This is a genomic window from Paraburkholderia oxyphila NBRC 105797 (assembly GCF_000685075.1).
Lineage (GTDB): Bacteria > Pseudomonadota > Gammaproteobacteria > Burkholderiales > Burkholderiaceae > Paraburkholderia > Paraburkholderia oxyphila.
Map to the genome: position 1 here is coordinate 1 of NZ_BAYD01000077.1, position 48092 is coordinate 48092.

The following is a 48092-nucleotide window of genomic DNA, read 5'->3' on the forward strand; positions in this document are numbered from 1 at the left end:
CCAACGCCCGCAGGACTACCAAAAAAATCAAATCGACAGCCAGGCCTGTCCTTCAGGAAAAACATACTTCTGAAGCGACTCAGCCTTCATCTCAACACTATACCCAGGCTGCAAAGGCGGCATATACCGCCCATTCCGAATCACAACAGGCTCCACAAAATGCTCATGCAAATGATCGACATACTCAAGCACCCGGTTCTCCAGCGACCCCGACACACAGAGATAATCAAACAGCGAAATATGCTGCACATACTCACACAACCCCACACCACCCGCATGCGGGCAAACCGGCACCCCAAACTTCGCCGCCATCAGCAGCACGACAATGACTTCGTTAAGTCCACCTAACCGACAGGCATCCACCTGACAAAAGTCAATCGCCTGCGCCTGCAACAACTGCTTGAACATCACGCGATTATGACAATGCTCACCGGTCGCAACACCAATCGACCCCAGCCGCCGCCGAATCGCCGCATGCCCGAGAATATCGTCGGGACTCGTGGGCTCCTCGATCCACCACGGATCGAATTCCGCCAGCCGCCGCATGTTTGCAATCGCTTCGTCAACATCCCACACCTGGTTGGCGTCCATCATCAGCTTCAGGTTCTCGCCAATTTCCTCGCGCAAAATGCGCGCACGCCGCACGTCCTCTTCGATATTGGCGCCGACTTTCTGCTTGAAATGCGTCCAGCCCAGCGCGACGCCCTCGCGCGCGAGGCGCCGGATTTTCTCGTCGTCGTAGCCCAGCCAGCCCGCCGAGGTCGTATAGGCGGGATAGCCCTGCGCGAGCATCTCCCTTTCGCGCTCGCCCTTGGTCTTCGCGTGGCGATGCAGCATGGCCAACGCCTCGTAAGGCGTAAGCGCATCCGTCACATAGCGGAAGTCCAGGCAGCGCACGAGCTCTTCGGGGCTCATGTCCGCGAGCAGTTTCCACACCGGCTTGCCAACCGACTTCGCCCACAGGTCCCACACCGCATTCACGACCGCGGCCGTCGCCAGATGAATCGCGCCTTTGTCCGGGCCGATCCAGCGCAACTGGCTGTCCGATGTGAATGCGCGCCAGAACGCGCCCATATTCGCAGTGATGTCTTCGAGACGTTTGCCAACGATGAGCGGCGCCAGCGCGTTGACGGCCGTGACGCAAATCTCATTGCCGCGCCCGATCGTGAACGTGAGGCCGTGGCCCACGAATTTATCTGGAGAATCGGTTTCGAGCGTGACGTAAGCGGCGGAGTAGTCCGGCGCGGCATTCATCGCGTCGGAGCCATCGAGTGAACGCGATGTGGGAAAGCGGATATCGCGAACGGTGAGGCTTGTGATGGTGGTCATCTGAACTCCCAGCGGGGAACCAGGCGTTAGCACGCGTTGACAACACTAGATTCGCTACCTAGCATGCTAGCATGTCTTCTGGAAATCAAGCGCGCCGTGAGCTCTTCATACGATGCAGCGAATGCCGCCGGCAATCCTTATGTCGCACTGCAAAAGATCAAGGACGGCGAACGCGTCAGCCTGACCGACGCGGTTGAGCAGGCGTTGAGAGAAGCCATCGTGACGCTCGCGCTGGAACCGGGAATGATGATCGACAAGATGGCGGTCTGTGACCGGATGGGCGTATCGCGCTTTCCGGTTTCCGCCGCGCTGGCGAGGCTCGCTCATGCGGGGCTCGTCGAGGTGTTGCCGCAGCGCGGCACGCGTGTCAAACCGATCGCGCTCGACGATATTCGCCAGCATTTGTTTATCCGCAGCGCACTCGAAGTCGAAACGGTACGCGGCGTCGCGCGCATGCAGGACCGGGCCACGATCGATGCACTGGCCAGCAATCTCGAAGCGCAGCGCAAGGTGGCCGGGAATGGGCAGCGTCTCGAGTTTCATGTGCTCGATCTGGCCTTTCACGAAATCATGCTCGATGCGGTGAACCTGCCGCGAGTGAAAGAGATCGTCGCGGTATCGCGTAACGCGCTCGATCGCGCAAGGCAATTGCTGGCGAGTCCCGAACGGCTCGTGCACACGCTCGACGAGCACGAACGGATCTTCAATGCCGTTCGCACCGGCAACGCCGACGCGGCGGCACAGGCCATGCACGACCATCTCGACCAGGTGGTCGCGGAGTTGCAGCGGTCCGCGAAAGAACGGCCTGATCTTTTCGCGCCTTAGGCTCACGTCAGGCAATGCCAGTGGTTCAACCACGTTCGTGCTGCTTCACAAGAAACGCCCATGACTCCGCTCATTTCCGTCAACAAGCTCAGCAAAAGCTTTCCCGGTGTGAGAGCGCTTCACGAAGTGCAATTCGAACTCGCGGCGGGCGAGGTGCATGCGCTGATGGGAGAAAACGGCGCGGGCAAGTCGACGCTGATGAAGATTCTCGCCGGCGTGTACAGCCGCGATTCCGGCGAAATTCTCTATGACGGTCAGCCCGTTGCGTTCGCGAGCCCGCGTGAGGCCCAGGCCGCGGGTATCGGCATCATTCATCAGGAACTCCAGCTGATGAATCATTTGACCGTCGCGCAGAACATGTTCATCGGTCGCGAGCCGCGCGGGCGTCTGCGCCTGTTCCTCGACGAAGACAAGCTCAATGGACTGGCGCGCGCGATTCTCGAGCGCATGCACGTCCATCTCGACCCGCGCACCGTGGTCGGCACGCTCACGGTCGCGAGCCAGCAGATGGTGGAGATCGCCAAGGCCTTGTCGTTCGATTCGCGCGTGCTGATCATGGACGAGCCAACCTCCGCGCTCAACGACGCGGAAATTGCCGAGCTCTTTCGCATCATTCGCCAGTTGAAGGCGCGCGGTGTCGGGATCATCTACATCTCGCACAAGATGGATGAGCTCAAGCAGATCTCCGATCGCGTGACCGTGTTGCGCGACGGCGAATACGTGGCCACCGTCCCCACCGCCGATACGAGCGTGCAGGCCATCATCGGCATGATGGTCGGCAGAACGCTTGCCGACATCTCGCCATGGCAGGGGCCGGCGCACAAGGGCGAGATCGCGCTCGAAGTGAAGCATTTGACCGCCGGTCCGCTCGTCAGGGACGTGAGCTTCACGCTGCACAAAGGCGAGATACTGGGCTTTGCCGGACTGATGGGCGCCGGCCGCACCGAGGTCGCGCGCGCCGTGTTCGGTGCGGACCCGATCGAATCGGGCGAGATCTTCGTGAAAGGCGTGAAGGCGCCGATCAGAAAGCCGAGCGACGCCGTCGCGCGCAGCATCGGCTATCTCTCCGAGGACCGCAAGCGCTTTGGACTGGCGACTGGCATGGACGTCGAATCGAATATCGTGATGTCCAACCTCGGCAAATTCCTGTCGCTGCGACTGTTTTTGCGTCGCATGCAGATACGCAAGACCGCGTCGAATTTCATCAATCTGCTGGCCATCCGCACGCCCTCCGCGACGCAACCGGTCCGGCTGCTGTCCGGCGGCAACCAGCAGAAGATCGTCATTGCGAAGTGGCTCGAGCGCGATTGCGATGTGCTCTTCTTCGACGAGCCGACGCGCGGCATCGATGTCGGCGCGAAGAGCGAGATCTACAAGCTATTGCGCGCGCTCGCCGAGCAGGGCAAGGCGATCGTGATGATTTCATCGGAGCTGCCGGAGATTCTGCGCATGAGCGACCGGATCGTCGTGATGTGCGAAGGCCGCATCACAGGCGAACTCTCCGCTAGCGAGGCGACGCAGGAGCGCATCATGCATCTCGCGACGCAGCGCGAAGTCTTGCAAACAGCATGAAAGCGGCAAGAAAGTGGCACGAGCCTCGAGAGGTTGAATCCATGACATTGCAATCGGATACTGCGGCGCTGTCCAACCAGAAACGGCCGTCCGGCTTCAGGGCGCGCATTTTCTCGCCAACTGCGCTGCAAAAGCTGCTCGCGTTCGCCAGCCTGATCCTGATGCTGATCTTTTTCAGCTTCGCGTCGCCGGCGTTCATGCAGATCGACAACATCCTCGGCATCCTGCAGGCGACGGCCGTCAACGGCGTGCTGGCCATTGCCAGCACCTTCGTCATCATCACGGGCGGCATCGATCTCTCAGTCGGCACGTTGATGACCTTCACGGCCGTAATTTGCGGCGTGTTTCTCAGCTATTGGCATCTGCCGATGTGGACCGGCGTGCTCGCCGCGATTGGAACGGGCGCGCTGTGCGGATCCATTTCGGGCACGCTGACGGCAAAAATGAAGATCCCGCCGTTCATCGCCACGCTGGGCATGATGCTGCTGCTCAAGGGGCTGTCGCTCGTGGTCTCGGCCGACAAGCCCATCTATTTCACCGACACCGAAAACTTCTACATGATCTCGCAGGATTCGCTGATCGGTTACTTCCTGCCGAGCGTGCCCGTGCCGAACGCGGTGCTGATCCTGTTCCTGCTCGCCATCGTCAGTTCGATCACGCTCAACCGCACGGCGCTCGGCCGCTACACGTTCGCGCTGGGCAGCAATGAAGAGGCCGTGCGCCTTTCCGGCGTCAATGTCGACCGCTGGAAGATCGCGATTTACGCGCTCGGTGGCTCGATTTGCGGCATTGCAGGACTGCTTATCGCTTCGCGTCTGAACTCGGCGCAACCGGCGCTTGGCCAGGGATACGAACTGGAAGCCATCGCGGCCGTCGTGATCGGCGGCACGTCGTTGAGCGGGGGCTCGGGCACGATACTCGGCACTATCATCGGTGCTTTCATCATGAGCGTGCTGACCAACGGCTTGCGCATCATGTCGGTTGCGCAAGAGTGGCAGATCGTGGTGACGGGCCTCATCATCATCCTCGCTGTCTATGCGGATATCTTGCGGCGCAAGAGAAGCTGATGGTCCACCTCTGGAGGAGAAACCCCATGTTGAAAAGAAAACTCATTGGTGTCGTGATCGGAGTCGGCGCGCTAGTCGGGGTGACCGGTTCGACGTATGCCGAAGAACCCTACATTCCGCTCATCTCGAAGGGCTTCCAGCATCAATTCTGGCAAGCGGTGAAAGCGGGCGCGGAGCAGTCGGCGAAGGAACACAACGTCAGGATCACCTTCGAAGGTCCGGAAACGGAGGCCATGGTCGACAAACAGATCGACATGCTCTCGGCCGCGCTCGCCAAGAAGCCACAGGCGCTCGGTATTGCCGCGCTCGACAGCAAGGCGGCCATTCCGCTGCTCAAGCGCGCGCAGGCCGAGAAGATACCCGTGATCGCATTCGACTCGGGCGTCGACAGCAACATTCCGCTGACGACGTGCGCAACGGATAACCTGGCCGCCGCCGCACTAGCCGCCGACAAGATGGCGGAGATGATTGGCGATTCAGGCGAAGTCGGCGTGATCGTGCACGACCAGACGAGCCGCACCGGCATCGATCGCCGTGACGGCTTTCTCAACGAGATGAAGACGAAGCACCCGGGCATCAAGATCGTTTCCGTGCAGTACGGCGGCGGCGACCACCTGAAGTCGGCGGAAATTGCCAAGGCGATGATTCAGGCCAATCCGAACATCAAGGGCATTTTTGGCGCCAATGAAGGTTCGGCGGAAGGCGCGGCGATTGGCGTCAAGGAATCGGGCAAGAAGCTGGTGCTGATTGGGTATGACTCCGGCAAGGAGCAAAAGGACGACATCAACTCTGGCCTGATGGCAGGCGCGATCACGCAGAACCCGGTTGGCATTGGCAAGTGCGTCGTCGATTCCGCGGTGAAGGCGCTCAAGGGCGAGAAGCTGCCCAAGAAAGTCGACACGGGTTTTTACTGGTACGACAAGACGAATATGACCGATCCGAAGATCGCCGCGGTGCTTTACGACTGAGCGGGTGTGAAAGCGCGTCCTGAGGGGACGCTTCGACGCCGGGAAGGTCAGCGCCGAAGGCAAGTCCCCCGCGCTGGAGAGGCCGCTCGAGCAGCGCAGCCGGACAGCCGCCAAGCGGGCTGATAGCGCTTGCGGCTCGGCGACGCCCGGTTTGCCGTTCTTGAAAAAAGATCACTCTGAGTGATCTTTTTTCGTTTTATTTAAACCGCTTTGGCTTGGCAACGGTTTAAAAAAACTGTATTTTGCACACTATGAGTGATCAAAATGCAGGAAAATTGAACCTGCTGCTGGCCGAACTGGGCGATACGCGTCTGATATCGAGTCGCTGGCTGCGGGCACACGGCTACTCCAGCAGCCTCGCCGCGCGCTATGTGAGCAGCGGCTGGCTGGTGTCGCCGGTACGCGGCGTCTACATGCGCAAGGGCGGCCGCCTGCAGTGGGAGGGCGTGGTTCGCAGCTTGCAGCTTGGGGAGGGGAAGCCGCTGCATGTCGGTGGTCGCTTCGCACTGAGCCTGCTGGGGCACGAGCACTATCTGCGTCTGGGCGAGGCAGGAACCATCACGCTGTATGGGCCGCAGCGGCCACCGGGTTGGCTCCGCAAGCTGCCGTTGGAGCAGCGTTTCGAGTTCCTGGGCAGGGGGCCGTTCGATTTTCCGCCCGTGGCGTTCGCCGCGGAGATGTCCGCGAAGACGCTGTCCGAGCAAGGGCTGGACTGGCATCGGGCTGCGCCGGGCAACGATGCCTTGATTTGCTCTACGTCCGAGCGGGCCATGCTGGAACTATGCGACAGTGTCGCGGACGCCACGTTGGTCTACGAGGCCGATGCGCTGATGCAAGCCATGACTACCTTGCGGCCACAGCGGGTCGGCCTGCTGCTGCGCCATTGCCGCAGCATCAAGGCCAAACGGCTGTTCCTGGCGCTGGCGGAGCGCCACCGGCATGCGTGGCTGCCGCACACACCGCTGGATGGCGTCGATCTGGGCCGGGGAAAGCGCGCGTTGGTGCCTGGCGGGCGCCTGCACCCGACCTACCAGATTACCTTGCCGAGAGACCTCGATGAACACCTGGTTTGACCATTGGGAGCGGCGCTATACCGACCGCGTGCGGATGCTGGTCGAGATCCTGCCGATGCTGGCGCAGGAGCCGCGCTTCGCGCTCAAGGGCGGCACGGCTATCAACCTGTTCGAGCTGATCTGCCGCGCTTGTCGGTGGACATCGACTTGGCATGGTTGCCGGTGCATGACTATGACGAAGACGCGAAGTTGATCGCGCAAGCGCTCGGGCGACTGGCCGATGTATTGCGCGTTCGCCCGCTGCAGTTGCAGGTCCAGTTGTCGGCAGGCGAGCGCGGGAGTGTCACGCGGCTGGTGGCCAGTCGCGGCCGTTCGCGCGTGCAGATCGAGACGACGCCCGTTATGCGCGGCACGGTGCATCCGGCGCGGAACATGGTGGTGCGCCCGAGGGTCGAGGAGGCGTTTGGCTTCGCGTCGGCGCAGATGCTGAACTTCGCCGACCTCTATGCCGGCAAGCTGGCTGCGGCGTTGTCGAGGCAGCATCCGCGCGACCTTTTCGATGTCGGCTTGCTACTGGAAGACGAGCGGGCCGATCAGGTGCTCTGGCGGACTTTTTGTCTACCTGACCTGCAGCCCCAAGCCCGCCTGGGAGATGCTGGCGCCACGCGTACCTGCAGATTTCGCAACAACCTTCGAGGCGCACTTTAAGGGCATGACAGCCGAGCCTGTCGAAGTCGAAGTCTTGCTGAACATTCATGAGCGCCTGCTTGCGCGTGTGGCTGGTTGGCTCGATGAGTCGTCATGTGCGTTCCTGCGTTCCGTTGAGGATCAGCGGCCGGACTTCGATCTAATTGGACTTCCGCATGCGGCCGATTTGCCGGCCGTGCGGCGCAAGCTGCACAATCTGGCGCAGCGCACCGAAGCCAAGCGTGCGGCGGATCGAAGTCTGCTGGAAGAAACCTTGGCCCGGATCGTCGGTGCCAGATGAGGCCACGGCTCCCCTTCAGCATTGGGACCTGAACCCGGAAAGCTGAGCCCAGCAACCGTCGCTGCACCTGACCACCGTCGCCTCCGACTGCCCCCTCTAGCTTCCCACCCGATCCTCCAAAGTACGGAACGTTTCGCCGGCCCTCGTTGACCCTCGCATTTCCGATTGCTCTAATCGACGCAAACGAGGCAGGCCAGGACATTCGCACTCCCGGTCCTGAATGCCGAGCCCGTAAAACCAGCGACATCTTCCCGATTATTTGATTCGGCATCCTATTCATATTTGATATTGCACAAAGCCTGCAAGGCGGGCGTTCGTGCGCGATTTGAGCGGAGGTTCAACACCAGACTGAAACGGCTTGTGCTCCCGTACTACGGGTTTGGAGCGATCGTCATGGAACCGGAAGCTACCGGATCGCGGGTCTTTCCCCTGCCATGGCGTGGACGAAAAAAACAAAACGATTTCGATATCAAGGAGGCAGACATGAGTTCGTACGGCGCATTCAGGTTCGCAGTCAAGCGAATTGCCGTGCTGGTGGCAGTGTCGTCGTTGCCGGTCACCGTGTGGGCGCAGTCGAGCGTGACACTGTACGGCGTGCTCGATGCGGGCCTGATCTACACGAACAAGTCGTACAACCCGGCAACGGGGCAGAACGGCGGCAAGCAGTTCGCGATGATCAGCAGCGGGCTGGAGCCTTCCGTGTTCGGCTTGACCGGGCAGGAGGATCTGGGCGGCGGCCTGAAGGTGAAGTTCAAGCTGGAAAGCGGGATCAGTCTCGCCAACGGCGGCTTCGACAATACCAACGGCGGCCTGTTCGGCCGCCAGGCGTGGATCTCGCTCGTCAGCAACGTAGGGGAATTGAAGGCCGGCTTGCAGTTCTCGCCGTTCATTCTCGCGCTCTATGAGTCCGACCCGCGCAGCATGGCGCAATTCGGCAGCAACATCTCCGTATACGCCAACAATACGTTCACCGGGACGTTCGTCTCGAACGCTGTGAGCTATACCTCGCCGAAGGTGGCAGGGTTTACCGCAAGCCTCATGTACGCGCTCGGCGGCGTGCCCGGCGATTTCAACGCGGGGCGCCAGTATTCCGCCAGTCTGAAATTCCAGGGCGCCGGGGTGCTGGTCAACGCGGCGGTCTACGATGCGAGCGCGGGCAACGAGACGGCCTTGAACAACACGCTGTTCGAGGTGCCGCTCATCGCCAAGACCTTTGGTCTCGGCTACAGCATCTCGTCCTTTACGGTGAAGGGCTCGTTCACCAACTACAAGGCGCCCGAGACCACGCTCAATGGTCTGGTGGGCGGCGGCAATCACGACGTCTGGAACCTCGGCTTTGATTACTTCGTTACGCCGGCGCTCGACGTCAATTCGGGCGTCTGGTACCTGAGGGATCCGCATGACTCGGGCACGCATGGGCTGCTCGTCGCGCTGGGCACGCAGTACTCGCTGTCGCGGCGCACGTCCTTGTACGCGCAGGTTGGCGTGACCAATAACCACGGCCGGTCCACGCTCGGTCTCGACGTGGACGGCGCGCTGCAGGGGGCGCCAGGCACGACGGTTGGCGGTGGGGTAGGCATTCTCCACAAGTTCTAGTCGGGACGCCTGACGATGAGGCGTGGGTTGGCACGATGGCTCGCTTCGAGAGCGGCCGTCGTGCCGCCCGCGATCAATGCAGGGTCAGCCCACCTGTCGGACTGATCGACGCGCCGGTGAGATAGGCCGAATCGTCGGACGCGAGGAATGCCACGACACGGCCGATATCGGACGGTGCGGCGACACCGAGCGGGCAGCCGGCGACAATCTTTTCGTACTGCTTGCGATGATGCTCCGATACCCTGCTATCCTCGCCGAATACCGCCTCCCATGATGGACTGTCGCGCACGACGGTCACGCAGACGCAATTCACCCGGATCCTGTCGCGGGCCAGTTCACTTGCGATGACCTTGCTCGCGCGGATCAAGCCACCGGCGAAGGTCGAGACGGCGGTTTGTCCCGGCGTCGGCACGCGGCCGCCCTCGGAGGTCACGAAGATGACGCTGCCCGAGCCGCGCGTGCGCAGGTAGGGGAGCGCGGCCTGGACGGGAAACAGCTTGGCGAGCGTGTTTTCGGCGACAACCCCGGCAACGCGCGCGAGGTCGATGCTGGCGAAGGGGCCGCGCACCTCGGGCGCGCGCGCCTCGTCGTCGTTGCCACCGGCGTTCGCCACGACGATGTCGATGCCGCCGTAGCGGCGAGCGGTTTGCTCCGCCAGCGCCTCCATGTCGGCCTTCGAGCGCACGTCGCCCGCAAGAAAGTCCGCGGTGGCGCCGGCCTGACGCAACGCCGCGAGCACGGTAGCGGCCCTTTCCGCGTTTCTCCCGCTGATGACGACCGTCGCGCCGCGTGCCGCGAGCTGCGCGGCGATGCCTTTGCCGATGCCACCTGTGCCGCCGGTGACGATCGCCACTTTTCCTTCGAGACTGTTCATGGGTAATCGCCTTTAGTGTGTTGACGAGCGGGATCGGGCGACCCGGGAGGATCGCCGTGTGCCGCCTGAATCCATGGTACGAAGTCGTCCCGGTGAATGCGATTGCCGATTTTCGATGTGCAGATTGATCGCTCGCGAACGCGCATGTGGTTCGCGAAACCGCAACGCCGCCTTGGCGAATCGGCAATTGAAGCCACACGCAGGCGCACCTAGCATTGGCTGTCACGGCCCGCGCCCGGCGAAGGCCGTTCACACATTGCCGAGGAGCAGACATGGAAGCCGTATCCCACGATCCGCGCGATGCACGCCCGTTAGCGGGTGTACGCGTGCTGACGGTCGAGAATTTCATCGCGGCGCCATTCGCCACGATGTGGCTGGCCGACGCCGGCGCCGAAGTCGTGAAGATCGAAACACGCGAAGGCGGCGACTTTTCGCGCAGTACGAGTCCCGTCAAGCCTGGCGTGGACGGTAAGCCTAGCGGCCTCGCGTTCCTTCGAACGAACCGCAACAAGAAGAGCATGACCCTCGATCTCAAGCATCCGGAGGGCAAGCGCATCTTCGAGGCGCTGGCGGCCGAGGCCGACGTGGTGATCGAGAACCTGCGGCCGAACGTGATGGACAGGCTGGGGCTCGGCTATGCGGATCTGAGCGCCCTCAATCCGCGCCTGATTTATTAGGCGATCTCGGGCTTCGGCCATGACGATATCCTGCCGAGCCCGTTCAGCGGCTTCCCGGCGTTCGATATCGTCGGGCAAGCGATGAGCGGACTGATGTACCGGCCGGATCGAACCGGAGACCGGCCCACGTACCTGGGCTTCTCGCTGGCCGATATCGAATGCGGCATTCTCGCGCTCTACGGCGTGGTGCTCGCCCTGCTGCACCGCGAAAAGACGGGCAAAGGAAAGAAGGTCGACATCGCGATGTACGATGCCTCGCTGATGCTCAACGAGATCTCCGTTGCCATGTACTCCGCGACGAAGCGCACGTCGCCGCCCGGCGTGCATGCGGTGACGGCGCCGTTCGGCACGTACCGCGCCAAGGACGGCTACATCGTCATCGCGGTGCTCGGCGAGCACATCTGGAAGCGCTTCGCCGTTGCGATCGGCCGGCCCGGGCTGACCGATGATCCCCGCTTCGAGGACGGCATGGCGCGCAAGCGCCACCTCGATGCGCTCAATGTCGAGATCGACGCCTGGCTGGGCGAGAAGACGCGCGAGGCGGCGCTCGATGCATTGCGTGCGGCCGGCGTGCCGTGCTCGACCGTCAATGACGTGCCCGATCTGTTCGAATGTCCGCACGTCGCGGCGCGCAGGATGATGATGACGCTCGATGACCCGGTCTGGGGCGCGATTCAGGTCGCGGGCAATCCGGTGAAAATGTCCGATGTCGCGGAGCCCGAAGCGAAGCTGCCGCCACGGTTGGGCGAGCATAATGCAGACATTCTGCGCGAATGGCTCGGCATGAGCGGAAAGGACATTGGCGATCTCGAAGAGCAGCAGGTGATCTGAATGTCCCGATGCCATGATGGCTTGCACGGCACGCCAATGGACGGTGGTCGGAGCCCGGCCGGGTATCGCAGGTGCATCCGGCCGGCCAGCGGACCGGGCGGTTAGATCGGAGAGTCGCCATGACGGTGCTGAGTGTTCACAATCTGACGCGGCGCGTCGATCTGTTCACGCTGAGGCTGTTTCTCACGGTAGTGGAGGAGCAGCAGATGCGGCGCGCGGCGCTGCGGGAAAACATCACGCCGTCTGCTGCGACCCGCCGGTTACAGGAGCTGGAGGAGGTCGTGGGCGTCGACCTGTTCGACCGCCTGCCGGGCGGCATGATCCCGACGCCCGCCGGCGAGGTCCTCGCGCGTCACGTGCGTCTGCTATTCGCGAATCTGGACGTCATGCGCCGCGAGATGGTGGAATTCTCCGAGGGCGTACGGGGCCACGTCGTCATCAGCAGCACCAGCACGATCATCGTGCATTTTCTCGCGCGCGAGATCGCCGAATTCGCGCGGGACTTTCCCCTCGTCGAGATCGAGTTGCAGGAGGACGCGAATGCGAATGTCGTGAGCGCCGCAACGTCTGGCAAAGCCGATGTGGCACTGTTCTACGCGACGGACGACATTCGCAGCGAAGCGCTGGATATCGTGGAATTCCGTACCGACAGGCTCGTTGCCGTCGTGCCGCGCACCCACGCGCTGGCCGGGCGCGCGAGCGTGACGACGCGGGACTTGCTCGAAGAGAACCTGATCGGCATTGCGCCGCACACGTCGATGATGACCCAGTTGCGCAATGCCGCGAGCCTGCTCGGCAGCGAACTACGCGTCAAATACCGGGTAAGCACCATCGAGGCGGCGCGAAGCCTCGTCAAGGCAGGGCTGGGCGTGATGATCCAGCCGGAAAGCATGCTGCCCAGCGAGGACGTCAACAAGGTGGCTATCGTGGCGCTCGACGAGCCGTGGGCGCTTCGCCGGCTCTGCATAGGAACGAAACGTGGCGAACCGCCGAGCGCCGCCGCGAAGGCGCTCATTGCGCAATTGACGGATTCATAGCGGGTTTCTTCCGCGGATGGCCGGTTCCGCGCGCCTTCGACGCGCAATTCGAAATCTGGAAAGCACGGCTTCGAAATCCGCCACTTGGTCGGTCGATTTCGTCTCCCTATAGTGGGCCGACCCACAACCATAAAGCCAGCACGGCCAGCATGACCGTGCAAGGTAAGGAGACGACATGAACGATTCATCTGCACAAACCGCAAGACGTTTATTAGTAGTGCTACTGTGCTTCATGACCATTGCCGTGGACGGCTACGATCTGATCGTCTATGGCGCGACCGTTCCGCGCCTGTTGGCGGAACCCGGCTGGGGACTCGATGCGAACGGCGTCGGCATGATCGGAAGCTGGACCTTGGCGGGGCTGATGGTCGGCCTCGTGGGTGCCGGGCCGCTCGCGGACCGGATCGGCCGTCGCTGGCTCATCATGCTCGGCGTGCTGTGGTTTTCCGTGGGGGCGCTCTTTTGTGCCCTCGCGCACTCGCCGTTCGCCTTTGGCGTGGCACGGTTCGTGACCGGCGTGGGGCTGGGCGGCGTGGTGCCGTCTTCCGTGGCGCTGAGCATCGAATACGCGCCCCGCAATCGCCGGCAGCTATACAACGCGCTCGCGCTCACCGGCTACCCCATCGGCGGCGTGATCTGTGCGCTGCTCGCCATCGCGCTGCTCGAAAGCCACGGATGGCGCATGCTCTACGCACTGGGTGCGCTCTACGCGCTGATTCTGCCGGCGATGTTTTTCCTCCTGCCGGAGTCGGTCAATTACCTCGTCGATCGCGGCCGCACGGATGAAGCGCGCGCACTGGCGTCCCGCTATGCCGTCGACTTCGATCAGGCTTTGCAAGAGGAGCAGCGCACGCATCTTGCGCATTCGGCCAGCCCTCGCGTGCGGGGGTTGAGACTCATGATGTCGTCGCAGTGGCGCGCGGCGGTGCTGCTGTTCGCGCTGATGGCCTTCTGCGTGCAACTGGTCATCTATGGCCTCAATGTGTGGCTGCCGCTCTTGATGCGCAAGGCCGGCTATCCGCTGGGTTCCTCGCTGCAGTTTTTGCTGGTGATGCAGTTCGGCGCGGTGTCGGGCAATCTGTTCGGCGCGTGGCTTGCCGACCGGTTGGGACCGAGGAAAGTCCTCATTCCGTTCTTGCTCATCTGCGGGCTGTCCTTGCTCGTGCTGAGCCAGAAGCCCGCCTACGTGTGGCTGATGCTCGGCGTGTTCGGCGCGGGACTGGGCTCGGTGGGCTCCGCCACGCTCAGCTATGGCTTTGTCGCCGCCTCATTCCCCGCCTCGTGCCGGGCCTCGGCCATCGGCGTCGTGCAGGGCCTGGGCCGTATCGGCTCGATTCTGGGGCCGCTGGTCGGCAGTTGGGTGATCGGCGCGAAGCTGGGGCCGCAGTGGAGCTTCTACGCGTTCGCGGTGCCGGCGGTGCTGGCGGCCGTGGTCGTCGCGCAGATTCGGGAGCGCGCGCCGTCGCCTATGGCTTACGCGGACGTCTGAGCGCGCAGGCACGGAGCGGATTGGCGAAATGTGGGAACCCGGCTGCTGCTGCGTTCAAAGTACGGAACGGCAGCACGGACAGCGTTGACGGTGGCGGCCAACGAATCGCACGATGAGCCCATCAAGAAGCCCGCAGTCGTGGCAGGGTAGTGGAGAGCAGGGAGACGTGGATGGAAACGGTTCGAATGTCGTTGCGCGAGGTCGTGGAGCGTTGGCTGATGCCCAGCCACGCGGTGCCGTTCCGGGTTCGCCCGTTGCGGAATGTGTGTGGCCGCTGTGTCCGGGTGGAGGCGCGCACACCGTGCGGCGATATCGCCATCTGCTTCTTCCGCCATGACGACGGCGCATGGCGCGTCTTTCCGCCGTTGCCGCGCCGTCTGACGATGCGCGCCGTGTGATCCGCTTGCATAGGCGGATGATGTAGTCGTCGTGAAATCGCGTGGCATCCATCGCGATAATTCGGAATCCTGTGTAGTAGAGCGTTGTGCCTCGATCCCCTCATTTCCTGTTTGCATGAAACACGAAGAATTTTTGCCTTTGAAAGCCAGGGAATCCGCTGGCGCGTCGCCTTCCACGACCCACGTTCCCGATCTGTGCGGCCTGATCCGCCCCAGCGACACGGTGATGTGGGGGCAGTCCCACGCGGAGCCGGTCACGCTCATGCGCGCGCTGGTGGCGCAGCGCGACCGGCTGCGGCGCATCCGGCTCTTTCTCGGCATCGGCCTCGCCGATGTGCTCGCGCCGGAGCACGCGGACGCATTCGATTTTCTCGCGTACTGCGGCAGCGGCACGAATCGCAAGCTCGCGCGCGCAGGCGTGCTCGACATTCTTCCCGCGCACTACTCGCAATTGCCGGCGCTGATTGGCAGTGGCGCGTTGCGTATCGACGTCGTGATGCTGCAGGTCTCGCCGCCCGACGAACAGGGGCGCTACAGCCTCGGCCTCGCGCGCGAATACCTCGTCGAAGCGCTCAAGCATGCGCGCGTGATCATCGCGGAAGTGCATCGGGAGGTGCCGTGGACCTATGGCGGCCCGTGGCTTCAGGCATCCGATATCGATCTGCTCGTGGCATCCGACGCGCCATTCGCCGATCCCCCCGCTGCGGCGCCGGGCGAGATCGAGCGGGCCATCGGTCGGCACGTCGCGGCCCTCGTGGAAGACGGCGCGACGCTGCAGACGGGGATTGGCGCGATTCCCGATGCCGTGCTGGCGCAACTGCGCGATCGCCGCGATCTGGGCGTGCACACGGGCAGCATCGGCGATGGCTTCGCGGCGCTGTGCGAGGCGGGTGTCGTCACGAATGCGAGAAAGACCATTGACGCCGGCATCACGGTGGGCGGCGTGATCATCGGCTCGGAACGCATCCGCCGCTTCGCGCACCGCAACGCCGCGCTCGAGCTGCGCGGCACGGAATACACGCACAACCCCAACGTGCTTGGCAGGATCGAGCGCTTTGTCGCGATCAACTCGGCGGTAGAGGTCGATCTGAGCGGCCAGGTGAATGCCGAAATGGTCGCGGGCACCTATGTGGGCGCCGTGGGCGGCGTAGGCGATTTTCTGCGCGCGGCGCAGTCGAGCCGCGGCGGCGTGCCGGTCGTCGCGCTGCCATCGACGGCGGGCGCGCACAGCCGCATCGTCGCGCGCGTCTCGGGGCCCGTGACCGTACCGCGCAGCGATGCCTGCGTGATCGTCACCGAGTACGGCGTGGCGGATCTGCGCGGCCTGTCGCTCGCGCAACGCGTCCCGCGCATGATTGCCATCGCTCATCCCGAGCATCGCGAGCGGCTCGAGCAGGAGGCGCGCATGAATCGTTGAACGCCAACAGGAGCCATTACAGCGGCGCGCCTGAGCCATTACAACGACAGGGCGAAAACGGCCGCAACACGGAGATCTTGAGGAGCACAGTCAATGAACTGGCAACTACTGGGAGCGCAGCTCCTCGCCGGCGTCGCGAACGGCGGCCTGTATTTTCTTGTGGCATCGGGGCTCACGCTGCTGTGGGGCGCGATGGGCGTCGTCAACCTCGCGCACGGCTCGTTTTTCATGCTCGCGGCGTTCGCCGGCGCAACCTGCATCAAGCTGCTGGGTCCAGGAGCCGGGTTCGTCGTCGCGATCCTCGCCGTGCCCGTAGTGGTCGCGCTGTGCGCTTCGGCACTCGAGCTGTCGCTGTTTCGCCGCGTCTATGCCGCGGGGATGTGGGGGCAACTGCTCGTCTCGTTCGGGCTCATGCTGCTCTTGAACAACATCGCCCGCATCGTGTTCGGCACCGAGCCGCTCTCGATGCCGGTGCCTGCGCAGCTATCGGGCTTCGTCGAACTCGGCGGCGTGCGGCTCGCCAGCTATCAGCTCGCGGTGCTGGCCGTGACGGGCGCGGTCGCCGTGTTCTTGTGGCTGCTGCTCGCGAGAAGCCGCACGGGCCGGCTGATCCGCGCTGCGGTGGACGATCCGCAGATGCTCGAAGCGGTGGGCGTGGACGTCAAGCGGCTGCGCACCATCGTGATGGGCGTGGCCGCCTTGCTGGCCGGCATCGCGGGCGTGGTGGCCGTGCCGCGCGGCGCGATCAACACGGGCATGGACGTGCAGATCGTGGTGATCGCGTTCGCGGTGATCGTGGTCGGCGGCCTCGGGGCGATCTGGGGCACGCTCACGGCGGCCCTGCTGATTGGCGTAGCCGAAGCGCTTTCGACGATGGTGCTCGACCATGGCAGCGAGATCGTGATCTTCGCCGTGATGGTGGTCGTGCTGATGATCAAGCCAACAGGCCTGCGCACGATAACGGGGAGAGCGTGACATGAAGCGAATCACCGCAAAGGCCGCGCTGGCGGCGTTGCTCGCGGCCGGCGCGCTATGCCTGCTGCCGTACGCGATCTCGGCGGCCTACCTGCCCGAAGTGACGCGCTTCGTGATCCTGGCCGGCACGGCGATGAGCCTGAACCTGCTCGTGGGCACCACGGGTCTGCTGTCGCTCGGGCAGGGGCTCTTCTTCGGGCTCGGCGCCTACGTGGTCGCGATCGGGACGATCCGCTACGGCCTTTCGTACTGGAGCGGGATGGCGCTCGCGATCGTCCTGTCCGTGCCGGTGTCGTTGCTGAGCGCGCTGATTTCGCTGCGTGCGCGGCATCTGTTCTTCGGCCTGCTGACGCTGGCCATCGGCCAGGTCGCATTCGTGTTCGTGGTGTCGAGCTATAACCTCACGGGCGGCGACGACGGGCTCGTGGGCGTGACCTTGCCCGACTGGCTCGCCAGCGGTCCGGCGCAGTTTCGCTTCGCGGTTATCGTCACCGTTGCAGCCTGTGTCGTACTCCTGAAGATCGTCTCGTCGCCGTTCGGCGCGATGCTCGGCGCCGTGCGCGAGAACGCCGACCGCGTCGCGTCGCTCGGCGGCAATCCCAGGCGCTTCGAGCTGGCTGCCTTCGTGATCGCTGGCGCGTTCGGCGCGCTGTTCGGCGCCGTGCTGGCGGGCGTGGAAGGCAGCGTGGATCCCCATCTGTTCTCGTGGGTCACGAGCGCGATGCTGCTTATGATGATCGCGCTGGGCGGCCGCTCGGTCTTTCTCGGGCCGGTGCTGGGCACGCTGGTGCTGGAGATTCCACGCGCGTACGTGCAGGTCCACTCCGCGAATGCGGACCTCGTGGTGGGCGCGCTCGTGATCTTCTGCGCGCTGGTCTTTCCCGAAGGGATCGCGCCGAAGCTCGTGGCGCTGCTGGCCGCACCGCTGCGGGCAAGGCGCTGCGCGCCCGCAGCGGTGGCTTCGCCGCAGCGCGGCGTCGAGGGGCAACCATGAAAGAGCACGTCGAACTGGCGCTGCAGGCGTCGAACCTCGTCAAGTCGTTCGGGGGCTTCACGGCTGTCGATGGCGTGTCGTTTTCCATTGGCGCGGCCGAGGCCGTGGCGATCATCGGTCCCAACGGCGCGGGCAAGAGCACGCTCTTCGACCTGCTCACCGGCCGCAAGCTGCCCGATAGCGGCGAAGTGCGCGTGTTCGGCGCGCCCGTCACGCGGCAGCCGCCGTGGCGGCGCGCGAAGCACGGCATCGGACGCTCGTTCCAGGTGAGCAGCGTGTTTCCCGGCTACACCGCGCTCGAAAACGTGCAGATCGGGCTAATGCTGGCGCAGGGGCGTGCGTGGAACCTGTTGCGCCCGGCCACGCGGACGAACCGGGACGAGGCGAACGTGCTGCTCGAGAAGGTGGGGCTCGCGGGCAAGCGCGAGGTGCTCTCCGGCGAGCTGTCGTACGGCGACCAGCGCAAGCTCGAACTGGCCGTGGCGTTGTCGACGGGCCCGCGCCTGCTGCTGCTCGATGAGCCAACGGCCGGCATGGGGCGCGACGAGTCGCGCGACTGCCTGAGCCTGATCCACGCGATCGCCGCGCAAGAGCAGATGCCGATGGTGTTCGTCGAGCACGACATGGATATCGTTTTTTCGTTTGCGACCCGCGTGATGGTGCTGGTGGCCGGGAGCGTGCTGATCGACGGCACGCCGGATACCGTGCGCGCGGACGAACGCGTCAAGGAGGCCTATTTTGGAGAGGCGATCTGACCAGGCCCTGCGCGTCGAGGGACTGGAAGCGGGGTATGGCCGCGTGAAGGTGATACGCGACGGCGCGATAGCGGTCGGGCACGGCGAGGTCGTCGGACTGATCGGGCGTAACGGCGCCGGCAAGACGACCTTCATCTCGTCGGTGGCGGGGCTCGTCATGCCGGGCGCGGGGCGCATCGTGCTGGACGGTGTGGACATCGCCGCGCTCGCGCCGAGCCGGCGCGTGGCCGCGGGCCTCGCGCTCGTGCCCAGCGGCGGGCGCCTGTTCAGGTCGCTCACGGTCGCGGAGAACCTGACGATCGGCGTGAAGACGCCCGCGCCGGGCCGGCTCGAAGGCGTGTTCGATCTTTTCCCGGAGTTGCACAAGCTGCGGCTGCGCTACGCCGGGAAGCTGTCCGGCGGCGAGCGCCAGATGGTCGCGATCGCACGCGCGCTGATGCTCGAGCCGCGCCTGTTGTTGCTCGACGAGCCCAGCGAAGGGCTCGCCCCCGTTGTCGTGCTGCGGCTCGCGAAGGCGATCGAGCGGCTGCGCGCGGACGGCATGGCGATGCTGATCGCCGAGCAGAACGCCAAGTTCGCCGACCTGATCTGCCAGCGCTGGTATTCGATCGACAAGGGGACGATCGAGCCGCTCGGGAAAGAGCCGCTCGGGAAGGAGCCGCTCGGGAAGGAGCCGTTCGGGAAAGCGCCGCTCGGGGCCGAGGCGGCGGGCGCGCCGTCGTGTACGGCACCGCCGCCGGCCGTGGCGCTCAGCTCGCGTAAAGATTCGGGAACTGCCCGCTTGTGCTGATGACGGTCGTGCGGGTCTCGAGGTACGGGTCGAGCGCATCGATGCCGTTCTCGCGGCCCCAGCCGCTCGATTTGAAGCCGCCATACGGCGTGGACCAGCGCAGGAACGAGTAGGTGTTGACCCAGACCATGCCCGCTTCGATGCGGTTCGAGACACGGTGGGCGCGTCCCACGTCGCGCGTCCACAGTCCCGCCGTGAGGCCGTATGCCGAGTCGTTCGCGATGGCGATGGCCTCGTCCTCGCCGTCGAACGGAATCAGCGAGGCGACCGGCCCGAAGATCTCGTCGCGCGCGATGCGCATGTCGTTGTGCACGCCCGCGAAGACGGTGGGCTCGACGAAGTAGCCGGAGGCGAGCTCCGGCGTCGCGATGCGGTGCCCACCGGCGACGAGCTCGGCGCCATCCTCCTTGCCGAATGCGATGTACGACAGCGTCTTCTCCAGTTGCGCTTCGTGCGCCTGCGGGCCCATGTGATTCGTGTCGACCGAAGGCAGGCCGACGCGCACGGCACGCGCCCGCGTGCAGAACGCCTCCACCACGCGCTCGTACACGGGCCGCTCGACCAGCACGCGCGAGCCGAGTGCGCAGCTTTGCCCCGTGAGCCGCCAGGCGGACGCCGTTGCGGCGTTGATCGCGTTCTCGAGATCGGCGTCGGCAAAGATGATATGCGGGGCCTTGCCGCCCAGCTCGAACGTGAAGCGCTTGAGGTTGTCGGCCCCGTCGCGGACCATCTGCTTCGCCGTCTGGGTCGAGCCCGTGAACGAGACCTTGTTGACATCCGGATGCTGGACAAGCTGCGCGCCCGCCGTGTGCCCGAACCCGGGCACCACGTTGAAGACGCCGCGCGGGATGCCGGCCTCGTGCATCAGGCGGGCGAGCACCAGCGCCGAAATGGGCGTCTGCTCGGCGGGCTTCACCACCACCGTGCAGCCCGCCGCGAGGGCCGCGCCAATCTTCAGACAGGTGGCGAGCAGCGGGGCATTCCACGGAATGATCGCGCCCACCACGCCAATCGGCACGCGCGTGGTGAAGGCATGCACGCTTTCGTCGACGGGAATCGTCGTGCCCTGCGCCTTGTCGGCGAGCGAGGCGAACCATTGATACCACTGCACCTGGGCCGTGAGGCTCGCGCGATGCTCGCGCACGAGATTGCCGTTGTCGCGCGATTCGATCACCGCTAGCTCGGGGATTGCGGCGCTGAAGAGATCGGCGAAACGGCGCAGCAGTGCGGCCCGCTCGTGGCCGGGCATGCGCCGCCACGGGCCGTCGAACGCGGCGCGCGCGGCTGCCACGGCGCGGTCGATGTCGGCGCGGCCGCCCATCGGCGCGATGGCCCACGGCTTGCCGGTGGCCGGATCGATGCTCTCGACGAGCTCACCGTCGATGGGGCTGACCCATTCGCCGTCGATGTACAGGTGTTCGTAGCGTTGTAGCGGCGCATCGTGCTGCGCGCTCATGGGGGCGTTGGGCATGCGTGTCTCCAGTGTCGGTGTTGTGTGTCGTGAGGGAACGAGGCGCGCGGCGGCACGGATCGGATCCGGCTTGCTGCGGCGCGGCGCGCTGGGCCCTTCGGGACTCAAACACTATGTGCCCGCGCCGCGCGGGGCGTCCACGTTGCGCTGCGCTTCGTTCCGGAATCTGGAAGCGCGGCCATGGCGTGGCCGTGCCGGCCCGATTCGGCCGCATCGAAGCTGCGCTTCGATTTTTCGCGATTGGTCGCAAGCGGCACGCACAGTAAGCTGAACTGCCCTTGTCTGGAGACCTCTGACCATGCACGAAACGCAGTGTGAAGCCCAGGGCCCGCTGGCCGGCATCCGGATCGTCGAACTAGGCGGGGTCGGACCGGTGCCGTTCTGCTGCATGCTGCTATCGGACCTCGGCGCCGACGTGATCCGCATCGACCGCCCGCCCGGCTACGACGGCGGCGTGCCGGGCGACCCGCGCCTGAACCTGCTCAATCGCGGCCGCCGCAGCGCGGCATTCGACCTGAAGCGTCCCGATGCCGCCGCCGCCGTCCTGAAGCTGGTCGCAAAGGCCGATGCGCTGGTCGAAGGTTTTCGCCCGGGCGTGGCCGAGAAACTGGGCCTCGGCCCCGAGGCCTGCCTCGCCGCGAATCCCGCGCTGGTCTACGGGCGCATGACGGGCTGGGGGCAGGACGGCCCGCTCGCCCAGGCGCCGGGGCACGACATCAACTACATCTCGCTCACGGGTGTGCTGCACGCCATCGGTCCCGCCGCAGGGCCGCCCGCCATTCCGCTGAATCTCGCTGGCGACTTTGGCGGCGGCTCGCTTTATCTCGCGCTAGGCGTGGTATCGGCGATCCTGGAGAGCCGCCGCTCGGGCCAGGGCCAGGTGGTCGATGCCGCGATGGTCGACGGCTCGGCCTCGCTGATGACGCTGTGCTACGGGCTGCTCGCGAGCGGCTACTGGAAGGACCAGCGCGCCAGCAACCGGCTCGATTCGGGCGCGCCCTGGTACAACGTCTACGAGACGAAGGACGGACGCTGGCTCAGCGTGGGCTCGAACGAGGCGCGCTTCTGGCGCAATACGCTGGAGATCCTGGGGCTGTCCGTTGCGGACATGCCCGATCAGCACGACACCTCGCGCTGGCCCGAGGTGCACGAGAAGTTCGCCGCTATCTTCCGCACGCGCACGCGCGACGAATGGTGCGCGCTGGCCGAGGGCCGCGAGGTGTGCTTCGCGCCGGTGCTTTCGATGACGGAAGCGCCCACGCATCCTCACCTGCGCGCGCGCGGCACCTTCGTCGAGCGCGATGGCGTCGTGCAGCCCGCGCCGACGCCGCGCTTCAGCCGCACGCCCGGCGCGATTCAGCGCGCGCCGGCGAAGCCCGGCGAGCACACGGAGGAAGCGCTGCGGGACTGGGGATTCAGCAGCGGGGAACTGGACGCCTTGCGCGAGTCGCGCGTCATCGTGTGAATGGCCGTCAAGCACAGGATTTCCGCGTGCTGATTAAGTCGGAGTCCTGATGTTCGTGCGGATCGAATCGATCTTCGGGAAATTCGAATTGTTGCTTCGTAATTGACCAGTTGGATCGGAAAACGCCTGGACCTAATCTACAGACAGTGATGCCCGGCACAACAACGAGGCAGACACATCAACTGGAGCGAAGACAAATGCAAGCGAACTTTCTGGACGAATCGCAGACGATGTGGCTCGACACCGTCAACCGGTTCATGGACAACGAGATCACCGTCGAGTACGTGCGCAAGTGCGACATGAATCGTGACTATCCGTACGAGGCTTACGAGAAGATCGCAAAGCAGGGATGGCTGGGCATCCTGATCCCGGAGGAAGAAGGCGGATCGGGCGGCGACATTTTCGACTATTCGCTGATGGCCGAAGGGCTCGGCAAGTTCGGTTTCGACTTCGCGTGCTCGGTGCTCGTGCCGACCTTCACGGCCATGAACATCATCAAGTTCGGCACGCCCGAGCAAAAGGCGAAATACGTCCAGCCGTTCATCGACGGCAAGATCCGCTTCTCGGTGTCGATCTCGGAGCCCGATGCGGGATCGGACGCCGCGAATACGAAGACGCGCGCGCGCCGTGACAGCAACGGCGACTGGATCGTGAGCGGCCAGAAGCTCTGGTGCAGCGGCGCGGCGGCCAACGACACCGTGATCGCGATGCTCGTACGCACGAGCACGGACGACAAGCACAAGGGCCTCTCGGTCCTGCTGATCCCGAACAACACGCCCGGCATGGTCATCAATCGCCTGCCCACGCTTTCGCGGCACGCCACGGGCACGACCGAAATCTTCCTCGACGAAGTGCGCGTGCCGGGCGACGCGCTGCTGGGCGAGGAAGGCCAGGGCTGGAAGATCATCACCGAGCACCTCGAGCTCGAACGCTGCGCCGTGGCGGCCGCATATACGGGCAATGCGCAGCAGGCCGTCGCGACGGCCACGCGCTACGCGCACGAGCGCATCCAGTTCGACCACCAGCTCTACGACTTCCAGGTGGTTCGCCACATGCTGGCCGACTGCCAGACCAAAGTCGATGCCGCGCGCCTGCTCTGCTACCGCGCCGCGCAGATGGCCGCGAACCATGTGCCGTGCAGCCGCGAAGTGTCGATGGCGAAGCTGTACGGCTCCGAAACGCTGAAGGAGTGCGCGCTCGCGGGCATGCAGGTGCTGGGCGGCTACGCGAACCTGCCCGAAGCGGACATGGAGCGCTATTTGCGCGAGAGCATCCAGTCGACCATCGGCGGTGGCACCTCGCAGATCCAGCGCACGATCATCGCGAAATCGATGCGTCAGTAAGGACGCACGGTCCCGCAGCGAAGCAAGCGGACGCAAACGCGGGATGGGCCGGTATGGCCATCTCGCCCACACAATTCTCAGGAGACCCGGCAATGAGCGTAATGAGCGTAGTTAACAACAGCATCAACATCCCGCTGGACGAACTGGAAGTCGGGCAGAAGTTCCGCTCGCCCGGCCGCACGGTGACCGAAAGCGACGTCGTGATGTTCTGCATGTTCACCGGCAACTGGATCGAAATCCATTCGAACAAGGAATACGCGGAGAAGACCCGCTGGGGCGAGCGCATCGTCCAGGGCATGCTGACGTTCTCGCTGATCTCCGGGCTGCTGCAGTTCGGCCCCGCGATTCAGGCGAATTACGGCGTGGACAAGATGCGCTTCCTGAACCCGGTGAAGATCGGCGATACGGTCTACGCGAGCGCCGAGGTGATCGCGAAGAAGGACAAGGACGAGAAGTTCGGCGTGGGCACGATGCTGATCCAGGCGTACAACCAGCGCGGCGAAGTCGTGCAGCGCAGCGAGTGGAGCCTCTTGATGCTGCGCCGGCGCACGGACCTCGATGCGCTGGTCGCCGAAGCCCAGCCCGACTTCAAGGTCTGAGGAGCGCGAGCATGAGTCCCCAACCGGTAGCGGCGATCGTCGGCATGGGCGATGCGTATGCGTCGCTCGCGAACAGGAAGGACCCGCTGCAGCTGGCCGCGGAAGCGACGCTGAACGCGCTCGCCGACGCGGGCATCCGCAAGGACCAGGTCGACGCGGTGTTCACGGGCCGCTCGCCATGGGCCGACAAGCGTTCGCAGTGGAGCAACATCTTCATCTCGCACATGCAGATGCCGGTGACGATCACGAGCGAGCTGACGATGCATGGCGCCGGGCTGACCTCGACGCTGGCGATCGCGGCGCAGATGATCGCGGCGGGCCGGGCCGAGTACGTGCTGTGCCTGCAGAGCGACGCGACGGAGCTGTTCGTCGACGCGGTCGCAATGGGCGCGGAGGCCGACGCCGACCCGCAGTTCGAGATCCCCTACGGCCCGACGATTCCGGCGCTTTACGCGCAGGCCGCGCATCGCTACTTCCACGAATTCGGCATCACCGAGGCGGATCTGGCCGATGTCGCCGTCGCGAACCAGCGCTGGGGCCGGCATCATCCGCACGCGGCGAAAGCGAAGTTCGGCGAGATCGACCGCGCCAAGGTGCTGGCCTCGCCGTATGTGGCAACGCCGCTGCGCCGATGGATGTGCTCGACGTGGGGCGGCGGCACGGGCGGGGCGCTCGTGGTCACGTCGCCGGAGAACGCGCGCGCCGCCCGCAATCCGGTGTACCTGATGGGCTACGGATCGGCCACCACGCACGAATACCTGACCGACCGCATGAACATGCGGCAGTGCCGGTTCGAAAGCCTTGGCGCATTCCCCAACCTGACCACGACGGCGACAGCGGAGGCGGCACGCCAGGCCTATGCGATGTCGGGCCTCGGTCCTGCCGATATCGACATGGCACAGATCTCGGTGAACTTCGCGCACATGGGCCCGATCGTGATGGAGGATCTGGGCTTCGCGAAGAAGGGCCATGGCATCGACCTCTATCGCGAAGGCCGCACGGGCGTGGACGGCGACCTGCCCACCGATACCAACGGCGGCTGGCTGTCGTTCGGACAGCCAGGCATCTCGTGCAACATGGACAGCATCGTGGAAGCGGTGCGCCAGTTGCGCGGCGAGCCGCTGGGTCTCGCCCCCGCGCGTCGCCCGCAGACCGTGCTCGTGCAGGGCGCGGGCGGGATGCTGGCGGCCGGCGCGGTGCTGCTGCTGTCGTCCGCCACGTGATATCCGATTGAGAGCATTCCATGACAGACACTCATACGCTCAATAGCTGGCCGCAGCCGTATCGCCTGCCGGACGCCGAGCCCTACTGGACCGCGTTGGCGCAAGAGCGGCTCACCTACCAGCACTGCAACGACTGCGCACAGGCCGTGTGGCCCGCCCATTCGTTCTGCACGCACTGCACCTCGCGCTCGCTCGACTGGCGGCAGTCGGGCGGGCGCGGCACGGTCTGGTCGTACAGCACCATCATGCGCGGCCCGACGCCGGTATGGGCCGGCATCGTGCCGTACACGGTCGGCTTCATCCAGATGGACGAAGGCTACTTCCTGTTTTCGCAGATCGACGCCGATCCGGATGCCATCGCGATCGGCCAGCGCGTGGCAGTGCGCTTCGAGCAGCGCGGCGAGCAGACGCTGCCGCTGTTCGTGCCGGCATAGCGGCAAAACGGAGGAGACACCGTGAGACACATTTCAGGGGCACGACCCGGCGGGAGGCATCATGGCCGGACCGCTTGAAGGCGTGCGCATTCTCGACTTGACGTCCAACTTCATGGGGCCGTACGCCTCGTTGCTGCTGGCCGACATGGGCGCGGACGTCTGCAAGATCGAATCGCGCGAGGGCGACACGACGCGCAACATCGGCCCTTCGCGCCATCCCGGCATGGGGCCGATCTTCCTGCATCTGAATCGCAACAAGCGCAGCCTCGTGCTCGACCTCAAGCATCCGGACGGCATTGGCGCGCTCAGGCGCATGGCGGCAAACGCCGATGTCCTGCTGTACAGCATGCGCCCGCACACGATGGCGAAGCTCGGCATCGCGTATGAAGACGTGCGCCGGCTCAATCCGCGCATCATCTACTGCGGTGCGTTCGGCTTCGGCCAGAACGGCCCCTATGCCGCGCGTCCCGCCTACGACGATCTGATTCAGGCTGCAGTCGGCATGCCGGTGCTGCAGAGCCGGAAGTCGGGGCCGCCCGAGTATGTCGCGACGGCGGTCGCCGATCGCGTCGTCGGCATGGCCACCAGCAACGCGGTCGCGATGGCGCTGTACCGGCGCGAGAAAAGCGGCGTGGGCCAGCAGGTGCTCGTGCCGATGCTGGAGACGTTCGCGCATTTCGTGCTCGGCGATCACCTGTACGGCCATACGTTCGTGCCGCCCATCGGCGACTGGGGCTACGCGCGCATGATGAATCCGGACCGCCGGCCCTATCGCACGCGTGACGGCTATATCGGCGTGAACGTGTATGCCGATCATCACTGGCGGCGTTTCTTCGTGCTCTCGGGGCATCCGGAGATGGCCGACGACCCGCGTTTCGCCACGATAGGCGCGCGCACCGAGCATATTGCGTATCTGTACGCGTTTCTCGCGCAAGTCTTCGAAACGAAGACCTCGGCGCAATGGGTCGCGCTGCTGAGCGAGGCGGACATTCCCGTCATCGAAATGAATACGCCGGAAACGCTGCTCGACGACCCGCACATGAAAGCCGTGGGATTCTTCGCGGAACAGGCGCATCCGTCCGAGGGCACGATCCGTACGCTAGGGATTCCTCAGCAATGGAGCGAGAGCCCGCCGGAACTGCGCTATCCGGCGCCGCGCCTGGGCGAACAGACGGCGCCATTGCTGGCGGAGTACGGCTTCGGCCGTGACGAAATTGACGCGATGATCCACTCGGGCGGCGCATGGACGCCCGGCACGGATGAAGCGTGAGACCAGACCCAATGCAAGGGAGAACAACCATGTTGCGTGATTTGCCATTGGCGGGCGTCGTGGTGGTGGAGCTGAGCGATAGCGCGTCGGCGCCGTTCAGCGGGCGTATCCTCGCGGCGCTGGGCGCCGAAGTCTGGAAGATCGAGCGGCCGGCGGGCGATTCGGCGCGCGGCTGGGGGCCGAGCAAATGGAAGGGCAGCGGGGCCGCGTATCACGCGCTCAATCGCGGCAAGCGCACGATCTGCCTCGACATCAAGGACCGTGAACAGCTCGCGACGCTGCACCGGCTGATCGCCGAGCATGCGGACGTGTTCATCCACAATCTGCGGCCCGGCTCCAGCGTCGCGTACGGGCTCGACGCGGACAGCCTGCGCGTCACCAAGCCCGAGCTCGTCTACTGCGAGGTGGGCGCGTTCGGTCATGCGGGGCCGATGAATACGCTGCCGGGCTACGATCCGCTCATGCAGGCGTTCTCGGGGATCATGAGCATCACCGGCGAGGAGGGGCAGTCGCCGGTGCGCGCGGGCGTGTCGATCGTCGATTTCGGCACCGGCATGTGGGCCGTGATCGGCATTCTGTCCGCGCTTTATCGTCGGCAGATCAAGCATTGCGGCGCGACCGTGCACAGCTCGCTGCTGGAGACGGCGATTGCGTGGATGTCAGTGGGCATCGCGAACTACAGCGCGGACGGCGAAGAGGGCGGCCGGCATGGGTCGGGCGTGGCGTTCATCGTCCCGCATCGGGCCTATGGCGCGGCCGACGGCCACCTGATCGTGAGCGCGGCCAACGACGCGCTGTTCGCGAAGCTCTGCGCGGCGCTCGACCATCCCGAATGGGCCAGCGACGACCGCTTCGCCACGAATGCCGGACGGTTGAAGAACCGCGCGGAGATCGACCGCCTGATTGGCGAACGTCTTTCGACCGACACACGCGCGGCCTGGCAGGCGCGGCTGCAAGCGGCCGGCATACCCGTCGCGCCGATCCAGACCACGGCCGAGGTGGTCGGGCACGAGCAGACGCGTGCGCTCGGCATCATCGAAACGCCGCCCGACGACGAGATCGGTCTCGTTGGCCTGCCGCTGTCGTTCGACGGCAAGCGCCCGCCGCCGCTGCATGCCGCGCGCGAGATCGGCGCGGACAACGATCAGCTCGAACACCTGCTGAAGTTGCCACAGTAGAACGACCGGCTCGACCCTGGGCGCCGCGCAGGGGCGGAGGGTGTACGATGAACCCGACCGGCCCGTGCGACGTCGCGAAGAGGGGCAAGAAGGGCGGGCAAGAGAGGAGACATGGGCACCTTCAACCGGCTGCATCTGATACGGCAGGTCGATCTGTTCACGCTGAAGCTATTCGTTTCGGCGGTGGAGGAGCAGCAGATCGGTCTGGCCGCCATTCGCGAGAACATCGCGGCGTCCACGGCGACCAAGCGCATTCAGGACCTCGAAGACATCGCCGGCATCAAGCTGCTCGAGCGCGGCCCGAAAGGCGTCGTGCCGAGCCCGGCGGGCGCCGTGCTCGTGCGCTACATCCGGCGGATCTTCGAGAATCTCGACGACATGCGCGCGGAGGTCGCGTCATTTACCGAAGGCATGCGCGGCGAGCTGGCCATCGCGTCGGCGCGCACGATCATCGTGCCGTTCATCGCGCGTGCGCTTGGCGACTTCAAGCGCGACTATCCGCTGGTCGATCTCGTGGTCCACGAACTGGAGAACACCGACATCGTGCAAGCCGTGTCGCGCGGCGAGGCCGACATCGGCGTGTTCGCGGCCTCGCACGAATTCGATCTTGGCGGGGTGGACGTGACGCCGTACCGGACCGACCGCCTGATCGCCGTGGTGCCGCAAGGGCACCCGCTGAGCACGCGCACGAGCGTCTCGTTCGCCGATCTGCTGCCGGAGAACATCATCGCCGTCAATGCGATGCAGAGCGCGCTGCGGGTCGCGGCGCGGCGTCTTGGCGCCGAATTCGAGCCGCCTTACACCGTGAGCAGCGCGGGCGTGGCGGTGAGCCTCGTCGAGGCGGGGCTGGGCGTGACCATACAGCCCGAATGTCTCGTGAGCCACGAACTTTTTGGCCGCGTGACCGTGGTGGAACTCGCCGAGCCATGGGCGGTGCGGCACATTCATATCGCGACCGCGCGCGGGCGCGAGGTCAATCCCATTGCGTCCGCGCTGATCCGGCAATTGCTGGACCGGCCGCGCGACGAAGCGGCGCCTTGAGTTGACCCACAGACCCTGTCACGGCTTCCGCCAGTGCGGCCTCGCGCGAACTCGTTCTGCAGCGCTGGCCGGCATTCCACCGGCCGGCCGGCTCCTGATCGCATCGCGCGGGGCGGCCCTTCGGCCCTTCAATCGAGCCGCTGATCGAGCACCACCGTCTTCGACTCCAGAAACGCGTCCAGCCCTTCGGTCCCGCCTTCACGCCCGATGCCCGATTGCTTGAACCCGCCAAAGCCGATCGAGAAGTCGGTGCGCGAAGCGTTGTGCCCGACGGTGCCCGCCCGGAGCCGCCGCGCGACCCCGAGCGCGTGCTGCGCGTCGTGCGTGAAGACCACGGCGTTCAGGCCGAAGATCGTGTCGTTGGCGAGGTCGATGGCATGCGCTTCGCTATCCGCGGCAATGACGGACAGCACCGGCCCGAAGATCTCCTCCTGCGCGAGGGAAGACCGGTTGTCCACGTTGCCGAATACGGTGGGCTCGAAAAAGAACCCGCGCTCGAGGTGGCGAGGGCGCGCGCCGCCGGCGGCCAGTGTCGCGCCTTCGGCGATGCCTCGCGCCACATGGCGTTCGACGGTCTCGCGTTGCCGCGCCGTGGCGAGCGGCCCGATCGTGGTGGAGTCGTCAAAGGGATCGCCCGCCACCATCTTGCGCGCGATGTCGCTCAACGCTTCCACCATGGCGTCGTGCTTCGCGCGCGGGACGATGATGCGCGTGAGGCTGTGGCACACCTGCCCCGTGAGATAGCCGAAGTACGCGCCGCCGAGCTGCTGCGCCGCGGCTTCGATGTCGTAGTCGTCCAGCACGAGAGCCGGTGATTTGCCGCCCAGTTCCAGCGTGAGCCGCGCAATCCGTGCGGATGCCGCCGCGCTGATGCTGCGGCCCGCCGCCGTCGAACCCGTGAAGGTGATCTTGTCGACGTCCGGATGGCGGACCAGCTGCTCCGAGACGTCGCGCTCGGCGGTCACGACGTTGACGACGCCGGGCGGCAAGCCCACTTCATCGCAGATCTGCGCGAACAGATACGCGGAGGTGGGCGCCTCCGGCGACGGCTTGATGACGACCGTGCAACCGGCCAGCAGGGCCGGCGCGACCTTGTAGGCGGTCAGCGCGGCGGGGCCGTTCCACGGGACGATCGCGAGCACGACCCCCACCGGCTCCTTGACACCATAAGCTTGATGCCCCGACGCCGAGCGGCGCGCTTCGACGAACGGGTAGGTCGACGCCATGTCCGCGTACTGGCGAAACGCCGAGCCGAGAAACTGGCCGATGCGCGGCTTCGCGATACGGTGGAGGATGCCCGATTCGATGCTCCAGCCGCGTGCGAAATCGTCGTTTTCGGCTTCGAGGCGTTGCGCGATCTTTTCCAGGTAGACGGCGCGCTCGGCTGGCGTCATCCGGGGCCAGGGACCGTGGTCGAAGGCCCGGCGCGCGGCGTCGACGGCACGCGCGGCAGCGGCGGCGTCCGCGCGGGCGACGCGCGCCGCGACCTGCTCCGTGCTGCAGTCGAGCACGTCGAAAGCGTCAGCGGACGAGGCAGGCATCCATTGCCCGTCGATGTAGAAGCAGTCGGGGTGCGTTAGCGTGATCGTTCGTTCGGTGGTGGTCATGTTGCTGGGGCTCGGGTGTCGGGAATCGGTGGGCGAGTCAGTGGGCAATGCTGCGGGCGGCAAGCGCATCGGCGCGGATCATGTCGGCGCCTTTCTCGCCGATCATGATGCAGGCCGCGTTGGTGTTGCCCGCCACGATGCGCGGCATGATCGAGGCGTCGACGACGCGCAATCGCCGCGCGCCGCGTACGCGCAGTTGCGGGTCCACGACGGACTGCGCGTCGCGGCCCATGCGGCAGGTGCCGACCTGATGCCAGCCGCTGTTGCCGTTGGTCTTGAGGTGCTCGAGCCACTGCTCGTCGCTCGCGACGGGGGCGCCCGGCGCGAGTTCGGAGACGATGCGCGAGGCCAGCGGATCGGCTTGCGCGATGCTGCGCATCATTTGCATGCCGTTGATCGCGCTGCTGCCACCGAGACCTTTGCCGCGCGGCCAATACACCTTGCGGCCGCCGAGCGTCGGCACAGGTTCGGTGTTGAATGCCCAGTTGAACCGCTTGTCCATGAACAGCTTGCCCGCGCCGGCGGGCGTGCGGACCCAGAAGTTGTTCATGTCCGAGCCGGCCTCGACGAGCAGGACCCGCACGGCCGGATTCTCCGAGAGGCGGCTCGCGACGACGCAGCCCGACGAGCCGGCGCCCACCACGATGTAGTCGTAGATTTCCATGGAGCGCGTTGTCCTGTTACTGGCGCGCGGCGTCGACGATGGCCTTCGACGGCTGCGTCACGCTGGCGGGCACCACGGCGTCGACATCCAGCACGGGCTGCCCGTACTGTGCGCTCTTCGCGATCTTGCCGATGTACACCGGCACCTGGGCCTCGTGGTCGTCCTGGCCGAAGCGCAGCTTGCCGCGCAGCGTGTCGAAGCTGTTCGTTTCGAGCGCATGCATCACGGCGTCGGGGCTCGTCGAGCGGGCGGCGGCCACCGCCTGGGCCCAGGTCGTCACGCAGTCGTAGGCGACGCTTGCCCAGTCGGACGGATAACTCCCCGTGCGCGCCTTGAACTGGGTAACGAACGCTTTGCCCTGCGGCGTCTTCTCGATCTCGTTGAACGGCGCGTACTGGTAGCCTTCGGTGCCGATGGGCGCGTCGTTGCCGAGATTCTTTAGCGTGGTCGTGTCGAGCACCGTCATGAAGTGGTTGTCGATCTGCCTGAAAAAGCCCACCGCATTGGCCTGTTTCGAGAACGTGACCAGATCGGCTCCGAAGATTTGCGCCCATACGTAGTCGGGCTTGGCCGCGAGGATCTTGTTGATGCTGGCCGTGTAGTCGATTGCGCCGAGTTTCGGATACTCCTCGACCACGATCTGGGCCTGCGGATTCAGCTCCTTCATGAACGTCTTGAAGCGCTCGGCCGCGGAGCGTCCGCCCGCATAGTCGGGCACCAGCAAGGCATAGCGCTTGTACGGCGCTTTCGCGAGGCGTGTGGTGACGGCGCGCATCAGCATATAGGTGGTGGGCGCCATCGAGAACACGTAGGGCTGGTAGTCCTTCATCGTGATTTCTTCGGCCGCCGAAACGGCGACGCACATCGGCACCTTGAATCGGGCGGAGACCATCTTGCTGACGGCGAGCGTGCTGCCCGACGAGATCGGCGAGAGCAGCAGCGAAGCGCCCGACTGCACGAGTTCGCTGGCCTGCGTAATGGCGCGTTGCGGATTCGTGCCGTTGTCCTGCTGGTCGAACGTCACCGGCTGGCCGAGCAGGCCGCCATGCTGGTTCAGGCTGTCGAGCGCGAACTGGATGCCCGCGAGCGATTGCTGGCCGAGCGAGGAGGCCGGGCCGCTCAGGTCGAGCGATGCGACGATCTTCGCGGGCGGCGCGGCCATTGCGCCGAGCGAGGCCAAACCGCCCGCTAGCGCAAGCAGCACGGCGGCGAGCGGCGCGCGCATGGCGGGCAAGGGAAGGGATTCCATTGACGTGTCTCCAGTGTTTGGTGTTTGTCCAGCCGTTGTACTGCGCTGGGCTTCGCGTACGCAAGCACGGCACGGTTAAGGTTCCGTGCTTTGGAACACTGGAAAACAGGCTGGAAGTTCGAACTGCTAACTGGGCATGCGCGCGTCTTTGTGTCAATGGCGAACGCCCACGCGTTCCGTACTCCGAACGGGTGGGCCGACAGCGACGCGCGAATGTGCGGCTTGCCGCCTTACTTGCCCATCGGTTTCGCGAACATCATGTGCGACATGCCACCGTCACACGCAATGGCCTGGGCAGTGATATAGCCGGCCGCCGGCGACGCGAGGTACACGATGAGGTCCGCCACTTCCTCGGGCTCGCCCACGCGGCTCATCGGCAGCATCGTGGCGAGCTGGTCGAGGATCTCGCGCGGCACCGACCCGCGCGCCATCGGCGTGTCGATGACGCCGGGCAACACGACGTTCACGCGCACGCCATATTGCGCCCACTCGTGCGCCATCTGGCGACTCAGCGTGATGAGCGCCGCCTTGCTCGGCCCATAGGCGCCGCCCTGCGAATAGCCGTGCACGCCAGCCAGCGAGGCGGTGTTCACGATAGCCGCATGCGGGCTCTGCTTTAGCCACGGCAGCGCGCTGCGCGCGACCATGAGCGCGCCGTCCACGTTGACCTGGAAGCCGGCGCGCCATTCCTCCAGCGAAACGTTCTCCAGCATCGCCGACCGGACGAGCGCGGCGGTATTGATCACGACGTCGAGCTTGCCGAATTGCTGGATCGTCTTATCGATCGCGGCGTCGATGTCCGCCTGCTTCGAAACGTCGAGGCCGATTGCAATCGCTTGACCGCCCTGGCGCGCGATTTCGGCTGCCACGCGTTCGGCCTCGCCGGCCCGCAGATCCGCGACGACAACGGAGCCGCCGTTCGCGGCGAACGCCTTCGCGCTCGCCTCGCCCATGCCGCTGCCGGCGCCCACGACGAGCGCGGTGAGACCGTTAATCGGAGAATGGACCATCCAGTTGCGCGGATGGGTTTTGCTGAATTCTGCGTTCACGCCGTGTGTCTCCTTGATAGGGGTGGGACTGCCGGTTCACTTCAAGATGCCGCGTCAGCCATGCGCGGCCTTGCGTTCATGCGCGCGAGCACGGCCGGCATCCGGGCCGAGCATGCGCATGAGCGCCGCGACATTGCCGAGGTCATCCAGATGGAAGACCGTGTCGATTACGTCGTCGATGCGCGCAGCGGACAGCACGTCTTCGGTGTTGCGGCGGAATTTGGCGGCGAGTTCGTCGTTGGTCATGAAGCTCGACGCCTCCGGCGACGGACTGCCCTTCGGGTAGCGACGCTCGCCAACGAAAGTCTTGCCGCGCGCCTGGACCTCGATCTTCGCGGGGCGGCTGGCGGCATGACCACTCAGCAGTTCGACATAATTCGGATGCACCTCGTGCGTGACCTTGCCCATCAGGTTCATCACCGACTCGCCGAAGACGAGGTCGGGGTCCTGCCACCCCTTGCCGGGCGGCACGCGGTGCGCGCCGAGTGCGAGCCCGTGCGCAATGCTGAACTGCGCGTCGTGAACGTGCGCGATTTCGCGGTTGAGCCAGACGGGCTGTTCCACGAAGCCCTCGACCCAGGCCTTGATGCCGTCGATCTCCGCGGGCGCGATATCGTGTGCTTCGACGATCTCCGTGAGGCTGTCGAGCAGCGCATGAAGGATGCGGCAGTGCGGATAGGGCTTGTAGGCCTGCTCGGTGGGAAAGAGCCAGTCGCTGCCGAGACCCGCCGTGATGCGTTCGGGCTCCCAGCGGCGCGTGCCGATGAAGCGCGGGAACCCATACTCGCGGTCGTCGAGAATCTGCACGTCGCCGCGATGGCCGAATTCGGCCATATGGGCGGCCGTCATGGCTGCCTGGGTGAGCGCGCCGGCCAGCAGGTACTTGATCGTCGAACTGGGCGCATGCTGGAACCACGCCACCTGAGAATTCACGGGCGAGATGCTGCCGGCAATGCCAAGCGCGTTGCCGAGCACGGCGGACGGCAGCGCCTTGAGCTTGACGATGGCGGCCGTCGCGCCGAACACGGTGCTGCTGTAGCCGTAGACGGGCGGCGGCGAGACCTTGCCGTCCCGCGTGTCGCGCAGATAGTCCATGGCCTTGCCCAGGCGATACGACATTTCGTGCGAGAGCGCGATCGCTTCGATGAGCGCCGTGCCAGGCGCGCCGCGCGCTTCCGCGACGGCCAGTGCTCCGGGCAGCACGTAGGGCGCGACGTGGCCGGGTGGCACGACTGCGTCCATGTCGAGCGCGTTGATCAACTCCCCGTTAGCGAACGCCGTGCCGAAAATCGAGGCTTTCTCGCCCGTGCCCATGATGGTCGCGTCGCCGTTGCCGCCCATCGCACGCGCATAGTCGATGCCGATGCGTCCCTTGGGCTCGCCGGTGGCGGCCACGGCGCAGCCGATCGAATCGAGCAGAATCCGTTTGCATTCTTCGACGACGGCGGGAGGCAGTCGATCGACCTGGGTATCGGCGGTGAACTGGGCAAGCTGTTCGACGATTGTGGCGGACATGGCGGGGTCCTGAGAGGGTATTTTGAACTAACGAATGTTAGTTTTAGGAAAAGCACGGCGGATCGCCATGCGTATTAGTCCCTATACGCAGTGAGATTTCGGATGTCGCGCTTCACGGGGCGTATTTGTATCGAGGGCTAACGGCTGTTAGGATGGGGCGAGATGTGTGTCCAACCGCCGTGGGCGATACCGGCGGTCTTGTCCTGACCGATGATGAGGAGAGATCTGATGAACCGAACCACCGATGCAGCCGGTGCTGCACTCGCACGGGTCCAGGCCGCATGGAACGCGGCCGCACACCGCTGGGATGCGGACAGATTGACCGCAGTGTACACAGACGACGCGCTGTTTTTCGGCGGACGGCCAGGGCACTCGGTTGGCGCGGGCGCGATTCGCGATTATTTTGCGTCGTACGAAGGCGTGATCGAATCGGCCACGCTGGAGCTGGTGGAGCAGTACTTCACCCATCTCGCGGACGACTGCTTTCTCGCACAAGGGTATGGCGAATTCTCGTTCGTCTTGAGTGGCGGCCGGCCGTCCCGTTCGCGTCTGCGCACGACACTCGTCGTCGCGCTGCAGCAGGGCGAATGGAAGATCCGTCAGCACCATTTCTCAACCACGCCTGAGTCGCCGCCCATCTGAGCGCTTCGCCCAAGAGCGCGGGCGGCCTGACGACGATTGCCGCGCGTACGCAGCGAACATGGGCGCAGTGTCAACGCCCGCCGGCAAGCCGTTCCGTACAGTGACAGGGCGGCTGTTCCGGGTCGAAAAAATACGGTAACCTTGCAATTGGACATCGAATTGTGCAACGCACACCCACGCGGCGACGAAGAACAGGACAGCGCAAAGCTGATAGAGAGACGTGCGAAAGCGAAATGTAAATCCCAGCGCGGATACCCGAGAGACTCTGCTGCGGCTTGCCGCGCGCTCGTTTGCAACGCAGGGGTATACGGCCACGACGATGCGCTTGATCGCGGAGCAGGCCGGCATCGAGGCCGCGAGCATCTACTATCACTTTGCTTCGAAGGAAGAGCTGGTTGACGTGGTGATGGAGCACGGCGCGGACAGCATCGTGCAGCACATCAACGAGCATTTCGACGCGCTGCCGCCCAACGCGAATGCCGAGGACCGCTTCCGGGCCGCCTTGGTCGGACAGATGAGCGCGCTGATCAAGTTCGGCGACTACGCGCTTGCTCACAGCCGCCTTCTGACGCAGTTGCCCGACAAGGTGCGCGAGCGCCAGGTCAAGCGCCGCGAGCGGCATCAACGGCTGTGGACGACCGTCTTCGACGACCTGCGCAAGGAAGGGTATCTACGCGAGGACATCGATATCGCGCTGAGCCGCGTCTTCGTGCTCGGCTTCATCAATTCGGTCCAGACCTGGTTCGATCCGAAGAAGGGCTCGCTCGAGAAGATCGCGGACCAGTTCATCACAATGTTCTTCGAAGGCGCTGCGCCGGCAACCAAGCCGCGGCGCAGCGGCCGCAAGAAGGAACTGGCCGCGTCGTCCTGACCCGGCCGCATTGCGCGTCGCCCGGATTCTCGGGCGACGCGCGCCATCCCACCTTGTTCATCTTCGTGCAACGGTGACCCGTCGCGGGCGCCGCGTTCTCTCACGTCGAACGCTTCTCGCGTTCAATTCCGCTTCCTCCGAACCCCGCCCCGTTTTGCCGCTGGCGTGACAGGTTGACCTCCATTCGGGTTAGACCGGATGGAGATAATGCACCTTGTAAACCAATCTACCGTTCGTTAGATAAGCGGCCGTGCAATCGCAACGGCGAGCGTTCGCGTTGGTGACGAGCAGTGTGAGCAAGGAGACGCAACAGCAAGACGGGACGCACGCAATGCGTCGATTAAGCGGTGGCCGGAAGCACGCGGGCGAGACCGAGACGGTTTATCGTCGCGTCGCGCGTGCGCCGGCCGCCCAGATTCTTCATCTGGAGGAGCACGATGATCCACGACGTTTCAACCGGTTCAGGCCGCCTGCCCGCAGGCTTCGAAGCACTCGAACCCTTTCTCGATCACTGGAGCACGGCAACGTCCCATGAGCGGTGGATTCGCCGCGCCGGCACGCCCTATCCGGAGATCGTCCAGTTCTACGAAGCAATGTTGCCGCGCGCCGAAGAGGCGACGGTTTATCTGGAGCAGTTCCCGCTCGACGACATGCCGGAGCCGGCGCAGAACCTGTTCAAGTTGCTGCTCGCGATGTGCCACACATCGATTGCCGTGGAAATGCACCAGGCGCCGACGATTCGTCATGCGCCGCCGCAGCACGCGCTGAAGATCGAAGCTGGCTTCCAGCCGCACGGCTGAGCCGCAGGCCACGAACGCTTCCGTTTCCCATTCACGATGTGCCGGAGTTCACATGAATCATCCGTCCGAAATCCAGCTGAGCCTGACCGAATCCGCGGGCCTGAACACCGAAGCCATGCCCGTTTCGCTCTATACCGATCCCGCACAATATGAAATCGAGCGCGAGCGCGTCTTCCGCCGCGCCTGGTTGAAGGTTGGCCGCGTCGAACAGATTCCGAATCGCGGCGACTTCTTCGTCAAAGATATCGCGGTATTGAAGGCATCCGTCATCATTGCGCATTCGGAGGACGGCAAGATCCGCGCCTTCCACAACGTCTGTGCGCACCGCGCGAACATCGTCGAGCACCGTTCGCGCGGTAACGCCAGGCGCTTCGTCTGCCGCTACCACAGCTGGGGCTACAACAATGCCGGTGAGCTCGCGCACGTGCCTGACGAACCCGGATTCTTCCATCTGAACAAGAAGAAGTGCGGACTGACGCCGGTCTCACTCGATATCTGGGAAGGCTGGATCTTCATCAATATGGCGCCGGAGCCGGAAGTCAGCCTGAAGGCGTTTCTCGGGCCGATCGGCGATGCGCTGGCGGGCATCGAGTATCCGAGCCCCGAGCATGCGCTCGTGCTGCGTGGCGAGTTCAGGGCGAACTGGAAAGTCGTCGCCGAAAATTTCAGCGAGGCGTATCACATCTCCTCGATCCATCCGAAGACGCTGGGGCCGATCTACGCCGGCCCGCTCAATCCGTTCAGCCGGCCGATCAGCGCGAACGTCCACGGCGCGCATCGCACGATGTCGACGTGGCTCAATCCGGCGGCCGCGCCGTTCGCCAACGCGAAATTTGCCCAGTGGCTGTTCACCGCCGATCACTCGGTCACCGGCACGCGCAAAGAAGGCCAGACCAATCCGCTCATCGAGCACGAGGCGATCAACCCGAAAAAAAGCGAACTCTGGGCCAGCGACGTCAACTGGTTCTTCCCGAACTGGCATATGCAGATCTCGGCGAACCAGTTCTGGACCCACGAGTTCTGGCCGACATCGGCGAGCTCCACGATCTGGGAGGCGCGCTTCTACTACAAGAAGGCGGAGACGGTGCGCGAGCGCCTGCAGCGTGAGCACTTCACGTCGCACATCACCGACACGATGCTCGAGGATCTCGGCAACATCGAAAGCATGCAGCGCGGGATGGAATCGGGCGCGAAATCGTTCGTTCAGTTCAACGAGAGCGAAATCCTGTGCCGTCACGGGCTGGAGCAGGTCGTCAAGTGGAGCGCGGCGACGACGGTGAAGGACGCATTGGGCTAAAGCCACCGGCGCGCGGCCTGGCCGATTGGCGACGCCGCGCATCGGGTGGGGGGACGGATCGATCGGGAGCGCAATCAGGAGCACATTGCGCTCGCGATGTGGGAGGAACGATGACGAGTGTGGAAGGTGCGCTGAAGGTCCGCGTAGCGGCGAAGCACGACGAGGCCGTGGACATTTGCAGTTTCGAACTGGTTCGGGCGGATGGCGGGCCGCTGCCGGCTTTCTCGGCGGGCTCGCATATCGACGTTGCGGTGCCGGGCGGGTTGACGCGCCAGTATTCGCTGTGCAATGCGCCGGATGAAAGTCATCGCTATCAGATTGCGGTGTTACGCGATCCGAAGTCGCGCGGCGGTTCGGCCGGAATGCACGATCGAGTGCGGATTGGAGACGAACTGACGATCAGCTATCCGAAGAATCATTTTGCGCTCGCGCATGATGCGCGGCATCACCTTTTGCTGGCGGGCGGCATCGGCGTGACGCCGATCCTCTGCATGGCGGAACGGCTGGCGGCCATCGGCGCGTCGTTCGACATGCACTACTGCACGCGTTCGCGCGCACGCACCGCGTTCGTGGATCGCATCGCCCTTGCGCGGTATGCGCCGCGCGTGCAGTGCCATTTCGACGACGGCGCACACAGCCAGAAACTCCACCTCGCGGCCCTGCTGGCACGGCCGGAGCCGGGCACGCATCTCTACGTGTGCGGGCCGAAGGGATTCATGGACGCCGTGCTGAATACCGCACGCGAGGCCAGCTGGGCGGACGCGCAACTGCACTACGAGTTCTTCGCGGCCGAGGCGCGCGAGACGGCCGGCGACGAGCGCTTCGAAGTAGAGATCGCGAGCTCGGGGCAGGTGGTCGTGGTCGGCAAGGGCAAGTCTGTCGTGGCGGCGCTGGCAGCGGCCGGCATCCGGATCGAGACGTCGTGCGAACAAGGCGTATGCGGCACGTGCCTAACGCGCGTGCTGACGGGCGAGCCCGAGCATTTCGACGCCTACCTCACGCCCGATGAACGGGCGGCAAATGACCAGTTCCTGCCGTGCTGCTCGCGCTCGAAGTCGGCGCGGCTGGTACTCGATCTATAGACGTTTGGGGCCTCGGGCGCGCCGCGAGAGCGGCGCGCCAACCGTATCCAGACCGGCAAGCACGCACGCTCCCCCAAGCGGTTATTCAACCATCCGATCCGGATCGCCTTGCGCCGCCTCTGCCAGCAAGCGCCGGTAGTGAGGCAGCGCGGTAAAGAGCAGCCACGCCGCGAGCGCCGACGCGACCGTGCAGACGATAGCGATCGAATGCCCGACCATCTTCGGATTGCCGAACACATGATCGGTCATCAGCGCAATGAGCGTCGGCCCTGCGCCGAAGCCGATCAGTTGCGCGGCGAAGGAGTAAATGGCGCCCACGGTGCCCCGCATGCGACTCGGCGCGACGAGTTGCAGTGCCGCGCTCATGCAGCCCGTGGGCAGGCTGAAGAAAAAGACGGTGCCGGCCGCTGCGGCCAGCGCGCCCGTCGCGCCCGGTGCGAAGGGGATGCTCGCGCAGCAGAGCAGCATCGGAATCATGGCGATGGCGGCGATGCGCAGCGGTGCGTCTCGATAGCCGCGTTTCTCGAGCAGACGGGCGAGCCAGGGCCCGGTGAGCGCGCCGGCAATGCCGAAGCCGACCACCAGCACGCCAAAGCGGAATCCGACGAGCGCTGCCGGCATCCCGTGCGTGCGAATCAGATAAGTCGGCATCCACGCGGGCATGCCGAGCACGACGATCGCCAGCATGCCTACGCCTAGCAGTATCCGCACATAAAAGCCGCGTCGCTGCCAAAGATACGCAGCCGCATCGCCTGTCGTGAATTGCCGGTCGTCCGTGCGCTCGCTGTTCACGCTGCTGCGCATGGGCTCGCGCACGGTGACCATCACCAGCAGCGCAAAGAGCATCCCGGGCAGACCGATCAGCACGAATGCGAGCTGCCAGGTCTGGAACGGCGCGAGGATCGGGAACTGCTGATGAAGCGCGCGCGCGAACTCGATCACGAACCCGCCGGCCACGAGCGAGAGCCCGCCGCCGAGCATCGGTCCGAGGATGAAGATACTCATCGCGCGCGCCATTTGCCTCGCTGAAAAGCAGTCGGCGATCACTGAGAGCGCAAGGGGAAAGACGCACGCTTCGCTGGCGCCCACGCCGAGACGCGCGATGAAGAGCCCTTCGAACGTATTGGCCTTGCCGCACAGCGCGGTGAATCCGCACCACAGGCAAATGCAGACCACGAGAAGATTGCGCCGGTTGGTCACGTCGACGAGCCGGCCGAACAGCGGCGATGCGACCAGGTACGCTGAAATGAACGCGATGCCCTGGACGAGACTCAGTCGCGTGTCGGAGATGGCGAGCGTTTGCTTGATGGGCTCGACCAGCAGGTTGAGCAGTTGCCGGTCGATGTAGGCCAGCGAATAGGTGAGCGTCAGCACCGCCAGGATGTACCAGGCCTGCTTGCTGTCATGGACCACCCGCGCCGGGGACGGCTGCGATAGCGCGGGTTCATTGCTGCCGGCCCGTTTGGACGGCAGGTCGTTCATGGTGTTGCTCATGGCTCCTCCAGTATCTTCGTTCAAATATCATGTGATGTTTAACTACCTAACGTTTGGTAGTGTGGAAGGTGGAAGGACGATGTTCCATGAGTGTTATCCATGAGCCGGACGGCTTGTCCCACGCATTTCGGGGCCTAACGCAACTTTCGCGCCCGATTCGATGTTGGTGTAAACCCCCAATGACAGCGTGTTCGTCAGCGTCGAAACTAACTACCAGTTGTTAGGTAAAACCTGACGGCAAGCAATTGAACCCATCGACAGGCCGAGATAGACATGACGACGCAGATGAAACCGATACGCTCCTTCCTCTTTGTTCCGGGCAACAAGCCGGGCTGGATCGAGAAGTCCATCACTTCCGGGGCCGATGCGCTGATCCTGGATCTGGAGGACAGCGTGCCGCCGCCGCAGAAAGTCGAGGCGCGCGAGATCGTCAAGTCGAAGCTGGCCTGGCTTGCGGAGCAAAAGCAGCGCATCTGGGTGCGTATCAACCGTAGCGCGCACCTGTACGACTTCGACGACATCCTGGCGATCGTGAGCCCGGTGGTCGAGGGCATCGTGATCTCGAAGCCCTGCGGTCCCGAAGACATTCACACCGTTTCGTCGATGCTGGCCGAGGCCGAGTACCGCGCCGGTGTGGAAGTGGGGCACACCCGCGTGATCCCGCTGCTGGAGACCGCGCGCTCGCTGCAGCTGGCCTATGAAATCGCCCAGCACGAGCGCGTGCCCGCCATCGTGGGCGCCACGGCCAAGAATGCCGACGTGGCTCGTGCGCTGAAGACCGTCTGGTCGCTGAACGGCCGCGAGACCCAGTACCTGAAGTCGCGCGTCGTCATGGCCGCGCGCGCCGCGGGCAAGCTGCCCATCGGCGGCGTCTGGCAGCAGGTGCACGACCTCGAAGGGCTCAAGGTTTCGGCGGCCAACGACCGTCAACTGGGCATGAGCGGCGAGCTGGTGCTGCATCCCTCCAACGTGGAGATCGTCAACAAGGCCTATAGCCCCACCGAGGACGAAGTGGCTTTCTACCAGGGGATGATCGACGCGCTGGACAAGGCCCAGGCCGAAGGCCGCGCCTCGTGCATCTACGACGGCGAGCACATCGACATCGCGCACGCCAAGACGGCGCGCGAAATCATCGAACTCGCGCAGTCGTTCAACGGCTGACCCGCGAATCCACAGGAGACAGACAAAATGGCAGGCCTTTACTTCGAAGAATTCAAGCCCGGCATGGTGATCGAGCACGCCATCCGCCGCACCGTAACCGAGACTGACAACGTCCTGTTCTCGGCGATGACCTATAACTGCGCGCCGCTGCATATCGACGCCGAATACAGCAAGAACACCTTCTACGGCCAGCGTCTCGTGAACAGCATGTTCCTGCTCGCATTGGTGGCCGGCATTACGGTGTACGAAACGACGCTCGGCACCACGCTGGGCAACCTCGGCTTTGGCGAAATCGCCTTTCCGAAGCCCACGTTCCATGGCGACACGATCCGTGTCGAGACCGAGATCGTCGACACGCGCCTCTCGAAGAGCCGCAACGACTCGGGCATCGTCACCTTCAAGCACGTGGCCAAAAACCAGCGCGACGAGATCGTCTGCACGGCGGTGCGCACCGGCCTGATGATGCTGCGTCCCGCCGACAAGGCCTGATTTCACAGGAACAAGCCATGGACTACCAACTGAGCGCCGATCAACTGGCCATTGTCGATGCAGCGGAAAAAATCTGCGCGGACTTTCCGCTCGAATACTGGCGCAACAAGGACAAGAAACACGAATTCCCGCACGAGTTCTTCGAAGCCGTCGCGAGCGGCGGATGGCTCGGCATCTGCATGCCGGAGGAGGTGGGCGGCGCGAATCTGGGCGTGACGGAGGCGGCGCTGTTCATGCGCACGGTCGCGGAGTGCGGCGGCCAGGCGGCGGCGTCCACCATCCACATGAACATCTTCGGCTTGCAGCCGGTCGTGCATTTCGGCTCGCAGGCGCAGAAGCAGGCATGGCTGCCGCCGTTCTTGCGCGGCGAGCACAAGGCGTGCTTCGCGGTCACCGAGCCGGATACGGGGCTCGATACCACCAAGCTCAAGGTGGTGGCGAAGAAGCAGCCCGATGGCAACTACGTGATCTCGGGCAAGAAGGTTTTTATTTCCACGGCACAGGTTGCCGACCACATGCTGATCCTCGCGCGCACCACGCCGATCGAAGAGGTCAAGAAGCACAGCGAAGGACTGAGCCTGTTCTACACGAAGCTCGACCGCGACTATATCGACATTCGCGAGATCGACAAGCTGGGCCGCGCCGCCGTCGACACCAACGAGCTCTTCATCGACAACCTGCCGGTGTCGAAGGACGCGCTGATCGGCGAGGAAGGCAAGGGGCTCAGCTATATTTTTCACGGCATGAACGCCGAGCGCGTGCTGGTTGCCGTCGAGCAGGTCGGCATCGGCCGCGCCGTGCTCAAGCTGGCCACGCAGTATGCGAAGGAGCGCATCGTGTTCGGTCGCCAGATTGGCCAGAATCAGGGTGTCCAGCATCCGCTCGCGCGCAACTGGGCGGAGCTGGAAGCGGCCAATCATATGATCTTCGCGGCGGCGGATCTGTACGACCGGGGGCTTGCCTGCGGCTCGGAGGCCAACGCGGCGAAGCTGCTGGCCTCCGAGGCCTGCATGAACGCGTGCCAGACCTCGATCCTCACGCACGGCGGCTTCGGCTACGCGAAGGAGTATCACGTGGAGCGGTTTATGCGCGAGGCGTGGATTGGCTACATCGCGCCGGTCACCCCTCAGCTCATCCTGTCGAACATTGCTGAGCGCAAGCTTGGCCTGCCGAAGTCATACTAAGAGACGGGCCGGCAGCATACAGGATTCGCATAATGCATGGGATCAGAGTCAGGCGTTCTGCATGGAACCGGAGTACCGCGCTAAAGCGCGAACTCTGGTCGACAGCCAAAGCCCCAACTCTGATCGACAGGAGACAAGCATGTCCACTACAAGACCGTTGGAAGGTATTCGCGTGCTCGATTTGACCGTGGCGCTCGCCGGGCCCTATGGGTCGCTGTTGCTGGGCGGTCTGGGCGCCGAAGTCATTCGAGTCGAACCGCCTGGCGGCGGCGATATCGCGCGCAACAACCCGCCGTATGTGGGCAAGGAAGGCATCCACTTCGGCGTGCGGCGCGAGGACGAGGTATCGCTGACGATCCTCAATCGCGCGCGCAACAAGAAAAGCATCACGCTCGATCTGAAGTCGGAGCAGGGCCGGGCGCTCTTCATGGAGCTGGCGAGAGAATGCGACGTGGTCATCGAAAACGCCAGCGAGGGCGTCACGGCGCGCCTCGGCGTGGACTACGAGAGCGTGCGCCAGGCCAACCCGAAGATCGTCTATGCCTCGATCAAGGCCTTTGGCGAACCTAGCCCGTACCCGAATCTCAAGGGCATGGACATCATCGTGCAGGCGCTCTCGGGCATCATGGACGTCACCGGCGTGGCCGACGGCCAGCCCACGCGCTGGGGACTGCCCATTGCCGATCTGGTCGCGCCGCTGTACGCCGTCAATGGCATCCTTGCCGCGCTGATCCATCGCGGCAAGACGGGCGAGGGGCAGCTCGTGCAGGTTTCCATGCTCGACTGCCTTTCCTCGATGGTGGCCGAAGAGCATTTCGACGTGTTCGTCGGGCACGGCTATCCGAAGCGCTCGGGCAACTTCCATGATCGCCTCGTGCCCTTTGGCGTGTACGGCACGCGCGACGGCTACGTGGCGATGGTCGCGTTCCAGCCCGACTGGTTCCAGAACCTGATGGAAGCCCTGGGCAGGCCCGAACTGGCGAAGGACCCGCGCTACGCCACGCGCGGTCCGCGCATGCAGCATGCAGCGGAGCTCAACGCGATGATCGAGGAATGGACGCGGCAGCGCAGCACGGAAGAAGTCATCCGCGAACTGCAGGAAAAGCGCGGCGTGCCGGCTGCAGCCGTGCGCTCGCCGCTCGACGTGCTCAAGGATCCGGTGCTGCACGAGCGCGGCGCCGTGGTGAAGCTCGAGCATCCGGGATTGGACGGCGTTGAAGCGATGGGCATGGGATTGCCGATCCACTTCTCCAGAACGCCGGTCCAGTTCGATGAGCCCGCGCAGGAACTGGGCGCTTCGAACGACGAGATCTACCGCAGCCTGCTCAAGCTCCCGAACGAGCGCTTGCAGCAACTGCGCGAAGAGGGAGTGATCTGACGATGTCCACCACGCCATCCCATGTATCGCGAGGCGGACCGCTTGCCGGCATCAAGGTCGTCGAGATTGCGGGCATTGGCCCAGGGCCGCTGGCCGCGATGTTGCTGGCCGACCTTGGCGCCACCGTGATTCGCGTGGACCGCAAGGCGCCCTCGGGTCTCGGCGCGCCGCGCCCCGTGCAGTTCGACCTTGGGCTGCGCAACCGCAAGTCCATCCGCGTCGACCTGAAAGATCCGGCTGCCGTCGAGATGACGATGGAGCTGATTGCCGGGGCCGACGCGCTGATCGAAGGATTTCGTCCCGGCGTAATGGAGCGCCTGGGCCTCGGGCCCGAGGCGTGTCTCGCGCGCAACCCGCGCCTCGTCTATGGCCGCGTGACCGGCTGGGGGCAGGACGGGCCGCTTGCCCAGGTGGCCGGGCACGATCTGAACTACATCGCCATCACCGGCGCCCTGCACGCGATGGGCCGCGCGGGACAGGCGCCCACACCGCCACTGAACGTGCTGGGCGACTATGCGGGCGGCTCGCTGTATCTGGCCTTCGGATTGCTCGCGGGCATTCTGGAGGCGCGCGGCTCGGGCAAGGGCCAGGTGGTGGACGCCGCAATGGTGGACGGCGTGGCTTCCCTCATGACGGTCACCCTGGGCCTGCATGCGGCGGGCATGCTCAGCAAGGAACGCGGCACCAACCTGCTGGACACGGGGGCGCCCTTCTACGAGGTGTACGAGTGCGCCGATGGCAGGTACATTAGCGTGGGCCCGATTGAAAGCAAGTTCTACCGGCTGTTGCTCGAAAAGCTCGAGTTGCAGGACCACCCGCTGCTGCAAGAGCAGATGGACCGAGTGCGGTGGCCCGAGGCCAAGCAGGTGCTGGCCGCCAGATTCAAGGAGCGCACGCGGGACGAGTGGGCGAATCAGCTTGGCGAGCTGGACGTGTGCCTCGCGCCCGTGCTCGACTTCGACGAAGCGCCGGGCCATCCGCATCTCGCGGCGCGCGGCACGTTCATCGAAGTCGACGGCGTGACGCATCCGGCGCCCGGCCCGCGCTTTTCGCGCACGCCTGCGGCGCGGCCCGAGCCGCCTGCTGCACTGAGCACGGACAATGCCGTTGCCGCGCTGCGGGGCTGGCTGCCTGACGAGCGCATCGAGGCGTGGCGTGCCCAGGGCACTTTCATATGATGCCGTTGGCACATGTGCCCGACCGTGCGCTTGGCAAGGAATGAATAACAGGTGAGGATTCCTTTGAAATGACATCGCAAACATCCGATCTCGACGCGCTCGATCGCTTGACGAACGGCCGTTTTACGTGCCGCGCCTACCAGTACAAGGCGGTAGATGCCGGATTGATTCGCGGCATCGTTGCCATGGCGGGCCGTTCGGCCTCGTGGTGCAACGTGCAGCCGTGGCAACTGGTGATTACCGAAACGCTGGAGAGTACCGAGCGGTTTCGTGAGGCGTTGATGGAGCGGGCGCGGAGCTACCAGGAGAATGAGTCCGATTTGCCGTTTCCGCCGAGCTATGAGGGGATTTATGCTGAGCGGCGGCGTGGCGCGGGTATTGCGTTGTATTCCGCTCTGGGGATTGGCAGGAAGGATGCCGAGCGCACCACGGAGCAGGCGTTTCGGAACTTTCGGATGTTCGATGCGCCGCATGTGGCTATTGTTACCGTGCCGGTGGAGCTGGGGCCTTATGCGCTTGTGGATGCAGGTGGGTTCATCTCCTCGTTTCTGCTGGCCGCTCATGCTCACGGCGTGGCTACTACGCCACAAGGGGCGCTGGCGCGCCATGCGCATTTCGTGAGGGAGTATTTTGGTATCCCTGATTCGCAGCACATGGTTTGTGGGATCTCGTTTGGGTATGCTCAGGGTGAGCATCCGGTTAATCAGTTTCGGACTAGCAGGGCGGGGGTGGATGATCTGACCAGGTTTGCTTGATTTTTTGGATCGCCCTCTGGGGGGCGTTTTGGTGGGCGTCTTGGCGCGTTGGCCTTAA

42 protein-coding genes and 2 pseudogenes are annotated in these 48092 nt (G+C 64.7%); 35 read left to right on the plus strand and 9 right to left on the minus strand.

Annotated elements, in window-relative coordinates; translation table 11 throughout:
* Positions 1 to 27: 27 nt before the first annotated feature.
* Positions 28 to 1329, minus strand: a complete 1302-nt coding sequence (locus BO1_RS34205; protein WP_028221416.1) for an L-fuconate dehydratase — start codon at positions 1327 to 1329, stop codon at positions 28 to 30.
* Between the two features lie 63 nt (positions 1330 to 1392).
* Here BO1_RS34205 and BO1_RS34210 point away from each other — a divergent pair, with 63 nt between their 5' ends.
* The 7 genes and pseudogenes from BO1_RS34210 (at position 1393) to BO1_RS34240 (ending at position 9358) form a co-directional block, all read left to right on the plus strand.
* Positions 1393 to 2154, plus strand: coding sequence for a GntR family transcriptional regulator (locus BO1_RS34210; protein WP_028221417.1), 762 nt, complete (start codon positions 1393 to 1395; stop codon positions 2152 to 2154).
* Positions 2155 to 2214: 60 nt separating this feature from the next.
* Positions 2215 to 3726, plus strand: a complete 1512-nt coding sequence (locus BO1_RS34215; RefSeq protein ID WP_028221418.1) for a sugar ABC transporter ATP-binding protein — start codon at positions 2215 to 2217, stop codon at positions 3724 to 3726.
* Between the two features lie 41 nt (positions 3727 to 3767).
* Positions 3768 to 4793: an ABC transporter permease gene (locus BO1_RS34220; RefSeq protein ID WP_028221419.1), complete on the plus strand. Its 1026-nt coding sequence runs from the start codon at positions 3768 to 3770 to the stop codon at positions 4791 to 4793.
* A gap of 26 nt (positions 4794 to 4819) precedes the next feature.
* Positions 4820 to 5761 (plus strand): ABC transporter substrate-binding protein, encoded by a 942-nt coding sequence (locus BO1_RS34225; protein WP_028221420.1) that lies wholly within the window; start codon positions 4820 to 4822, stop codon positions 5759 to 5761.
* A 251-nt stretch (positions 5762 to 6012) separates the two neighbouring features.
* On the plus strand, positions 6013 to 6834 hold the full coding sequence (locus BO1_RS34230; protein ID WP_028221421.1) for a type IV toxin-antitoxin system AbiEi family antitoxin domain-containing protein: 822 nt from the start codon (positions 6013 to 6015) through the stop codon (positions 6832 to 6834).
* Positions 6818 to 7762 (plus strand): annotated as a pseudogene (locus BO1_RS61905) (nucleotidyl transferase AbiEii/AbiGii toxin family protein). Before BO1_RS34230 ends, BO1_RS61905 begins: the two are co-directional and overlap by 17 nt.
* Before the next feature lie 483 nt (positions 7763 to 8245).
* Positions 8246 to 9358 carry a porin gene (locus BO1_RS34240; RefSeq protein WP_063744735.1) on the plus strand — a complete coding sequence of 371 codons (1113 nt, stop codon included), beginning with the start codon at positions 8246 to 8248 and terminating at the stop codon, positions 9356 to 9358.
* Between the two features lie 73 nt (positions 9359 to 9431).
* Here the strand turns inward: BO1_RS34240 and BO1_RS34245 are convergent, their stop codons facing one another.
* Positions 9432 to 10232, minus strand: coding sequence for an SDR family NAD(P)-dependent oxidoreductase (locus tag BO1_RS34245; protein WP_028221423.1), 801 nt, complete (start codon positions 10230 to 10232; stop codon positions 9432 to 9434).
* A 272-nt stretch (positions 10233 to 10504) separates the two neighbouring features.
* Between BO1_RS34245 and BO1_RS53900 the strand changes: the two are divergent.
* The 9 genes and pseudogenes from BO1_RS53900 (at position 10505) to BO1_RS53905 (ending at position 19595) form a co-directional block, all read left to right on the plus strand.
* A pseudogene (locus BO1_RS53900) lies at positions 10505 to 11740 on the plus strand (CaiB/BaiF CoA transferase family protein).
* Positions 11741 to 11859: 119 nt separating this feature from the next.
* A complete protein-coding gene (locus BO1_RS34255; protein ID WP_028221424.1) occupies positions 11860 to 12777 on the plus strand; it encodes a LysR family transcriptional regulator in 918 nt (305 codons plus the stop codon).
* Between the two features lie 175 nt (positions 12778 to 12952).
* Positions 12953 to 14266 (plus strand): MFS transporter, encoded by a 1314-nt coding sequence (locus BO1_RS34260; protein WP_028221425.1) that lies wholly within the window; start codon positions 12953 to 12955, stop codon positions 14264 to 14266.
* Between the two features lie 185 nt (positions 14267 to 14451).
* Positions 14452 to 14664, plus strand: a complete 213-nt coding sequence (locus tag BO1_RS34265; protein WP_245643977.1) for a hypothetical protein — start codon at positions 14452 to 14454, stop codon at positions 14662 to 14664.
* A 226-nt stretch (positions 14665 to 14890) separates the two neighbouring features.
* On the plus strand, positions 14891 to 16081 hold the full coding sequence (locus BO1_RS34270) for an acetyl-CoA hydrolase/transferase family protein (protein WP_043287766.1): 1191 nt from the start codon (positions 14891 to 14893) through the stop codon (positions 16079 to 16081).
* A 93-nt stretch (positions 16082 to 16174) separates the two neighbouring features.
* Positions 16175 to 17056, plus strand: a complete 882-nt coding sequence (locus BO1_RS34275; RefSeq protein ID WP_028221428.1) for a branched-chain amino acid ABC transporter permease — start codon at positions 16175 to 16177, stop codon at positions 17054 to 17056.
* A gap of 1 nt (position 17057) precedes the next feature.
* Positions 17058 to 18050, plus strand: coding sequence for a branched-chain amino acid ABC transporter permease (locus BO1_RS34280; RefSeq protein ID WP_028221429.1), 993 nt, complete (start codon positions 17058 to 17060; stop codon positions 18048 to 18050).
* Complete coding sequence (locus BO1_RS34285) at positions 18047 to 18805, plus strand: ABC transporter ATP-binding protein (protein ID WP_043287752.1); 759 nt, start codon at positions 18047 to 18049, stop codon at positions 18803 to 18805. The genes BO1_RS34280 and BO1_RS34285 overlap by 4 nt, the downstream gene beginning before the upstream one ends.
* Positions 18789 to 19595, plus strand: coding sequence for an ABC transporter ATP-binding protein (locus BO1_RS53905; protein ID WP_052409707.1), 807 nt, complete (start codon positions 18789 to 18791; stop codon positions 19593 to 19595). The genes BO1_RS34285 and BO1_RS53905 overlap by 17 nt, the downstream gene beginning before the upstream one ends.
* Here the strand turns inward: BO1_RS53905 and BO1_RS34295 are convergent.
* Positions 19555 to 21066, minus strand: coding sequence for an aldehyde dehydrogenase (locus BO1_RS34295; protein ID WP_084688424.1), 1512 nt, complete (start codon positions 21064 to 21066; stop codon positions 19555 to 19557). The two genes, BO1_RS53905 and BO1_RS34295, sit on opposite strands and share 41 nt — an antisense overlap.
* Before the next feature lie 298 nt (positions 21067 to 21364).
* Here BO1_RS34295 and BO1_RS34300 point away from each other — a divergent pair, with 298 nt between their 5' ends.
* From BO1_RS34300 to BO1_RS34335, 8 genes are all read left to right on the plus strand, one after another.
* Complete coding sequence (locus tag BO1_RS34300) at positions 21365 to 22531, plus strand: CaiB/BaiF CoA transferase family protein (protein ID WP_028221432.1); 1167 nt, start codon at positions 21365 to 21367, stop codon at positions 22529 to 22531.
* Between the two features lie 197 nt (positions 22532 to 22728).
* On the plus strand, positions 22729 to 23874 hold the full coding sequence (locus tag BO1_RS34305; protein WP_028221433.1) for an acyl-CoA dehydrogenase family protein: 1146 nt from the start codon (positions 22729 to 22731) through the stop codon (positions 23872 to 23874).
* 101 nt (positions 23875 to 23975) lie between these two features.
* Positions 23976 to 24473 (plus strand): MaoC family dehydratase, encoded by a 498-nt coding sequence (locus BO1_RS34310; RefSeq protein ID WP_028221434.1) that lies wholly within the window; start codon positions 23976 to 23978, stop codon positions 24471 to 24473.
* 11 nt (positions 24474 to 24484) lie between these two features.
* The gene (locus BO1_RS34315; RefSeq protein WP_028221435.1) at positions 24485 to 25696 is read left to right on the plus strand and encodes a thiolase family protein; all 1212 of its coding nucleotides are present in this window, start codon (positions 24485 to 24487) and stop codon (positions 25694 to 25696) included.
* Between the two features lie 20 nt (positions 25697 to 25716).
* Positions 25717 to 26130: a Zn-ribbon domain-containing OB-fold protein gene (locus tag BO1_RS34320; RefSeq protein ID WP_028221436.1), complete on the plus strand. Its 414-nt coding sequence runs from the start codon at positions 25717 to 25719 to the stop codon at positions 26128 to 26130.
* A 61-nt stretch (positions 26131 to 26191) separates the two neighbouring features.
* Entirely contained in the window at positions 26192 to 27400 is a 1209-nt protein-coding gene (locus tag BO1_RS34325) for a CaiB/BaiF CoA transferase family protein (protein WP_028221437.1), read from the plus strand.
* 29 nt (positions 27401 to 27429) lie between these two features.
* A complete protein-coding gene (locus tag BO1_RS34330) occupies positions 27430 to 28578 on the plus strand; it encodes a CaiB/BaiF CoA transferase family protein (RefSeq protein ID WP_028221438.1) in 1149 nt (382 codons plus the stop codon).
* Positions 28579 to 28689: 111 nt separating this feature from the next.
* The gene (locus BO1_RS34335; protein ID WP_028221439.1) at positions 28690 to 29619 is read left to right on the plus strand and encodes a LysR family transcriptional regulator; all 930 of its coding nucleotides are present in this window, start codon (positions 28690 to 28692) and stop codon (positions 29617 to 29619) included.
* 128 nt (positions 29620 to 29747) lie between these two features.
* Here the strand turns inward: BO1_RS34335 and BO1_RS34340 are convergent, their stop codons facing one another.
* The 5 genes from BO1_RS34340 to BO1_RS34360 form a co-directional block, all read right to left on the minus strand.
* Positions 29748 to 31226 (minus strand): aldehyde dehydrogenase, encoded by a 1479-nt coding sequence (locus tag BO1_RS34340; protein ID WP_028221440.1) that lies wholly within the window; start codon positions 31224 to 31226, stop codon positions 29748 to 29750.
* Between the two features lie 37 nt (positions 31227 to 31263).
* Entirely contained in the window at positions 31264 to 31890 is a 627-nt protein-coding gene (locus BO1_RS34345) for a GMC oxidoreductase (protein ID WP_028221441.1), read from the minus strand.
* Between the two features lie 16 nt (positions 31891 to 31906).
* Positions 31907 to 33139 (minus strand): ABC transporter substrate-binding protein, encoded by a 1233-nt coding sequence (locus BO1_RS34350; RefSeq protein ID WP_028221442.1) that lies wholly within the window; start codon positions 33137 to 33139, stop codon positions 31907 to 31909.
* Between the two features lie 230 nt (positions 33140 to 33369).
* On the minus strand, positions 33370 to 34188 hold the full coding sequence (locus BO1_RS53910; RefSeq protein WP_052409708.1) for an SDR family NAD(P)-dependent oxidoreductase: 819 nt from the start codon (positions 34186 to 34188) through the stop codon (positions 33370 to 33372).
* A gap of 54 nt (positions 34189 to 34242) precedes the next feature.
* Positions 34243 to 35703, minus strand: a complete 1461-nt coding sequence (locus BO1_RS34360; RefSeq protein WP_028221443.1) for an MmgE/PrpD family protein — start codon at positions 35701 to 35703, stop codon at positions 34243 to 34245.
* Positions 35704 to 35931: 228 nt separating this feature from the next.
* Here BO1_RS34360 and BO1_RS34365 point away from each other — a divergent pair, with 228 nt between their 5' ends.
* The 5 genes from BO1_RS34365 (at position 35932) to BO1_RS34390 (ending at position 40395) form a co-directional block, all read left to right on the plus strand.
* Positions 35932 to 36345 carry a YybH family protein gene (locus BO1_RS34365; protein ID WP_028221444.1) on the plus strand — a complete coding sequence of 138 codons (414 nt, stop codon included), beginning with the start codon at positions 35932 to 35934 and terminating at the stop codon, positions 36343 to 36345.
* A gap of 265 nt (positions 36346 to 36610) precedes the next feature.
* Complete coding sequence (locus tag BO1_RS53915) at positions 36611 to 37216, plus strand: TetR/AcrR family transcriptional regulator (RefSeq protein WP_156992550.1); 606 nt, start codon at positions 36611 to 36613, stop codon at positions 37214 to 37216.
* Positions 37217 to 37653: 437 nt separating this feature from the next.
* Positions 37654 to 38016, plus strand: coding sequence for a hypothetical protein (locus tag BO1_RS34380; RefSeq protein ID WP_028221445.1), 363 nt, complete (start codon positions 37654 to 37656; stop codon positions 38014 to 38016).
* Positions 38017 to 38068: 52 nt separating this feature from the next.
* Entirely contained in the window at positions 38069 to 39313 is a 1245-nt protein-coding gene (locus BO1_RS34385; RefSeq protein ID WP_043287762.1) for an aromatic ring-hydroxylating oxygenase subunit alpha, read from the plus strand.
* A 110-nt stretch (positions 39314 to 39423) separates the two neighbouring features.
* Positions 39424 to 40395 (plus strand): PDR/VanB family oxidoreductase, encoded by a 972-nt coding sequence (locus BO1_RS34390; RefSeq protein WP_028221447.1) that lies wholly within the window; start codon positions 39424 to 39426, stop codon positions 40393 to 40395.
* A gap of 81 nt (positions 40396 to 40476) precedes the next feature.
* Here the strand turns inward: BO1_RS34390 and BO1_RS53920 are convergent, their stop codons facing one another.
* On the minus strand, positions 40477 to 41889 hold the full coding sequence (locus tag BO1_RS53920) for a spinster family MFS transporter (protein WP_052409709.1): 1413 nt from the start codon (positions 41887 to 41889) through the stop codon (positions 40477 to 40479).
* 273 nt (positions 41890 to 42162) lie between these two features.
* Here BO1_RS53920 and BO1_RS34400 point away from each other — a divergent pair, with 273 nt between their 5' ends.
* The 6 genes from BO1_RS34400 (at position 42163) to BO1_RS34425 (ending at position 48034) form a co-directional block, all read left to right on the plus strand.
* A complete protein-coding gene (locus BO1_RS34400; protein WP_028221448.1) occupies positions 42163 to 43050 on the plus strand; it encodes an HpcH/HpaI aldolase/citrate lyase family protein in 888 nt (295 codons plus the stop codon).
* A 27-nt stretch (positions 43051 to 43077) separates the two neighbouring features.
* Positions 43078 to 43539: a MaoC family dehydratase gene (locus BO1_RS34405; RefSeq protein ID WP_028221449.1), complete on the plus strand. Its 462-nt coding sequence runs from the start codon at positions 43078 to 43080 to the stop codon at positions 43537 to 43539.
* A 17-nt stretch (positions 43540 to 43556) separates the two neighbouring features.
* Complete coding sequence (locus BO1_RS34410) at positions 43557 to 44723, plus strand: acyl-CoA dehydrogenase family protein (protein ID WP_028221450.1); 1167 nt, start codon at positions 43557 to 43559, stop codon at positions 44721 to 44723.
* A 139-nt stretch (positions 44724 to 44862) separates the two neighbouring features.
* Positions 44863 to 46101, plus strand: a complete 1239-nt coding sequence (locus BO1_RS34415; RefSeq protein ID WP_028221451.1) for a CaiB/BaiF CoA transferase family protein — start codon at positions 44863 to 44865, stop codon at positions 46099 to 46101.
* Between the two features lie 2 nt (positions 46102 to 46103).
* Positions 46104 to 47279: a CaiB/BaiF CoA transferase family protein gene (locus tag BO1_RS34420; protein ID WP_028221452.1), complete on the plus strand. Its 1176-nt coding sequence runs from the start codon at positions 46104 to 46106 to the stop codon at positions 47277 to 47279.
* A gap of 68 nt (positions 47280 to 47347) precedes the next feature.
* On the plus strand, positions 47348 to 48034 hold the full coding sequence (locus BO1_RS34425) for a nitroreductase (protein ID WP_028221453.1): 687 nt from the start codon (positions 47348 to 47350) through the stop codon (positions 48032 to 48034).
* The last annotated feature ends 58 nt before the right edge of the window (positions 48035 to 48092 follow it).

Coding starts and splice junctions, on each gene's coding strand:
- BO1_RS34205 (WP_028221416.1), bottom strand. CDS start 1,329: ATGACCACCATCACAAGCCTCACCGTTCGCGATATCCGCTTTCCCACA.
- BO1_RS34210 (WP_028221417.1), top strand. CDS start 1,393: ATGCTAGCATGTCTTCTGGAAATCAAGCGCGCCGTGAGCTCTTCATAC.
- BO1_RS34215 (WP_028221418.1), top strand. CDS start 2,215: ATGACTCCGCTCATTTCCGTCAACAAGCTCAGCAAAAGCTTTCCCGGT.
- BO1_RS34220 (WP_028221419.1), top strand. CDS start 3,768: ATGACATTGCAATCGGATACTGCGGCGCTGTCCAACCAGAAACGGCCG.
- BO1_RS34225 (WP_028221420.1), top strand. CDS start 4,820: ATGTTGAAAAGAAAACTCATTGGTGTCGTGATCGGAGTCGGCGCGCTA.
- BO1_RS34230 (WP_028221421.1), top strand. CDS start 6,013: ATGAGTGATCAAAATGCAGGAAAATTGAACCTGCTGCTGGCCGAACTG.
- BO1_RS34240 (WP_063744735.1), top strand. CDS start 8,246: ATGAGTTCGTACGGCGCATTCAGGTTCGCAGTCAAGCGAATTGCCGTG.
- BO1_RS34245 (WP_028221423.1), bottom strand. CDS start 10,232: ATGAACAGTCTCGAAGGAAAAGTGGCGATCGTCACCGGCGGCACAGGT.
- BO1_RS34255 (WP_028221424.1), top strand. CDS start 11,860: ATGACGGTGCTGAGTGTTCACAATCTGACGCGGCGCGTCGATCTGTTC.
- BO1_RS34260 (WP_028221425.1), top strand. CDS start 12,953: ATGAACGATTCATCTGCACAAACCGCAAGACGTTTATTAGTAGTGCTA.
- BO1_RS34265 (WP_245643977.1), top strand. CDS start 14,452: ATGTCGTTGCGCGAGGTCGTGGAGCGTTGGCTGATGCCCAGCCACGCG.
- BO1_RS34270 (WP_043287766.1), top strand. CDS start 14,891: ATGTGGGGGCAGTCCCACGCGGAGCCGGTCACGCTCATGCGCGCGCTG.
- BO1_RS34275 (WP_028221428.1), top strand. CDS start 16,175: ATGAACTGGCAACTACTGGGAGCGCAGCTCCTCGCCGGCGTCGCGAAC.
- BO1_RS34280 (WP_028221429.1), top strand. CDS start 17,058: ATGAAGCGAATCACCGCAAAGGCCGCGCTGGCGGCGTTGCTCGCGGCC.
- BO1_RS34285 (WP_043287752.1), top strand. CDS start 18,047: ATGAAAGAGCACGTCGAACTGGCGCTGCAGGCGTCGAACCTCGTCAAG.
- BO1_RS34295 (WP_084688424.1), bottom strand. CDS start 21,066: ATGCCCAACGCCCCCATGAGCGCGCAGCACGATGCGCCGCTACAACGC.
- BO1_RS34300 (WP_028221432.1), top strand. CDS start 21,365: ATGCACGAAACGCAGTGTGAAGCCCAGGGCCCGCTGGCCGGCATCCGG.
- BO1_RS34305 (WP_028221433.1), top strand. CDS start 22,729: ATGCAAGCGAACTTTCTGGACGAATCGCAGACGATGTGGCTCGACACC.
- BO1_RS34310 (WP_028221434.1), top strand. CDS start 23,976: ATGAGCGTAGTTAACAACAGCATCAACATCCCGCTGGACGAACTGGAA.
- BO1_RS34315 (WP_028221435.1), top strand. CDS start 24,485: ATGAGTCCCCAACCGGTAGCGGCGATCGTCGGCATGGGCGATGCGTAT.
- BO1_RS34320 (WP_028221436.1), top strand. CDS start 25,717: ATGACAGACACTCATACGCTCAATAGCTGGCCGCAGCCGTATCGCCTG.
- BO1_RS34325 (WP_028221437.1), top strand. CDS start 26,192: ATGGCCGGACCGCTTGAAGGCGTGCGCATTCTCGACTTGACGTCCAAC.
- BO1_RS34330 (WP_028221438.1), top strand. CDS start 27,430: ATGTTGCGTGATTTGCCATTGGCGGGCGTCGTGGTGGTGGAGCTGAGC.
- BO1_RS34335 (WP_028221439.1), top strand. CDS start 28,690: ATGGGCACCTTCAACCGGCTGCATCTGATACGGCAGGTCGATCTGTTC.
- BO1_RS34340 (WP_028221440.1), bottom strand. CDS start 31,226: ATGACCACCACCGAACGAACGATCACGCTAACGCACCCCGACTGCTTC.
- BO1_RS34345 (WP_028221441.1), bottom strand. CDS start 31,890: ATGGAAATCTACGACTACATCGTGGTGGGCGCCGGCTCGTCGGGCTGC.
- BO1_RS34350 (WP_028221442.1), bottom strand. CDS start 33,139: ATGGAATCCCTTCCCTTGCCCGCCATGCGCGCGCCGCTCGCCGCCGTG.
- BO1_RS34360 (WP_028221443.1), bottom strand. CDS start 35,703: ATGTCCGCCACAATCGTCGAACAGCTTGCCCAGTTCACCGCCGATACC.
- BO1_RS34365 (WP_028221444.1), top strand. CDS start 35,932: ATGAACCGAACCACCGATGCAGCCGGTGCTGCACTCGCACGGGTCCAG.
- BO1_RS34380 (WP_028221445.1), top strand. CDS start 37,654: ATGATCCACGACGTTTCAACCGGTTCAGGCCGCCTGCCCGCAGGCTTC.
- BO1_RS34385 (WP_043287762.1), top strand. CDS start 38,069: ATGAATCATCCGTCCGAAATCCAGCTGAGCCTGACCGAATCCGCGGGC.
- BO1_RS34390 (WP_028221447.1), top strand. CDS start 39,424: ATGACGAGTGTGGAAGGTGCGCTGAAGGTCCGCGTAGCGGCGAAGCAC.
- BO1_RS53920 (WP_052409709.1), bottom strand. CDS start 41,889: ATGAGCAACACCATGAACGACCTGCCGTCCAAACGGGCCGGCAGCAAT.
- BO1_RS34400 (WP_028221448.1), top strand. CDS start 42,163: ATGACGACGCAGATGAAACCGATACGCTCCTTCCTCTTTGTTCCGGGC.
- BO1_RS34405 (WP_028221449.1), top strand. CDS start 43,078: ATGGCAGGCCTTTACTTCGAAGAATTCAAGCCCGGCATGGTGATCGAG.
- BO1_RS34410 (WP_028221450.1), top strand. CDS start 43,557: ATGGACTACCAACTGAGCGCCGATCAACTGGCCATTGTCGATGCAGCG.
- BO1_RS34415 (WP_028221451.1), top strand. CDS start 44,863: ATGTCCACTACAAGACCGTTGGAAGGTATTCGCGTGCTCGATTTGACC.
- BO1_RS34420 (WP_028221452.1), top strand. CDS start 46,104: ATGTCCACCACGCCATCCCATGTATCGCGAGGCGGACCGCTTGCCGGC.
- BO1_RS34425 (WP_028221453.1), top strand. CDS start 47,348: ATGACATCGCAAACATCCGATCTCGACGCGCTCGATCGCTTGACGAAC.